The organism is Calothrix sp. CCY 0018, from assembly GCF_963920925.1.
Lineage (GTDB): Bacteria > Cyanobacteriota > Cyanobacteriia > Cyanobacteriales > Nostocaceae > Rivularia.
Genome location: NZ_CAWUDI010000050.1, coordinates 1 through 57,249, shown reverse-complemented (window position 1 = coordinate 57,249; position 57,249 = coordinate 1). Strand labels below are relative to the sequence as shown.

47 protein-coding genes, 1 tRNA gene and 1 pseudogene are annotated in these 57,249 nt (G+C 38.8%); 23 read left to right on the top strand and 26 right to left on the bottom strand.

Going from position 1 to position 57,249, the window contains the following annotated elements; all coding sequences use genetic code 11:
- Window positions 1-286: 286 nt before the first annotated feature.
- Window positions 287-709, top strand: coding sequence for a hypothetical protein (locus ACM03V_RS28290; RefSeq protein ID WP_414624135.1), 423 nt, complete (start codon window positions 287-289; stop codon window positions 707-709).
- Between the two features lie 46 nt (window positions 710-755).
- On the opposite strand, the gene gatC is transcribed toward ACM03V_RS28290, so the two are convergent.
- From gatC to ACM03V_RS28275, 3 genes are all read right to left on the bottom strand, one after another.
- Window positions 756-1,046, bottom strand: coding sequence for an Asp-tRNA(Asn)/Glu-tRNA(Gln) amidotransferase subunit GatC (gene gatC / locus ACM03V_RS28285; RefSeq protein ID WP_414624134.1), 291 nt, complete (start codon window positions 1,044-1,046; stop codon window positions 756-758).
- 203 nt (window positions 1,047-1,249) lie between these two features.
- The gene (locus ACM03V_RS28280; RefSeq protein ID WP_414624133.1) at window positions 1,250-1,771 is read right to left on the bottom strand and encodes a photosystem I assembly protein Ycf3; all 522 of its coding nucleotides are present in this window, start codon (window positions 1,769-1,771) and stop codon (window positions 1,250-1,252) included.
- Between the two features lie 101 nt (window positions 1,772-1,872).
- The gene (locus ACM03V_RS28275; RefSeq protein WP_414624132.1) at window positions 1,873-2,559 is read right to left on the bottom strand and encodes an SOS response-associated peptidase; all 687 of its coding nucleotides are present in this window, start codon (window positions 2,557-2,559) and stop codon (window positions 1,873-1,875) included.
- 503 nt (window positions 2,560-3,062) lie between these two features.
- Between ACM03V_RS28275 and ACM03V_RS28270 the strand changes: the two genes are divergently transcribed.
- Complete coding sequence (locus ACM03V_RS28270; RefSeq protein ID WP_414624131.1) at window positions 3,063-3,698, top strand: glutathione S-transferase family protein; 636 nt, start codon at window positions 3,063-3,065, stop codon at window positions 3,696-3,698.
- A gap of 156 nt (window positions 3,699-3,854) precedes the next feature.
- Here the strand turns inward: ACM03V_RS28270 and ACM03V_RS28265 are convergent, their stop codons facing one another.
- From ACM03V_RS28265 to ACM03V_RS28240, 6 genes are all read right to left on the bottom strand, one after another.
- Window positions 3,855-5,693: a lipoxygenase family protein gene (locus tag ACM03V_RS28265; RefSeq protein WP_414624130.1), complete on the bottom strand. Its 1,839-nt coding sequence runs from the start codon at window positions 5,691-5,693 to the stop codon at window positions 3,855-3,857.
- 204 nt (window positions 5,694-5,897) lie between these two features.
- Entirely contained in the window at window positions 5,898-6,635 is a 738-nt protein-coding gene (locus ACM03V_RS28260) for an MlaE family lipid ABC transporter permease subunit (RefSeq protein ID WP_414624129.1), read from the bottom strand.
- Between the two features lie 191 nt (window positions 6,636-6,826).
- The gene (locus ACM03V_RS28255) at window positions 6,827-7,051 is read right to left on the bottom strand and encodes a DUF167 domain-containing protein (RefSeq protein ID WP_414624139.1); all 225 of its coding nucleotides are present in this window, start codon (window positions 7,049-7,051) and stop codon (window positions 6,827-6,829) included.
- A gap of 357 nt (window positions 7,052-7,408) precedes the next feature.
- Window positions 7,409-7,954: a DUF2231 domain-containing protein gene (locus tag ACM03V_RS28250; protein ID WP_414624128.1), complete on the bottom strand. Its 546-nt coding sequence runs from the start codon at window positions 7,952-7,954 to the stop codon at window positions 7,409-7,411.
- Window positions 7,955-8,052: 98 nt separating this feature from the next.
- Window positions 8,053-8,793 carry a DUF2993 domain-containing protein gene (locus ACM03V_RS28245; protein ID WP_414624127.1) on the bottom strand — a complete coding sequence of 247 codons (741 nt, stop codon included), beginning with the start codon at window positions 8,791-8,793 and terminating at the stop codon, window positions 8,053-8,055.
- A gap of 349 nt (window positions 8,794-9,142) precedes the next feature.
- The gene (locus ACM03V_RS28240; protein WP_414624126.1) at window positions 9,143-11,803 is read right to left on the bottom strand and encodes a DUF3536 domain-containing protein; all 2,661 of its coding nucleotides are present in this window, start codon (window positions 11,801-11,803) and stop codon (window positions 9,143-9,145) included.
- A gap of 661 nt (window positions 11,804-12,464) precedes the next feature.
- Between ACM03V_RS28240 and cax the strand changes: the two genes are divergently transcribed.
- The gene (cax, locus tag ACM03V_RS28235; protein WP_414624125.1) at window positions 12,465-13,556 is read left to right on the top strand and encodes a calcium/proton exchanger; all 1,092 of its coding nucleotides are present in this window, start codon (window positions 12,465-12,467) and stop codon (window positions 13,554-13,556) included.
- A 336-nt stretch (window positions 13,557-13,892) separates the two neighbouring features.
- Window positions 13,893-14,156 carry a peptidoglycan-binding domain-containing protein gene (locus tag ACM03V_RS28230; RefSeq protein ID WP_414624124.1) on the top strand — a complete coding sequence of 88 codons (264 nt, stop codon included), beginning with the start codon at window positions 13,893-13,895 and terminating at the stop codon, window positions 14,154-14,156.
- Between the two features lie 244 nt (window positions 14,157-14,400).
- On the opposite strand, the gene ACM03V_RS28225 is transcribed toward ACM03V_RS28230, so the two are convergent.
- The gene (locus tag ACM03V_RS28225; protein WP_414624123.1) at window positions 14,401-16,848 is read right to left on the bottom strand and encodes an ATP-binding protein; all 2,448 of its coding nucleotides are present in this window, start codon (window positions 16,846-16,848) and stop codon (window positions 14,401-14,403) included.
- A gap of 1,011 nt (window positions 16,849-17,859) precedes the next feature.
- Here ACM03V_RS28225 and ACM03V_RS28220 point away from each other — a divergent pair.
- From ACM03V_RS28220 to ACM03V_RS28205, 4 genes are all read left to right on the top strand, one after another.
- Window positions 17,860-18,108: a hypothetical protein gene (locus tag ACM03V_RS28220; protein WP_414624122.1), complete on the top strand. Its 249-nt coding sequence runs from the start codon at window positions 17,860-17,862 to the stop codon at window positions 18,106-18,108.
- A 13-nt stretch (window positions 18,109-18,121) separates the two neighbouring features.
- Window positions 18,122-19,444 (top strand): murein transglycosylase A, encoded by a 1,323-nt coding sequence (locus ACM03V_RS28215; RefSeq protein WP_414624121.1) that lies wholly within the window; start codon window positions 18,122-18,124, stop codon window positions 19,442-19,444.
- A 553-nt stretch (window positions 19,445-19,997) separates the two neighbouring features.
- A complete protein-coding gene (gene lpxD / locus ACM03V_RS28210; RefSeq protein WP_414624120.1) occupies window positions 19,998-21,038 on the top strand; it encodes a UDP-3-O-(3-hydroxymyristoyl)glucosamine N-acyltransferase in 1,041 nt (346 codons plus the stop codon).
- A 439-nt stretch (window positions 21,039-21,477) separates the two neighbouring features.
- Window positions 21,478-22,365, top strand: a complete 888-nt coding sequence (locus tag ACM03V_RS28205; RefSeq protein WP_414624119.1) for a DUF4394 domain-containing protein — start codon at window positions 21,478-21,480, stop codon at window positions 22,363-22,365.
- A gap of 525 nt (window positions 22,366-22,890) precedes the next feature.
- On the opposite strand, the gene ACM03V_RS28200 is transcribed toward ACM03V_RS28205, so the two are convergent.
- A complete protein-coding gene (locus ACM03V_RS28200; RefSeq protein WP_414624118.1) occupies window positions 22,891-23,790 on the bottom strand; it encodes a hypothetical protein in 900 nt (299 codons plus the stop codon).
- Window positions 23,791-24,343: 553 nt separating this feature from the next.
- Entirely contained in the window at window positions 24,344-25,246 is a 903-nt protein-coding gene (locus tag ACM03V_RS28195) for a CoB--CoM heterodisulfide reductase iron-sulfur subunit B family protein (protein WP_414624138.1), read from the bottom strand.
- Between the two features lie 267 nt (window positions 25,247-25,513).
- Between ACM03V_RS28195 and acpP the strand changes: the two genes are divergently transcribed.
- The 6 genes from acpP to ACM03V_RS28165 all read left to right on the top strand — a co-directional run bounded on the left by acpP (window position 25,514) and on the right by ACM03V_RS28165 (window position 30,808).
- Entirely contained in the window at window positions 25,514-25,765 is a 252-nt protein-coding gene (gene acpP, locus ACM03V_RS28190; protein WP_096656201.1) for an acyl carrier protein, read from the top strand.
- A 171-nt stretch (window positions 25,766-25,936) separates the two neighbouring features.
- Window positions 25,937-27,187, top strand: a complete 1,251-nt coding sequence (fabF, locus tag ACM03V_RS28185; RefSeq protein WP_414624117.1) for a beta-ketoacyl-ACP synthase II — start codon at window positions 25,937-25,939, stop codon at window positions 27,185-27,187.
- 261 nt (window positions 27,188-27,448) lie between these two features.
- Window positions 27,449-29,464: a transketolase gene (tkt, locus tag ACM03V_RS28180; protein ID WP_414624116.1), complete on the top strand. Its 2,016-nt coding sequence runs from the start codon at window positions 27,449-27,451 to the stop codon at window positions 29,462-29,464.
- Window positions 29,465-29,801: 337 nt separating this feature from the next.
- Entirely contained in the window at window positions 29,802-30,095 is a 294-nt protein-coding gene (locus ACM03V_RS28175; protein ID WP_414624115.1) for a hypothetical protein, read from the top strand.
- 5 nt (window positions 30,096-30,100) lie between these two features.
- Window positions 30,101-30,511: a type II toxin-antitoxin system VapC family toxin gene (locus tag ACM03V_RS28170; RefSeq protein WP_414624114.1), complete on the top strand. Its 411-nt coding sequence runs from the start codon at window positions 30,101-30,103 to the stop codon at window positions 30,509-30,511.
- 9 nt (window positions 30,512-30,520) lie between these two features.
- Entirely contained in the window at window positions 30,521-30,808 is a 288-nt protein-coding gene (locus tag ACM03V_RS28165; RefSeq protein ID WP_414624137.1) for a nuclease A inhibitor family protein, read from the top strand.
- A 130-nt stretch (window positions 30,809-30,938) separates the two neighbouring features.
- Here ACM03V_RS28165 and ACM03V_RS28160 read toward each other — a convergent pair whose 3' ends face one another.
- A complete protein-coding gene (locus tag ACM03V_RS28160) occupies window positions 30,939-31,775 on the bottom strand; it encodes an acyl-CoA desaturase (protein ID WP_414624113.1) in 837 nt (278 codons plus the stop codon).
- A gap of 302 nt (window positions 31,776-32,077) precedes the next feature.
- Between ACM03V_RS28160 and ACM03V_RS28155 the strand changes: the two genes are divergently transcribed.
- Entirely contained in the window at window positions 32,078-33,295 is a 1,218-nt protein-coding gene (locus ACM03V_RS28155) for a TetR family transcriptional regulator (RefSeq protein ID WP_414624112.1), read from the top strand.
- An 80-nt stretch (window positions 33,296-33,375) separates the two neighbouring features.
- Here the strand turns inward: ACM03V_RS28155 and ACM03V_RS28150 are convergent, their stop codons facing one another.
- Both ACM03V_RS28150 and ACM03V_RS28145 read right to left on the bottom strand, forming a co-directional pair.
- A complete protein-coding gene (locus tag ACM03V_RS28150; RefSeq protein WP_414624111.1) occupies window positions 33,376-34,341 on the bottom strand; it encodes an orange carotenoid protein N-terminal domain-containing protein in 966 nt (321 codons plus the stop codon).
- A 498-nt stretch (window positions 34,342-34,839) separates the two neighbouring features.
- Window positions 34,840-34,986, bottom strand: coding sequence for a hypothetical protein (locus ACM03V_RS28145; protein ID WP_414624110.1), 147 nt, complete (start codon window positions 34,984-34,986; stop codon window positions 34,840-34,842).
- Window positions 34,987-35,166: 180 nt separating this feature from the next.
- On the opposite strand from ACM03V_RS28145, the gene ACM03V_RS28140 reads away from it, so the two are divergent.
- Complete coding sequence (locus tag ACM03V_RS28140; protein ID WP_414624109.1) at window positions 35,167-35,379, top strand: hypothetical protein; 213 nt, start codon at window positions 35,167-35,169, stop codon at window positions 35,377-35,379.
- A 5-nt stretch (window positions 35,380-35,384) separates the two neighbouring features.
- Here the strand turns inward: ACM03V_RS28140 and ACM03V_RS28135 are convergent, their stop codons facing one another.
- Entirely contained in the window at window positions 35,385-35,573 is a 189-nt protein-coding gene (locus ACM03V_RS28135) for a hypothetical protein (protein ID WP_414624108.1), read from the bottom strand.
- Between the two features lie 69 nt (window positions 35,574-35,642).
- Between ACM03V_RS28135 and ACM03V_RS28130 the strand changes: the two genes are divergently transcribed.
- Window positions 35,643-36,377: a class I SAM-dependent methyltransferase gene (locus tag ACM03V_RS28130; protein ID WP_414624107.1), complete on the top strand. Its 735-nt coding sequence runs from the start codon at window positions 35,643-35,645 to the stop codon at window positions 36,375-36,377.
- 129 nt (window positions 36,378-36,506) lie between these two features.
- Here ACM03V_RS28130 and ACM03V_RS28125 read toward each other — a convergent pair whose 3' ends face one another.
- Both ACM03V_RS28125 and ACM03V_RS28120 read right to left on the bottom strand, forming a co-directional pair.
- Window positions 36,507-37,106, bottom strand: coding sequence for a superoxide dismutase (locus ACM03V_RS28125; RefSeq protein ID WP_414624106.1), 600 nt, complete (start codon window positions 37,104-37,106; stop codon window positions 36,507-36,509).
- Between the two features lie 285 nt (window positions 37,107-37,391).
- Entirely contained in the window at window positions 37,392-40,085 is a 2,694-nt protein-coding gene (locus ACM03V_RS28120) for a CBS domain-containing protein (RefSeq protein WP_414624105.1), read from the bottom strand.
- 225 nt (window positions 40,086-40,310) lie between these two features.
- Here ACM03V_RS28120 and ACM03V_RS28115 point away from each other — a divergent pair, with 225 nt between their 5' ends.
- Both ACM03V_RS28115 and ACM03V_RS28110 read left to right on the top strand, forming a co-directional pair.
- Entirely contained in the window at window positions 40,311-40,778 is a 468-nt protein-coding gene (locus ACM03V_RS28115) for a pentapeptide repeat-containing protein (protein ID WP_414624104.1), read from the top strand.
- A gap of 250 nt (window positions 40,779-41,028) precedes the next feature.
- Window positions 41,029-41,508 carry an AAA family ATPase gene (locus tag ACM03V_RS28110; protein WP_414624103.1) on the top strand — a complete coding sequence of 160 codons (480 nt, stop codon included), beginning with the start codon at window positions 41,029-41,031 and terminating at the stop codon, window positions 41,506-41,508.
- Window positions 41,509-41,719: 211 nt separating this feature from the next.
- On the opposite strand, the gene ACM03V_RS28105 is transcribed toward ACM03V_RS28110, so the two are convergent.
- Window positions 41,720-42,211, bottom strand: a complete 492-nt coding sequence (locus ACM03V_RS28105) for an N-acetyltransferase family protein (protein ID WP_414624102.1) — start codon at window positions 42,209-42,211, stop codon at window positions 41,720-41,722.
- A gap of 58 nt (window positions 42,212-42,269) precedes the next feature.
- Here ACM03V_RS28105 and ACM03V_RS28100 point away from each other — a divergent pair, with 58 nt between their 5' ends.
- Together ACM03V_RS28100 and ACM03V_RS28095 are read left to right on the top strand one after the other, a co-directional pair.
- Window positions 42,270-43,079 (top strand): SDR family NAD(P)-dependent oxidoreductase, encoded by an 810-nt coding sequence (locus ACM03V_RS28100; RefSeq protein WP_414624101.1) that lies wholly within the window; start codon window positions 42,270-42,272, stop codon window positions 43,077-43,079.
- Window positions 43,080-43,672: 593 nt separating this feature from the next.
- A complete protein-coding gene (locus ACM03V_RS28095) occupies window positions 43,673-44,584 on the top strand; it encodes a hypothetical protein (RefSeq protein ID WP_414624100.1) in 912 nt (303 codons plus the stop codon).
- 104 nt (window positions 44,585-44,688) lie between these two features.
- Here ACM03V_RS28095 and ACM03V_RS28090 read toward each other — a convergent pair whose 3' ends face one another.
- Together ACM03V_RS28090 and patD are read right to left on the bottom strand one after the other, a co-directional pair.
- On the bottom strand, window positions 44,689-46,362 hold the full coding sequence (locus tag ACM03V_RS28090) for a dipeptide ABC transporter ATP-binding protein (RefSeq protein ID WP_414624099.1): 1,674 nt from the start codon (window positions 46,360-46,362) through the stop codon (window positions 44,689-44,691).
- A 578-nt stretch (window positions 46,363-46,940) separates the two neighbouring features.
- Window positions 46,941-47,309 carry a heterocyst frequency control protein PatD gene (gene patD, locus ACM03V_RS28085; RefSeq protein WP_414624098.1) on the bottom strand — a complete coding sequence of 123 codons (369 nt, stop codon included), beginning with the start codon at window positions 47,307-47,309 and terminating at the stop codon, window positions 46,941-46,943.
- Between the two features lie 296 nt (window positions 47,310-47,605).
- On the opposite strand from patD, the gene ACM03V_RS28080 reads away from it, so the two are divergent.
- The gene (locus ACM03V_RS28080; RefSeq protein WP_414624136.1) at window positions 47,606-49,882 is read left to right on the top strand and encodes a RelA/SpoT family protein; all 2,277 of its coding nucleotides are present in this window, start codon (window positions 47,606-47,608) and stop codon (window positions 49,880-49,882) included.
- A gap of 724 nt (window positions 49,883-50,606) precedes the next feature.
- Here ACM03V_RS28080 and ACM03V_RS28075 read toward each other — a convergent pair.
- From ACM03V_RS28075 to moaC, 3 genes are all read right to left on the bottom strand, one after another.
- Window positions 50,607-51,476, bottom strand: coding sequence for a DMT family transporter (locus ACM03V_RS28075; protein ID WP_414624097.1), 870 nt, complete (start codon window positions 51,474-51,476; stop codon window positions 50,607-50,609).
- A gap of 144 nt (window positions 51,477-51,620) precedes the next feature.
- Window positions 51,621-52,550, bottom strand: a complete 930-nt coding sequence (locus tag ACM03V_RS28070) for an alpha/beta fold hydrolase (RefSeq protein ID WP_414624096.1) — start codon at window positions 52,548-52,550, stop codon at window positions 51,621-51,623.
- A 305-nt stretch (window positions 52,551-52,855) separates the two neighbouring features.
- Complete coding sequence (gene moaC, locus ACM03V_RS28065) at window positions 52,856-53,371, bottom strand: cyclic pyranopterin monophosphate synthase MoaC (protein ID WP_414624095.1); 516 nt, start codon at window positions 53,369-53,371, stop codon at window positions 52,856-52,858.
- A gap of 34 nt (window positions 53,372-53,405) precedes the next feature.
- Here moaC and ACM03V_RS28060 point away from each other — a divergent pair.
- Window positions 53,406-53,479 (top strand) — tRNA-Arg (locus ACM03V_RS28060).
- A gap of 145 nt (window positions 53,480-53,624) precedes the next feature.
- On the opposite strand, the gene ACM03V_RS28055 is transcribed toward ACM03V_RS28060, so the two are convergent.
- Together ACM03V_RS28055 and ACM03V_RS28050 are read right to left on the bottom strand one after the other, a co-directional pair.
- Window positions 53,625-56,216 carry an exo-alpha-sialidase gene (locus tag ACM03V_RS28055; RefSeq protein ID WP_414624094.1) on the bottom strand — a complete coding sequence of 864 codons (2,592 nt, stop codon included), beginning with the start codon at window positions 56,214-56,216 and terminating at the stop codon, window positions 53,625-53,627.
- Window positions 56,217-56,403: 187 nt separating this feature from the next.
- Window positions 56,404-56,998, bottom strand: a pseudogene (locus tag ACM03V_RS28050) (Uma2 family endonuclease).
- Between the last annotated feature and the right edge of the window lie 251 nt (window positions 56,999-57,249).

Below are 57,249 nucleotides of genomic sequence, written 5' to 3'. Positions count from 1 at the left end.
TATTAAACTATGTATGATTATGTTTGACTATATTTTCATTAAACTTAATATATACGTAAGCTTTTAAATTTTATTTATGGGGGATTAATTACGAATTAAGAATTAAGAATTATAAATATAAGATTTTTTCAGTTCAAGTGTTTTACTGATGTCAGTATTCCTTAGCGGTCACTTCACAAGGCAAAAATAAAAAGTAAAAAGTAAAAAGTGCATAGGAATCAAATTGGTTTGAAGCCCCTAAATTTATTTATGGAAAAGGAAATAAAGATTTGTTGCGAGACACGTAGTGCAAGAAACAAGGTGTCCTTTTTTAATCACCATTATTTATTCATGGGGATTCTCTTTTTACTTTTTAACCTACATTTTTCTTGATAAAGACGATCGTACTGGGGCTGCGGCTAATGGCGATAATATTTATATTTTTAGACCCGACCTGATTAAACGAGTCATGTTTTTTGCCTTAATTTACCAAGGAACAAGCGATTTTAAATCCGTACAGGGGCGCATATTGTTCAAAATCAGTAATGGTGAGGAAGTATTTCTTGAACTTGATAACCCGGACAGTAATCGACGTTTCTGTGCTGCTGCAATGATTAAAACCGTCCGCTCTCAAATTGTTATTAGTAAAGAAGAAAAATACTTTGCAGACCATGAAGAGGCAAGTAAAAACTACAGATTTGGAATTAAATGGACTGCTGGTTCTAAATAAATTTATTTGAAATTTATTTAGAACCCCTCTTCTCCCTCTCCATACCTTATTCCCCGCTCATAATTTTCGGTACTTTGAAATATTCCCCTTCTTGTTCTGGGGCACTTTGGAGAATTTCTTCTCTATTGGGATAGGGCTGTAGATTGTCTTCACGGGTTACATTGCTGACATCGATTGCTCGGGTTGTGGGTTCCACGTTGGTAACGTCCAATTCGCTCAATTGCTCGAAATAATCTAAAATATCGCCTAATTGAGTGGTAAATTGATCTTCTTCTGATGCTGTTAATTCTAAACGGGCAAGATGAGCTACTTTACGTACTTGTTCGCGGTCAATCATGTTTTTAGTAATAAATTAAGAATTAAAGTAATGGTAATTGATCGTAGATAAATAAAAAGCACACGGGCAAGATATCCATACTGCAAAAATCTTATAGACTCTTGTGGTACGGGCATCCTGCCCGTTTTTATATATCTCGTATTTATTAGTTTTCACAGTTAAAAGTTATTAGCGATCGACCACTAACAACTAACCACTAACAACTAAAAATATACGTCAATTTGCGATCGCCCTGTTGTCTTGAGCCAGTTTTGGGCTTCGATGTAGTTGTTGGGAGCCATGCGAATAGCTCGAATCCAGTAATCGGCGGCTGTATCGAATAGCGCTTCTCCCCCATCGCGATCGCCACCTTCGATGGCTTTTTCACCTTTGTAGTGAAAAATAACGGCGATGTTATTCAAAGCTTGAGGTAAACGGGGATTATATTCTACTGCTTGATGATAAAGTTCGAGTGCTTTTTCATGGTCGCCGTTACTGGCGTAGATTAAGCCCATATTATAGAGGATATAGCTCTTATCGTTAGTATCTTCTTCTAGTTCTAAAGCTTCCTCATAGTTTTCCAAAGCTTCAGCATATTCACCGTCTGCTTGGGCTGACATTCCATCTCGATAATAAACAAAAGCTTCTTTGGCTCTTTTGTTCGCTGGCAGAAGCTTTAATATAAGGTCTGCCATTACTGTAAAGGACTTATCGATAAAGTTATCGTTCTTCTGAGTTCTTGGCATATCTGACAATAATTATGATCGTAAATATTAACTGGTAACTAGTAACTAGTAAACCGATCGCTGATAACTGTTAATTTAACCAAATTTTCACGTATTTTCTGTTAACTTTTCTCTCTTTTGGGCGTTATGCATTCGGCACTGGTATGATGCGGACTATTAACTTTTGTGCTGACTGCGGTCATCGTCATTTTTTCGGCTTCAAATGGGCGCAGTAGTTTCTGTAATAATTCGGTATTCTGTTGCTGCGGATCTAGCCATGTTTCGTAATCTGACTGCTGGAGAATCACCGGCATTCGATGATGAATTTGTTGTAATAATTCGTTAGCTTCTGTAGTAACAATTGTACAAGAAGTTATCTTTTCGTCCTCGGTAGATTGCCATTCTTCCCACAAGCCCGCAAAGGCAAAAGGCTGTTTATCTTTTAACTGAAAGTAATATGGCTGTTTTTTAGTTTCGACTTTCTTCCATTCGTAAAAGCCATCCGCAATTATTAAACAGCGTCTGCGTTTAAAAGCAGAACGAAAAGAAGGTTTTTCTGCCAAAGTTTCCGCTCTAGCATTGATCGTTCTTGCTCCCATTTTAGAATCTTTCGACCATGAAGGAATCAATCCCCAACTTCGCTCTCGACATTCGCGTTTTTTGCTTTCGGAATCATATAAAACAGTCGCGATGTTCTGCGTTGGTGCGATATTATATCGTGCTTCCCACTGACAGTTACTTATATCCGAAATCTTAAAAACTTGCTTTACCTTGTCAGGTTCTGCTATCAAAGTAAATCTTCCGCACATATGATTGTTAACTCTGGAAAATATATGTCTATTTTAATACCTATGATAAATTATCTTTTTTAGCATAAACCGGAGAATAACTACATAGATAAAATAATTACATCTAAAGGAGTAATTAAAGATATAACTTATGTATAAGCAGAGGGAAAAGTGAATAGGGAACAGGCAACAGAAAATGTACCTTCGTTTTTTATACTTAAGAAGAGAAGCTTTGCTAAAAAATATCCTTTAAGAGTCCTATATAGCTTGTAAAACGATACGTATAATCAAAAAGATCAAGTTAAAAATATGTCATTAACGTTGGTATTTTTAGTTTCAAGAATGTACGTATATCCATCAAACAATCATCAGGGCATGATTTTTAGAGATCAAAAAAAAATTATATGGTTTTATCAGTTATTGTGTATATTATAAAAATTTTATAATTTATGTTTTGTTTATTGAGCAATTTATTATAATTTAACTCTTGATTGAATAATCATTCCACTTTTATATTTTTTAGCATGGAAACGCCGCGTTTGTATGATTTCTTACCATCGGGTAATGGCTATAAAATACGTTTGTTGCTGACGCAAATTGGTATGCCATTTGAAAGAATAGAGATAAATATATTAAAAGGAGAAAGTAGAACCTCGGAATTTTTAAGCAGAAATTTCAACGGTAAAATACCAGTTTTAGAAGTTGAAGAGGGTAAATACTTAGCCGAATCAAATGCAATATTAATGTATGTAAGCGAAGGCACAGAATTTCTTCCTTACGACCGTTTTTTTAAAGCACAAGTATTGCAATGGTTATTTTTTGAACAATATAGCCACGAGCCATTTATCGCTACATCTAGATATTGGATTTCTATTCTAGGTAAAGAGGATGAATATAAAGAAGCATTAAAAGAAAAACACGAACGCGGTTATGCAGCACTCGAAGTAATGGAAAATCATTTGACCGGGAAAAGTTTCTTCGTTGCAGAGCGTTATACAATTGCTGACATTGCTTTGTTTGCTTATACCCACGTTGCGGATGAAGGAGGATTTGATTTGAGTAAATTTAAGGCAATTCAAGCTTGGATCGAAAGAATCAAAGCGCAACCAAGGTTTATTAGTATTGGTGATGTTAAAGAGGAATGGGAAAAGAAGAGTTAGTAGCTAAAAGTTAGGAGTTAGGAGTTAGGAATATATAGTTGATATTTTTATTTACAAAATTGGAAATATTGGCAACTTTTGGTACTGATAAATTGAATGCATAAATAAGCCTCGAAATCAATTTCGAGGCAGTTAAATTTCAATTTTTAACTATTTCTATCCACTAACACTATTAGCCATCCGAGAAGGAAGGAAACCTGGATAACATTCTTTACGACGTTTATTTCGTTGTTCAATCCGTTTTTCTATTACTTCCAAGCGATGCTGTAAACCTCTAAGAACCCTAATAGCTCTGGGATCTTGAAAACTGTTTGTACCAAAATCTGTAAATGCCTTCGGGTCGCGTTTGGTACCAACTAACGACATAAATTGGACTTGAGTAAGAGCTGGTTTTACTCCAGGAAGGAAACTAGTAAGGCTGTTTTCTTCGGCGAATTTTCCTTTAGCTGTGGGAATAGGCTGATAAAGCGCTCCGGGCATATTAGGAATAAAAGCCATATACTGATATTGAATCCAAGCAATAGTTGAGTGTTGCGGACCAGCAGTGAAAATAATTATTGTCAAAATGTCAATCAATTGGTCGCGGTTTGTTAGGCTTTCTGGTAGAGAAACTATACCAAAACCACCTTCACTAACTGGTTTACGTAAAGTTTGAAACCAATTTTGTAGCTCGGAATCCTGGCGGACATCTTGATCGGATTTGTAATATATTCCGATATATCTACTTACATAGTCTTCCAAGGTATTCCAAACAAGCAACCCGTCGTCTCTGTAGGGAAAATCTTGCAACATAGAAGAATTATCAACACCGCGCTGACGTAAATAAGTCGGAAGTGCAAAGTCGCTAAAGTTGTTGAAAAAATCAGATACACCTTGTTCGGTAAGCTGTAGCGAGCTTTCTAAAGTTCCCCCTAAAATAATATCTATTGCTCCCCCTGGATTAATTAATACCTCATCGCCAAGGCTATTAATTGCCATCGTGAACTCAAAATGAGGCTTTAAAAGTACGTTCACGGGATGGCGAGCAGCTAGCTGGCGTACTGTCGCTAATGCGATTGGTTCCATTACCAGATGAGTTTGCCCTAAGTGCCGGTAAATTTGATTGACGTAAAAATCAGCCATCTGGGCAATTAGCTTGGCTAAAGTCCACTCAACACCATCCAAAGGCGTGCAAAGCAAACTTTCCCTAGGTACCTGTCCCAACTGGATAGCAATGGGAATTAACTGCCAATTTCCGCGAATTCTTTCAGCGAAATAAAGCGCTATTGGAGCAGTGATAAATTTATTTTCTCCCGGTTGAATGCTATCAAGCATCGCATAATCGGTAACAAATAAACCGCCTTCTTGAATAGCTCTGTCAAGACTTTGATTAATGCGCTTTCTGCCTCTTTTCGCGCTTAGTACGGCTTGAAAAATCTCATCAGTTATCCCAAATTTGTCACGAAGATTGTAATCAAGTGTGAGAACATTCCTCAGTTCCATTGGATTTGGGCCAGAAAGCCGCTGTTGGGCAAATACATCGTCGTTACGAAAATTTTTAGCGATATCAGGTAACGGTAAAACGGGAAACAGTGCGGCATAATCATCAAAGCTTTGAAATGGTTTAGGATTATCCAGAAATGCTTGTTGATTGGCTCCTATTTTTTCCGATAAAGTTGCTCGATTATTGTTATATCCTTCAGAAAATGCTTCTTGAGCGGGTAGAGTCTCCACTTTGGGTGAATTGGGCAGTCGCAACCCTAACTGATATTCTTCACGAGTCTTTGCCAACTGCATTTGGCGTTGTTGTTGAGTGGCAGGTGAATCCTTTTGAGGTAAGCTCGGGATGGTGGGATTATCTGGTGGCTCCGGTATGTCGGGTTTAGTTTCGTTGTTAATTAAAGTTTCTAAACCAGGAGTACAGACTAAAGCCATTAGCCCCATCATGGTACGGCGCGAGAAAACGTACTGCTCGACTAACTCTTGTCGTCGTTGTTTTGGAGTGGGCGATCGCATAAAATTATTCCCCTAAAAAATTAGCAGTTCCTGACTTAATGAATAGGTATGATTAATTTAGACATATGCACTTATAAATATAATTCGAGTAATGCAAGTAATAAAATATTCGTGGTAAAAATTAATATCAGTAACAGATTACTTCAAAGCTTCGTATTTTATTCCTAAAAATCGATACATTAATTAACAATAGAGATAAACTTGTCAAAATATAGGCTTTTCAAAGAATAGTAAAGAAAGAAAGAAATCCATAATAAAAATCATCACCCAACTGCTGACAACAGCTTTCGTTGCTGATTCTCCGACTTCCTTCGCACCTCCACAAGTAGATAAACCGTAGCAACAACCGATAAAAGCAACTAAAACCCCAAAAATAAAGCCTTTGAACAAAATAATATATAAATCCGATGGTTCTAAAAACTCTCTCACCGATTCTAAAAAGATTTCTGGAACTACCTGATAAAATTCTACTGCGGCAAAAATTCCACCAATAATTCCCGTAACCAAGGAAAAAATCGTTAATATTGGTAATAGCAAACAACAAGCAACCATTCTAGGAAGAACCAAGTAATCTATAGGATTAGTTCTCAACATATAAAGTGCGTCAACTTGTTCGGTGACAATCATTGCACCGATTTCCGCAGCAAAAGCCGAACCTACTTGCCCTGCAATTATACTAGCCGTTAAGATTGGGGCTAACTCTCGACAGAAAGCCAAAGCAAAAGCACCACCAACAGCATTGACAGCACCAAATTTAACTAATTCTCTTGCAGTTTGAATCGTAAAAATCATACCTGCAAAAAAGCTTACAAGCAGCACCGGAGAAATCGAACCGGGGCCAACTTTCACCATATGTTCTATAATCCTTCGGTAACAGGTTCTTCCTTGTAACAAACGCAACCAAACTTGACCAAATAGCAGTAGAGCGGAAATAAAACGCACAACCTACATTTCCTACTTATTTTTGGTTGCAATTTTAACGTTATTCACTGTTTAGATGCGAATAATATTATCGGAAGAGGGAATAGGGAACTCTTAACAGGGAATAGCGAGTAGGGAGTAGTAATAGGTAATTGGTAATTGCTTTGTTGGGTTCCACTCTGTTACACCCAACAAAGCAACTTTATAAGGAACTAATCCGTCTCAATTTCAATTAACTTTTGACGCGAGGAAGCCCCAGATTTAATCCGGATATAAGATTTTGGGACGTGATATTTTTTTGATAATACTTTGATTAACTCTTGATTCGCCTTACCGTCTACGGGTGGCGATTTTAAACGTATAGTAAGACTACCATCTTTTTCTTCAATAATTTGTTGCTCTTTGGAATTAGGTTTAACTTTAATTATTTTTTGCATAATTTGCATAAATTTATATCTCCTCAACCCCCACTAAATTATATTCCTTTGCATAAGTCCTAATATTGAAATTATGGTTCTTCAGCACTTGGTATGCTAATTAAATAGTCGTAAAAAGGCAGAAGGCAGAAGGCAGAGGGCAGAAGGGAAAAATAGTTGTAGAAGGTATTTTATATGAATAAATACTTTAAAGTTCTTACATAACAAGTGTTTCGGGCTTTTTAACTGAAGATTTAGCATACTATGTAATGAAGAGCCGAAATTATTTAGATAACATCATTAATACACAAAAAGTGCGCTATTCACCATAACGCACCTGACAAATTGATATTTGTTAATTGATAATTGATAACTGAATTAAACTTCTCTTGGATTACCGTTACCAATTACAGAAATTTTATGTCGGTAAACTAATTCGCCACCATACCAACCGGAAACACCAAGGAGTGTAGCAACAACAGTGGAAATTCCTAATCCCCAAGGTAATACGGCTCCTACGGTAGAACCCAACCGCAATCCTAAATTAACTAAAGTTAATAATAAAGCAGCAATATTAAGAGCCATATGCGCCCAACCAGCGGTGCGTAAACGGGTTCTTCCTATTCTGAAAAAGTCTAACATTCCAGTTATAGCAGCAGCAATACCGGCTAAAAAACCACCTGCAATTAAATAGAAAGATGCTCTTGCCCAAAATACATCGCTGGTGAACCAGAAAACACCATCGGATAAAAACGCACCAACTAAAAAGGCAATCGGGAATTGTACTAAAATCGGGTGAATTGGATGACCTAAAACAGCTACGGTACTAGGTACGCCAGCATCCCGAAATTCTCTATCGTCGGTTTCTAAAACATTAGGAATATTAGGAAACGGCGATGTTCTTCTGTCTTGAGTTTCTGTCATGATTAAAAGTTAAAGGGTAAATAAATTTTGGATTTTGGATTTTAACAACGGATGCGTTTCTTTTGGATTTTGGATTATTAGTAAAAGATAACTGATTACTATGTAGGGATTTTTTCAACGTAAGCTTCGGCTTGCATGATTAATTTGCCTTTTTCGACTTCTAAACTTTTGACTGTTAAATCCATTCCATCTAAATCAAAGTTGCTTAAATTCAATAATTCGCTGGTTTGATTTATTAATGCTTGTGTTAATTCAGATGAAGTTTCTTCTTTATCGCCATAATCAACATTTTCCAAAGTTACAGTTTTGCCATTACGACTTACACGCGGTACTGCGGAAAATGCAATTTTATTTGTTTCCCCTGATTCTTTTAATATAATGGTGGCCTCTAACTCTACTTTGCCTTTCCCCGGTAAACGAAAATCTACTTTTCGAGGAACAATGCTTGTTGTTTTTCCATTAATATTAATTTTCTGGCTCATTAACTGTTGCTGCACGTATTCCGAATAAAAAGCGCGGTTGATATCTTCTTCAAGTAAAACAACTCGCGTACTACCTTTAGTGGGTTTGGTAAGTTCAATTTTCCCAAAAGCCGCAGTCATGGGATTTATAGCGACGTTATCAATATGCATATCCAATTCCTCCATACGGAGGTCTTTTTGCATTACCATACCGTCACCATCAATATCAACTGATTCTACTTCACCCTGAACCGCATGAAGAGGATCTGTTTTGATATGAACATCTAAATCTTCTACTTCATCTAACTGACTAGACATTCCTACTTCTGCGGCTTTATTCAGCGCTTCTTCCCCTAATCCTTCTTTAGTTTCTGGCATTATGATACTTTTTCCAATAATTGCTTTCCTTAAGTTAACTTATGAGATTTATCAACAAAAGTTATCTCTCTAATGGGGTAGGGAAGGTGATGTATTTATCTGTCTTGAAGGATAAATTTGATTTTAGAAGGTATCTAACAATTCGGTGCGTTACGCTCCGCGATAACACAACGGCAATATTGCCCGAAGAAAATCTACACCCGGACACTTGCTTCAACCGTGCGTGTTCCTCGGCAACGCAGTGTCCTCGCAATTTGCCTCCCCTACAATACAAAAAAAAAGACTTGCCACAGCAAGTCTCTAAATCATTAATGGGTTTATTCAAAAAATACCGTTGTCTACAGATTTTCTAACCCAATTTACTCACCCAATAGCTAACATCAACTTTTAACTTTCTACCCAATTTCAAAAGTTGACGCAACTGACTTTTATCGCTATCGTTCAATATTTCAGCGATGGTTTTCGGCAGTATTTCAGCGTGCAGACAGTTGAAGTACAATTCTTGAGAACGTTCTAAGGAAATACCTAAACTCAGATGTTCTTCTACTTCAATCAATCTTTCCAAGCGCTGTATCTGAAATTCAAAACTACCCTTGGCATCGTACAATAATTGCCATAACAAACGCAAGCTCAATCTTTCTAATATTTGCTTTCCTTCAGGAAGATTTAAGTTACAGTGCAAGTGTTTGGCTTCGTTGGCGATCGCCTCTAATTCTACCAGATGATTCCAGCTTAACTGCGATTCTTCAATATCTTGCTCTAAGCTACGCAGTGTCATCATACAGCGATATTCTAAGGCGATTTCTGCTGCTGCCTGTAATTCTTTGGGTGCTTCTAATCCGTCTCGGTGGAATGCCATCAAAACACCGTAGTTATCCCGATAGGTTTGGGTATAAAGTTGGTCAACTCTTGAAAGTGTTTCCTGACTCAATAACCGCATTAATCTATGGCGTTCTTCGGCAAAGAGGTTTTGTAAGTTGAAGGATTCTTCGCCAAATAATTGGGTCATCACCAAGATGGTATGAGCGGCGCTGCCTTGCTGTAAAGCAGTTAGCAGTTTATCTTTGAGTTGGGTGTAGCTTCGTTTACCTTCAAATGGTTGGATGCAGCAGTGGAAATCCCAACCACCCAAGTGAAGCACGGCGAATGCTACTTGCTGACTTTCCCAAGTAACTTCGGACACTAACTTTAAATGACCTATTGCTAGCGTTATCGAACCCAAACGCTGTAATTGATGGTCTAATTCGCTGGCTGTATAGCAATAAATCTGTTTGTGATGCAGTTGCGAATCTTGATTATTTTTGTCCGTAAGCCCCGACCATTTTTCTACTGGTTGATGTCCGTTAAATAAGGAAGTAATCGCGTAGTGTGCTGCTACCTCTTTGAAGCTAATCTGGGATGGTAACACTAATTGACGATAAACTTCTGCACCAGTTTTAAAACTCTCGATGTTGGTGGGAGCAAGTTCAAGTAGTTGTAGAAAACCTTTCTCTAATTGCACCCCTGCTACTTCTGCTGCTAATTCCATTGCACGGGCTGCATAGCGGAGAATTTGGGTTCCTTCGGGACGGGAAAGTTCTTCAAAAAACCATCCGCAACTAGTAAACATTAATAATGAATGACGCTGCATCTCTAATAAACGTAAAGCGTCTACCTGCTCGGATGCTTGTAGCTTGTGCTTTTGATGTCGATTCAGGAAGCTGTAAATATTGCTAGGACTGCGATCTAATAAAACTTCGACATATTCATCCCGTGCTTTCCAAGGGTCAGAAAAATATTTACTACCCTGTTCTTGATATACTTCTACTAATCGATCCCGGAGCCAGTTGAGGGAATCACGCAATGGTCTGCGCCATTTTAAATGCCAGTCGGGGGCACCACCGCAGCCACAATCATCTTGCCATCTATCGACACCGTGGGCGCAACTCCAAGCAGTTACGGGCTTTAATTCAACTTCCCAGGTAGGAGTATTTAAGCTGAGATAGTGAGCATAATTAGTTACCGTCCAGCCCCAGCGAGGGAATTCTTGGGTGAAGGCATAAGCTAAAGTTTTCTCGGTGCCCTTTTTATGGTGCCCGAAAGTTTCTCCGTCTGTCGCTACCGAAATTACTTGAGACTGACGGCGATCGCCACGAACTGCCGCACCTACACGCCCTGCAAAATGGTTGGAGTTGTAAACTACATCGCTAAAACCCATATCTCGCGAAATTGGGCCGTCATAGAAAAATATATCGATATATCGACGTTGGGAATTAGTATTTTCTGAATCTGGTAAATAGCAACGATAAGGACGAGTGGGATCGATTTGATTTCCCCCTACTTCGTGCCATTCTTCCAAGGTTTCGTCATGTGTGGGGATCGGACGACAGCGCTCGGCTTGGGAAGGTGCAAGAATTATGAAGCGAATACCTTCGTTAACTAAAGCTTCTAAGGTTGCATAATCGACAGCAGCTTCAGCTAACCACATTCCCTCGGTATCGCGTCCGAAACGAGAACGAAAGTCTGCTTTACCCCAGCGAATCTGCGAATATTTATCGCGTTCGCTTGCCAACGGCATAATAATGTGATTGTATACTTGCGCGATCGCATTACCGTGACCGTTCAAACGCTCGCTGCTTTTCCTATCTGCCTCGATAATTCGCTGATATACATCAACATCGTAGTTTTGCAACCATGACATCAATGTAGGGCCGATATTAAAGCTCATATACTCGAAATTATTTTCGATCCCCACCACTTCACCATGCTCGTTTAAGATTCTGGCGAATGCATTGGGACGATAGCATTCATGGTGAATTCGTTCGTTCCAATCGTGAAATGGTGCGGCACCGGGCTGACGCTCAATCGCGTTTAAATAGGGGTTTTCCCGTGGCGGCTGATAGAAATGACCGTGTACCGTTACATAGACTCCCACAGCCGTTTTTAATGGGTCGAGACTGCGGGGATCGGTACTTGCATTATCAATCAAATTTGCACCAACAGAAGTTGGTAACTCAGCTCTCAAAGTCATGTAGAGTTATTCCTTTTAGAGGTAAAAAAGGCAATTGCGCCGAACAAAACTTAAATCGTTTTCTTACACAAAGGTATTTTCAGAAATTGTAGATGAATTACAAAAATAATCAAATTTTTAGCTTGTTTGGGCGCTGTTGGATTGGCAGACACATCGAAATTTATACTAAATGCCTACCTGGTTTTTGATCGAGAAGTTCTTTTACAAAATACAACAAAGAATTGACTGTTTTATTTATTTAATCTCACGAATCTTACGAGGAAAATCTTCCCCGGCGATCGAGTAGGAAAATTTTAATTCTCTTTTAATATATTAGAGCTAGTTATCAGTATATGATACAAATCGGAATTTTGGATTTTTGCTCTTTTGATTGCTCGCACTACTTAAAACGTAATCTTATTTTATATATCCGGAAAAAAAACCAAAACAGTAAAATCCCGGAACCGCCTAAGCATATTATGGTGGAGTATCTTGGAGTGTGGTCGTCCTAGTATCGAATATATTCAAGTAATATCAAGCATTGATGTTTGAATAAGAAGTAAGGAATTAGTTTCCATCGCTCCCGTTCAAACCTGCGGGGGAAGACTACTGATTGTTTAGATGATAGTTCTTGTTACGTTCATACTTGCGGCGACTAACCCACGTCAACTTCAGGTGACAAATGTCTGGAAAAAAGATTGTATTTTTGGTTCTGCTGGCTTTTATCCCGGTTTCTCTGGCAGCTAAGTTTCTCGAATGGGGAGACTTAACCATATTCATTGCGGCTGGATTGGCAATAATCCCATTAGCGGCTTGGATGGGTACAGCTACAGAAGAAATTGCAGTAGTAGTAGGACCTTCCCTCGGAGGGTTGTTAAATGCCACCTTTGGTAATGCTACAGAATTAATTATTGCCATAATTGCGCTTAGGGCTGGTTATGTAAACGTAGTAAAAGCGAGTATTACAGGTTCGATCATTGGTAACTTGCTTTTAGTGATGGGATTTTCGATGTTGTTAGGCGGAATCCGCTATAAAGAACAAACATTTCAATCATTAATAGCGCGGATGAATGCAGCAGCCATGAATTTGGCAGTAATTGCAATTTTGGTACCAACAGCGGTTAATTATACTTCAGAAGGAATTAGCGAAACAACTTTGCAAAACCTTTCTCTTGCTGTGGCAGTAATTTTGATAGTTGTTTATCTGTTGACTTTGCTATTCTCAATGAAAACTCATTCTTACTTATTTGATGTAGGAGTAGCAGAAACAGAAGCGATGGAAACTCCCGAAAAAAAGCCAAATCTAACGTTATGGGCTGGAGTATTACTTGTATGTACTTTGTTCGTAGCCTTTGAGTCAGAATTGTTAGTTGATTCTTTAGAAGTAGCTACATCAAAACTCGGTTTAACAGCATTATTTACCGGAGTAGTAATAGTACCTATAATTGGTAACGCCGCCGAACACGCTACAGCCGTTACCGTAGCCATGAAAAATAAAATGGATCTTTCGCTTTCTGTAGCCGTTGGTTCCACAATGCAAATTGCCCTATTCGTTGCTCCTCTTTTAGTAATAATTGGCAAAATAATAGGACAACCAATGGACTTAGATTTCCATCCATTTGAACTAGTAGCCGTTGCTGCATCGGTATTAATTGCCAACAGCATTAGTTCTGATGGAAAATCAAACTGGTTAGAAGGAACTTTACTGCTAGCAACCTACGCTGTCTTAGCATTCGCTTTCTACTTTCATCCGGTAATTGAAGGGATTGGGTAATCAGTGAACAGTTATCAGTTATCAGTTAGGAGTTAGGAGTTAGGAGTTAGGAGTTAATAATTATTTTCTCCTTGTCCCCCCATCCCCCCATCCCCCCATCCCCCAATCTCCCCCCAACGGGTACTTTAAAGAGTTATGGCTCTGAATTACGCTGTAAATATGAAATCGTAGTTCATGGAGGTGTGAACTATAACCACAGATAAATATTTATCTGTGGTTTTTTCTGAAAAGGATTACATTAACTAATTATTGGTGTAAATTTAATTAACTTTAAAAGCTATTCGCACACAGAGGCAATTGCTTGGCTGTCTAGATAAGGTGTAATTAAGGATTTTTATGAAAGAAAATTTCAATCGAGAACTATCTATGATGTTACAACCAACTGCCGTGAATAGATTACCTACTTTGCGTTTTGGGGATAGAGGTAATTCTGTGAGAATTTTGCAACGGCTTTTAATCGCCAAACGCTACCCAATTGGTATTGATGGTGATTTTGGCGTTTTAACTGAGACGGCTGTTAAAGCTTTTCAAAGCCGTCAAGGTTTGGCAGCAGATGGTATTGTTGGCCCTAGAACTTGGCGAGCTTTATCGACGACTTGAAAATTAAGGGAATGGGGAATAGGGAACAGGCAGCAGTAAACTTATTAATAATACTTTTAAATAATATTAATAACTATATAACTATTTATTTATGGTGCATTGCGCTTTGCGACAACGTACCCTAAAATTTGCTACGATTTGCAGTCAATCAAAAAAGCTCTGAAATACTTGTTATAACTAATTTTCTAAACTAATACCTTCTTTATTCCCCATTCCCTGTTCCCTGTTCCCTACTCCCTCCCAATTAATTAATTCCTACATATTTTTCAAAACATTTTTTTTTAATCAATTGCGATTCATTTGATGTAGTAAGCGGCAATTTAACTGTAAATGTAGAACCGAGTCCAATTCCGGGGCTTTCTACAAAAACGCTACCGCCGTGCAATTCTACTATATGCCGTACAATTGATAATCCCAATCCTAGTCCGTTATGCGCTCTGGTGCTGGAACTATCACCTTGACGAAAACGGTCAAAAACGTAAGGAATAAATTCAGAATTGATACCCATTCCCGTATCGCTGACTTGAATTACCGCATAGGATAATGAATTATTTGTTGTTTTCTCTTCTAACAAACGTACCTCTATACAACCGCCACAAGAGGTAAACTTAATCGCATTAGAAAATAAATTCCATATTACTTGCCTTAAACGTTCGCGATCGCCTGCCACTAAGAAATTACTATTATTGTGTATCGGATCATCAGAAGCAGCAATTGCCGACAGAGATGAAAGCTGTTTTAACGACTCAATAGTATCTGCAAATTTTGCATTCTCTATATGTTTATCCATTTCCAAACTTTTGAAAGATGATAATTTAATTTCTATTTGCTTGGCATGACTTGCCGAACGTAAGTTTTCAATAACTGTGGCAATAATTGAAGCTAAATTACAATTTTCGATATTAAGCTGCATTTTACCTTGAATTGTCTGCGACATATCAAGCAATTCTTCGATTACATTATTAAGTTCTCTACTATTACGCTCAATAGATTCTAGAGCTTTTGATGTGGTGGTTTCGTCAAGCTTGCGAATCTGTAAATACTGTGCCCATCCTAAGATGCTATTTAATGGCGATCGCAATTCGTGAGATAAAATAGCCAGAAATTCATCTTTGATGCGATTGGCAAGTTGTAGCGAATTGATTAAATTAGCCCGTTGAATCGAAGAAGCTATTTGATTGCAAACTGCCTGCATTATACCTATTTCGTAATCATTAAAGCCAGAATGAGTTCGGCTTCCAAAGCTAATCGTCCCTAAAAGTTGTTCTTGAGCTATCAGGGGAAAAGAATAATAAGCAACCATACCATTACTACGAATCGATTCTGTTTCCACGTTGGAGTGCGGTACATTTTCTATATTTGTAACGCAAAGGGATTGTGCTACAGTACCGCTAATTCCTTGACCAAATTTTTGCCATTCCAAATCTTTTGCTTGAGAACAAGTAATCCCACTGTAGGAATTTAACTGTATTTCTTGAGAATTCTTATCTACCAAATAATATAAGTAGCAATCCAAATCTAATTGAAGAGCAATTTCACGATACAAGACTTCAATTAATTCTTCTGGCTGTTGAAAGGATATTAAATCGTTAGTTGTTTCAAATACTAATTTAAGTCTATCATTTCCTAATTTTAAAGATGCTTCTAACTGCTTTAACTGAGTAATATCTTGGAATAAAGCGAAACAAGTAGCCGAATAACCATTTATTGGAGGTAATGCATCTGCAAATACCTTGACTTGGTAAATATTATCTCCTTGATGCCAGTTGATATCAACTCCTTCGAGTCTCTCACCTAATGCAACCCGTATCATCGGTGCAAGTTCGTTAGGAATTGCTTTTCCTTGGGCATCGCTAAAACGGTACAACTTGCTGTATTCTTCCTGAGATTGCGCTCTTTGAAATGTACCACCAGCCATTTTGTTCGCTGCTTGATTCGCAAAAGTTACTTTAGCCGTTCCCGGTTCAATTAATAACAGCGGTGCTGGAATCATATCGAGTAGATGCTCCAACCAATGCTGCTCGGAAATAATATTTTGTTCAGTTTGATTGCATTCGCTCACATGAACAATATATTTAGGTGGCTGCTGAGGATCTTCTACATAAGTACAGTCCACTTTAACTTTAACTTTAATTTGTGTACCATCAGCACAAATCAAATTTTTCTCATAGGGCTTGCTATTTCCAACAGCTTTGGCTTGAGAAAAGCATTGATTCTCTAAATCTTTATGTTCTGAGGAGGTAATATCAAACCAGTTTAATTTACCAGCTTGCAGACAGGAATTTGAATAGCCTGTTATTCCCAGAAATTCGTCGTTTGCGATACAAATACTACCATCGATATTCACTTCTAGAGTACCGATAAAATTTGCATCTAGAAAACTTTTAAACTTCGCTTCATTTTCTCTTAATGCATTCATCGCTTTATCGCGTTGAATAAAAGCACCTTCAATTATCTTGGTACCTTGCCAAATCAACACTATAAAAACTGCTATTACGATAATTGCTTCGACAACAATCGAAATAGACGAATCAGATAGTAGAAATTTTTCATCCCGAGTAAATAACCACCCTGTTTCACAGAGAATAGCAATAACGATAAACGATACTAATATACGTGCAATTTTAAAAAATTGTGAATGCACTATATTTTGATCCGAATTAGTTTGGCGTAAGTGGTTAATATAAAACATTGATTTTTCATCACCGCATCTACCTAGCGCGGTAAATTTTGGTAGTTCTGTTGAATGGTATATAGAGTTTCAATAGTATGATAAGTTACCCCTGGGTGGATGTTGCATCTACCTTTGTACATATTTTCTTTTTTTTGATAGAAAGTAAGAAGTTTATGTAAATTTGAATGAAAATTTTTTCGCTATTTGCTATATATTTAACTGCAAAATGCCTGTATTTATGATTAATTTACATAACTTTAAGTATTCTCGTTCACTAGCAGCTTTTCGGTTATTATTATCTAGGCACAGCAGGGAATGCTTCGCAACCGAGGAAAGGCAAGCCGAATAATACAGATAATCATTTCACTCGTATTACTTAAACTTATAGCTAAACAGGTTTAATTTGTAAGCATTTATTTTTAATTAATGCTGCCTATTATCCTTTAAAGTAATAAATTAAAAAGTCATTAATCGCCCTTGACATTTAAGGCAATAATAAGTAGCAAATTATATTTATCGAATTTATAACTATTAGAAAAGGGATAAATAGGAAAAATTATGCTGTTATTCTGGTGGAATTGTAGAGATGCCCACACAGGTTTTAGTCGGAACTATAAGTTATTAAAAATCGTCTTTAACGCAGCATCAATCGTAAATCAGAAAAAAATTACCGACAGACAACAATTGTTACTAAAAACCCAGAGAAATTTTGAGATAGTTGGAAAAAACGATGAAATCGTGCTTATTTTGGGAACAGTTTTTCGTCGATCTTGCGTCATCAGGGGAAAGAGAATCGTTTGTTCTACCAAAGTTAGATTGCTCCGAAATAATTCGTAGTTCTCAATTGTTAATTAGTAATTACAGCTAACAGTAGTAATAACTAAAAACAAATTGCTAATTACGAGATTTCAGCATACCTAATCCTGTAAATGTTAATATTTTTTTCAATATCCGGGTTTTTTCCCCTTTCCATTAGGGCAACAGGTGGGTTAACAATGTGGTGTATGTGTCTCAAATGATTCAAACGTTATGCCTAGAAGTGCAAGTGAATACGCAGTATACCTATTAATGGAAAGCGGACACCGGGAAGAAGTGCGTTTTCCCACAATTCAGGAGTTTCAGAAGTGGTACAGCGGCGAGCTTATGCCCAAAGCTGCTTCTGATGACTTTATAAACGTGCCAATTAAAAATATAAGCGGCGAGTACATGGTACTTCGTCCGTCTCGGGTTGTTGCGATTCGAGTTGAGCCGATATTTAGTTCTAGTATTGAAAGATAGATTTACATAAATCATGAGAAAAACCCTTGCTTTGTTTTCCTTGAGCCTGGGAATTGCTTTAGTTAGCCCGGTTCGTTCAGTTGTCGCTCAGGTGTCGATTATGACACGGCCTCCGCTACCAAGTTCTTCTATAAGAACAGTACAGCAACCGCCGCGACCTGTAATAATACGGACTATTCCTATAACAGTACCGCAACCGGAACCGCTAATGAGCATAGCTTCGGTACCTCCCCTAAAACCAATGGGCTTACCTAATGACTGTACGCCTAACTACGCTTGTTTGGGTTGGGATGAGCAGCTTTTTTGGGGTGGAAAAGGCGAAGGTGAAGCTGGCGATCGCTTGGCATTGATTCAATCAATCGATCATAGTTTGGGTTATTTAGAAAAACCCAGCGTCGCCAAAATTTATCAAAATTATCCCGTCAAGGAAATTACGTTGGATCGCGTGCGTCGTAGCTTATTACGGTTTCGCGAATTGGTGCGTACATCAAAATCCGCAGCAGAATTGCAAGATGCAGTTAGACGCGAGTTTACGTTTTACAAATCAACCGGCAACGACGGCAAGGGTACCGTTAAATTTACCGCATATTATGAGCCAGTTTATGCAGCAAGTCGGGTTCGTACCAACGAATATAAATATCCCATTTATCGATTACCACCTGACTTTGAACAATGGCAAAAACCCCACCCCACAAGATTACAACTTGAAGGGAAAGATGGATTATTAGGTAAAGATAGTCGTTTAAATGGCTTAGAACTATTTTGGTTCAAAGACCGCTTTGATGCATACTTAATTCATATCCAAGGTTCTGCCAAACTCAAATTAACCGATGGCAGCGTTACTAGTGTGGGTTATGCTAAGGCAACCGATTATCCTTGGACGAGCATCGGTAAAGCATTACTTAATGACGGAAGAATAACCCAGAAACAAACCACAATGCCGGGTATTGTTGAATTTTTCCAACGTAACCCCGGCGCTATGGACGAATATTTACCGCGTTGGGAACGTTTTATATTCTTTAGAGATAAAGGCAATACACCAGCTACTGGTAGTATCGGCGTGCCGGTAACACCAGAACGTTCCATAGCTACAGACAAATCTTTAATGCCTCCCGGTGCATTAGCGTTAGTTAACACTAGTTTTCCTTATGTGGGATACGGTGGAAGATTAGACTATCGCAAAGTCAGTAGATTTGTACTAGACCAAGATACAGGTAGCGCCATCAAGACACCCGGAAGAGTTGATTACTTCATGGGTACTGGTAAAGTGGCAGGCGATCGCGCTGGAGTTACAGGTGGTAACGGAACATTATATTATTTGCTGCTGAAAAGATAAAAATGGGCATGGGGCATAAGGCATAGGGCATAGATTCACCTTTTCTAAAGCCTTCCCATACGAAAACCTATCTTTCCTTCCGAGGAGTGAGGAGTTACTAAAAATTTGTGACTCTTCACTTCTTATTTTTGTAGGTAAATTGTGCAATACTTTTCGATGTTCGGTTTAATTTTTCACTTTATGAAATGTCTGGTTAATTACTCATACAACTGTATATAGAAAAACTGCTTACTGTTCTTGTTGCTTTAGCCCGTGCTTCTTTCTGTTGCCCATTTCCTACCCCTATTCCCTGTTCCCTGTTGCCTATTGCCTTAGAGGATGGGCGGAAAAGTATTATGTTTTACTTCGGGCACCTCGGAAACCTAACCCCCCTGCCCCCTTCCCTCATAGGGAAGGGGGGTAATAAGCCTCTCTCCTTCTAGGAGAGAGGTTTGGAGAGAGGTTCCGAGTATAGTTATTGACGCATTCTTACACCCTCTTACAGAACAAAATATCTACCAAAAACGACAAATTAAAAAGCCTAATCTATTAAATTCTCACTCAAATTGCAAAAATGAAATTCAGCGAAATAGTCAAAAAACTGGGTGAAGCAGCTACTAATTCTAGTCTCGCTAACTTACCAAACCTCGATCCAGAAATTAAAGAATTAGCGGCGATTGACGAAGCAGAAAAGGGCACTATCAGCTATATAGAAGGTGCTAAATTTGCTAGTGCGGTAGATACAACAACTGCCAATGCTTTGATTTTACCTGCCGACGAATCATTACAGTTAAAAGCACAAGAAAAAGGAATTGCTTGGATAGCAGCGAAAGAGCCGCGACTGTTATTTGCTAAAACAATCAATATATTTTATCAACCTTGGCAGCCCGCTCCAGAAATTCATCCCAGCGCCGTAATTCATGAAAGTGCAAAAATTGGTCAAGATGTTTATATCGGTGCCCATGTTGTAATTCAACCAAATGTAGAAATTGGTAATAACGTCTGCATCCACCCCAACGTTGTTATTTATCCAGACGTAAAGATTGGCGATCGCACTGTTTTACACGCTAACTGTACCATTCAAGAACGTTCTCGCATTGGTGCCGATTGCTTTATTAATAGCGGTACGGTTATCGGTGCTGAAGGCTTTGGTTTTGTTCCTACAAAAGAAGGCTGGTTCAAAATGGAGCAATCCGGCTATACAGTTTTAGAAGATAAAGTCGAAATTGGCTCTAACAGTGCTGTAGATCGTCCTGCGGTGGGAGAAACTCGTATCGGTAGCAATACGGTTATTGATAATTTAGTGCAAATAGGACACGGTACAAAAGTCGGTTTTGGTTGTGCGATCGCCGGACAAACTGCTACAGCCGGAGGAGTACAAATAGGTAATCGCGTTATTATTGCTGGACAATCGGGAATTGCTAATCAAGTCAAAATTGGTGATGGTGCGATTGTTTCCGCAAAAGCCGGCGTTCATAGTAACGTTGCACCAGGAGAAATTGTCTCAGGAAACCCAGCCATACCTTACAAAATATATTTAAAATCCAATGCGATTATTCAAAAATTACCGGAAATTTATCAGTACATCAAAAAATTGCAGCGAAAACTGAAATAGCGATTCAATATCCGATAATAAAATACACAAATATTGTAGGGTGTGTGACCAGCCTACTGACTTTGATAGAATTTTGATGATTTTTGTTCATGCAAAGTAATCTTTATCTAAAAAGGCTTTCAGGAGTTGGGATAATCTCTTAACGTACAAATTTCCCGTTTTGGCACAGTCTCGACAATAATTGGGTGGTATTTATACTTAAAAGTCGCTTCAAAGTAATAACTTTATTACATAGCCCTCTACGATCACTTGGAGGTCGATTACTATGAAAACTTTATTTTTACATACGAATACTTAAAGATTTGATAAAAACGTAAATATTTTATTGAAATTACAATTTTTAATAAGTATAGTTTTTTACAGAGTAGAATTACTTAATTTCGTAGCTAACTGAATTTTACTCGTTGCATTAATAAAACTTAACAATTAGGGCTTGATAATGAAACTCAATAAGTTTAGTACAATCATCCTAGCACTGGCTGCTATAACGACCTTCGATCTAGTCAAGAACATCAAACCAGCGGCTGCTTTTGGTCTGGTTGGTCTAAGTGATACTAACGATTTAGTTCTCTTCGACTCCGACAATCCCGCTAATATTACCAATGTCTTAGTTACTGGGGTCGATGGTAGTTTGTTGGGTATTGACCGTCGTCCAGCTAACAATAAAATCTATGGTTTTACTGCCGACAAAATATACACCGTTAACCCGTTTACTGGCGCTGCTTCTTTTATAAGTAACCTCTCTATTCCCTTCACTGGAAACTTTATTTCCGGAGTGGACTTTAATCCAGTAGTCGATCGCCTACGGGTTGTCGGTGGGAATGACCAAAACTTCCGCATCAATGTAGATACTGGTGCAGTCATTGTTGATGGGGCATTAAACCCAGGAGATCCTAACGTCACTGCTGTAGCCTACCTCAATGCAGATAATAACCCGAACACTGGAACCATACTGTACGACATTGACTACATTACTGACACATTATCTATACAGATGCCTCCTAATGATGGGACTTTAGTACCAATAGGTTCTCTCGGTATCGACATCGACTCAATAGGAGGGTTCGACATCTTGACGCAGAATGGGGTAAATAAGGCGATCGCGGCTTTCACTCCAACCTCAGCATCTGGCTCCAATTTATACAACATCAACTTGAGTACGGGTGCTGCTACGTTTGTAGGTAACATTGGCGGTGGTAAAAAGCTCGTAGGTTTAACAACTCGTGTTCCCGAACCTAGTACTGCCCTTGGTTTGTTCGGTGCTGTTGCTGTTGGTTTATTGCATCGCTTCCGTCGTCACCGTGCTAATCTAAAGTCGATCAATTAGTCAAAAAAAGCCGTAAGCACAAATAATATTCGCCTCGAATAAAATACTGAGTATCTACCAGATATACACCATACTGACTAATGCCCCTCCTTACCGAGGGGTTTCTCATTTTAAATCAACCAGGTTTTAGCACAGTCTCGCCAATAACAACAGCCGCACGACTGCGGCGATGAGCGATTGCTCCCGCGATAGAGAGGGCGAGTTAGCTCCGCAGTAGGCGATCGCATAAACCTGAGTCACATACGTCTGAGCAAAGGTATGTCCTTTAACCTGGCTTTGGATTAATCATTTTTATGTCACATCACAGCCAGATTATGTTGCTTCAAATCTAGGAGCGAGTTTCGGATATTTGTTGATGTGGGGTGTTACATTCTTTTTCGCATTTGGAATTGCTCTAAGTATTTTGTTCGTGGACATATATAAAAAAATTAGATTCCGTAGATAAGAACTTAATTACGAAATGAGACGCGATATATCGCGTCTCTCAGTTAAAATATAATGCACGGAACTGATAATTTATCTAGTCTATGAATACCTTATTTGTAGAATCAAACGATTACCATTTGTTGGTAATTTTAATCTATGAATACAAGAAGGATCTTGGAAAAATCCAAATCCAGCATTCCCTATAATTGTAAGTTGCTCGGAACGATTATAGTAACGCCATACATCGGCTTCTTTCTGGATATTTGAGCGAAACAACATTTGTAATGGTTTACGATTGTGCGATTTTTCGATCATGATGTGAGGGCCAGTATTTTCGTCCACATCGGTAATAAAGAAACTAACGGTTACGAAATTAAATCCAGCCACATCGTAATGAAAATTGGTAGATGGATAAACTTTTTGAGTTTCAGCTTCATCTAAATCGCAAGCAAAACTCCAGGTTAGATGACGGGTAATTAAAGTTGGGTAATAACCAAGATATTTTCGAGCAATTTTAATTAACGTGGCATCGCGGACAATTTTATCTACACTGGGACATTTATCGATATTGCTAACTAACCCGCGCATTACCTGTCTATCTGTACCATTTAAGCGTCCGCTTTTGATATCTGAAGCAAAGAAAGAGTCATCATGTTTGGGTTCGGTGCAGATATTTAGATCGGCAAAAGAGCGAATTTGTTTTACATCTTCAGCATTCAATTGCAATCCTAGATGTACCCCTGTTTCCCGAACATTATCTACACATTTATTAACTTCAACGGGAGAAACAACTGAGACGGTGCTGATGTTTAATTGCTCTTGATAAAACTGGGGTTTAAAACGCTGTAAATGTTTTTGAAAAAGACTGTATCCACGGCGAACTATCTTAAATCTTCCTAAAGATTGCCAGCGCTTACTGCTACTAATTCTTTTAGCAAAATCATTACTTTCGTGAAGTTTATTTTTTTGCTGTGTTAACTGAATCAACGTACCAGTCATAAATGATTTTTTTCAAAAAAGTGAGTTTTTTCTGCATAAATTACGCAGCTATTCAGCTACCACTAAGAGAAAATCTTAGTTTAAATTTTTAATCGTTAATGGTGTCTGAGTAATTTCTACAGTGCCATATTTTTAATTGATTAGACAATTGTTGAATATGCCTATCTTTTTTGTGAAAATTCATTAAAACTGAATACAGTTCGTTATTCTTTTTATATAGTTATAGATTTAATAAAGTTATGTTCGCGATAGTTTAATTTAAAAAAGTCGATAAACAGCTTATTGGATTCCGGATTAAGAGTAAACTTAAATTCAGGAAGATAAACATGAATATTAATGATTAATATACAAATAATTTTACTAATAATTAGTAGGTATGATTCTGTAGCAATATTAAAATGTTTATAATAGTTAGAACTTACGCAATCGCAACAATAGGCTAGGCATTCCAGACGTTTAGATCCCCCCAACCCCCCGCTAATTTGGGGGGCTTTGCGTAAGTCCTAATAGTTGAAAAATTATGGAGACGCGATACTATGTGCTTTTCTACATTTTAAAATCCTAATTTTTCCAAAACTGGCTTTGTAGAAACAATATGTCTTTGTAAACCAAGTTCTTCGGGACTAACCCCCAAGGCTAAGGCGATTAATTGCGGTAAATGCAATACTGGTAAACCTAAATTACGTCCGATAACTTTTTCTACCTCTGGCTGACGAGAATCTAAATTGAGGTGACACAACGGACAAGGTGTAACCATACAATCCGCACCGGCTTCTATGGCTTCGGAGATATGTTTACCTGCCATTTGAAAAGATTGGGTAGTGGCATAGCTAGAAAGAGGCCATCCGCAACACTTAGTACGACCTTGATAATGAATAGGTGTTGCGCCTACCGTGCGAAACATATTTTCCATTGCTTCTGGTTTAAAAGGGTCATCGAAAGGCATATTTTGAGCGCGTAATAAATAGCAGCCATAAAAAGCCGCGCATTTAAGATTAGTTAATTTTTTTGTGACCCGTTTTTTGATTTCTTCTAAACCATAATCGCTAACTAAAGCATAAAGAAGATGTTTGACTTCGGTGCTGCCGCGATAGGGCGAACAGCTTTCTTTTTGCAACAAACTGTTAACTTTATTTAAGTAATCGGGATTATTTTGCCCGCAAGCTTTTAGACGTTCATCTACATGACCGATAACACCTTGACAAGTGCTGCAATGAGTTAGTAAAGGCAGATTCAATTCCTCTGCTAAAGAAATATTTCTAGCGTTGACTGTATCTTCTAATAGTTGTGAATCTTCCTTAAAAGTACCAGAACCACAACAAGCTGCTTTTTTGAGTTCAATCAGTTCAATGTTCAAAGCTTTGGAAAGGGCTACGGTAGAAGAATGTAGCTCTCGGCAAGCTCCTTGAGCAACACAACCTGGAAAATAAGCGTATTTAAGCATTTGGAATAGAATACAATTTGATAAGAATGGACAGTGAAAAAGTTGGGAGAGAAGATTTTCTTAACTCAAACTTTTGATCGACAGCACGGAACTATAAGTGACTTTGAGCGATATATACCAACCATTAGTAACATTCAAAAGAAAAAAAACCATAAAAATTCCTGTTATGGAAACATATATATCGTGTATGAGAACGCGCTTTCCGATAAGATGTATATGCTCAAAACGGTGACATCCATAAAGAGCGAAAATAAGCAACCTTCAGAGGTATTTTGATCGATGAGCCAAGCGGAAATTTTTGAGAAAGTCAAGAAAATCGTTGCCGAACAGTTAGGTGTTGAGGATGAAAAAATCACTCCTAACGCTAATTTCGCCAATGACTTAGGGGCTGATTCTTTGGATACGGTGGAACTTGTAATGGCTTTGGAAGAAGAATTTGATATTGAAATTCCCGACGAAGCAGCTGAAAAAATTACTACAGTTCAAGAGGCAGTTGACTACATCAATAGCAAGGTTGCCGCATCTGCCTAACATACGGAATAGATAAGAAATAATTGGGGATTGGGGAACGAGAACGGTTAAAAGTTAGTAGGAAATGTCTCGCTAACTATTACAATTTTCTTATCCCTAGTTCCCGTCTTTCCAATCCACTCTTTCCTATGTGTTGAACGGCAACTGCGTCGAGCCACCATAAATATCATCATGACAGAATATAAACGTAAGCGCGTTGTTGTAACTGGTGTTGGCGCGATTACACCGATTGGTAAAACACCAGAACAATATTGGGAAGGATTGGCGAGCGGTCGTAATGGTATTGGTCAAATTACTTTATTTGATGCTTCAAACCATGATTGCCGCATTGCTGGTGAAGTAAAAAATTTCGATCCTCATGATTACATGGATCGTAAAGAAGCTAAACGGATGGATCGATTCGCCCAGTTTGGCGTTTCGGCAGCAAAACAAGCTGTTGCGGACGCGCAATTAGTTATCAATGACCTGAATGCAGAACAAGTTGGTGTCATGCTAGGCTCCGGGGTGGGTGGCATTAAGGTGATGGAGGTTCAGCAAGAGATTTACCTCAACCGTGGTCCCGACCGCTGTAGCCCTTTTATGATCCCGATGATGATTGCTAATATGGCTGCTGGGTTAACAGCAATTCATGTTGGTGCTAAAGGTCCTAATTCCTGCCCGGTAACTGCCTGTGCTTCAGGTTCCAATGCTATCGGTGATGCTTTTCGGATCGTTCAAGACGGATATGCTCAAGCGATGATTTGTGGCGGATGTGAAGCTGCAATTACACCTTTATCTATTGCTGGTTTCGCTGCTGCAAGAACGCTTTCCACCCGTAATGATGACCCCGGAAAAGCCAGCCGTCCTTTTGACAAAGACCGCGATGGTTTTGTCATGGGTGAAGGTGCGGGTATTTTGATTCTGGAAGAGCTAGAACACGCCTTAAGTCGTGGGGCCAAGATTTACGCTGAAATGATTGGCTATGGTATGACTTGTGATGCTTATCATATGACTTCACCAGTACCCGGTGGAAAAGGAGCCGCAAGAGCCATGCAGTTAGCGCTCAAAGACGGCGGAATTACTCCGGAGATGGTTACTTATATAAACGCTCACGGTACCAGTACCCCGGTAAATGACCCCACCGAAACTGCTGCGATGAAAGAAGCCTTGGGGGAACACGCTTACAAAATAGCAATTAGTTCTACCAAATCCATGACTGGTCATCTTTTGGGCGGTTCTGGAGGAATCGAAGGTGTAGCGACAGTTTTGGCGATCGCCAATAATCGAGTTCCACCAACAATTAATTTGGATAATCCAGATTCCGAATGCGACTTGGATTATGTAGCGAATCAAAGCCGCGCTTTAGATATTCAGGTTGCGCTATCCAATTCCTTTGGTTTTGGCGGCCACAATGTCACGCTAGCCTTTAAGAAGTACGTTTAAGGAGATTTGGGCAGGGTGCATAAAGCACCTTGCCAGGGCAAATTAGTTTAATAAAAAAACTAACGGGACGGGATCGATCCTCTATACAATTAATCTCAAGTCCCTTCATCAAAATTCTTTTGCTGTGCGTCTTGTCCGTCAACAGCCAGCAATGGGATGATAAGAATATAGCTTCTGATAGGTAGGGAACAATTAAAATAACCCTTGCGAGCTACATAGAGCTATTAACAGAACCACTTCGTCATTAAAAACAATCGTATTATGACTGTTGCAACCCAAACTCAAACTCTCGAACAACTTTGTATCAACTCAATTCGCTTTTTAGCAGTTGATGCTGTAGAAAAAGCCAAGTCCGGACACCCCGGACTACCTATGGGCGCAGCGCCAATGGCGTTCGTGCTGTGGGATAAATTTATGCGGTTTAACCCCAAAAACCCCAAATGGTTCAATCGCGATCGCTTCGTTTTGTCTGCCGGACACGGTTCTATGTTGCAGTATGCTCTGCTTTATTTAGCAGGCTACGATAGCGTCAGCATAGAAGATATCAAGAATTTCCGTCAGTGGGAATCCAGCACTCCCGGACACCCCGAAAACTTCATGACATCAGGGGTAGAAATTACTACCGGACCTTTGGGTCAGGGAATCGGTAACGCAGTAGGTATCGCAATGGCAGAAGCACACCTGGCTGCGATGTACAACAAACCCGATGCTAAAGTTGTTGACCATTACACCTACTGTATTGTGGGTGACGGTTGCAACATGGAAGGCGTTGCTAGTGAAGCTTGTTCTTTTGCCGGACACCAAGGTTTAGGTAAATTAATCACTTTCTACGATGACAACCATATTTCCATTGATGGTTCTACTGACATCGCATTCACCGAAGATGTTTCCAAGCGCTTTGAAGCTTACGGCTGGCACGTTCTCCATGTCAAAGATGGTAACAATGATTTAGACGCGATCGCTAAAGCTATCGAAGAAGCTAAATCTGTCACCGACAAGCCCACCATGATTAAGGTGACAACTACCATCGGTTACGGTGCCCCCAACAAGCAAGATACAGCAGGTATTCACGGTGCTGCTCTTGGTGCTGACGAAGTTAAACTCACCCGCGAAAACTTGGATTGGAAGTACGAACCTTTTGAATTGCCAGAAGATGCTGTAAACCATATGCGTAAAGCAGTGGAACGCGGTGCTGGCTATGAAGAAGAGTGGAACAAAACTTTTGCTACCTACAAATCAAAATACGCCAAAGAAGCCGCAGAATTTGAGCGTTATTTAACAGGTGAACTTCCCAATGGTTGGGACAAAGTATTACCTACATTCACCCCCGAAGACAAAGGTTTAGCAACTCGTAAATACTCCGAAACTTGCCTAAATAAATTAGCATCAGTTTTACCTGAATTAATCGGTGGTTCGGCTGACTTAACCCACTCCAACCTCACCGAAATTAAAGAATCGGGCGATTTTGAGAAAGGTAATTACAAAAACCGTAACGTCCACTTCGGCGTGCGCGAACACGGTATGGGCGCAATTTGTAACGGTATGGCGCTGCACGATTCGGGCTTAGTTCCTTATGGTGCAACTTTCTTAATCTTTACCGACTATATGCGTGCTGCAATCCGCTTATCAGCACTGTCTCATACTGGAACGCTTTGGGTAATGACTCACGACTCCATCGGACAAGGTGAAGATGGTCCTACCCACCAACCGATTGAAACTTTGGCTTCATTGAGAGCTATTCCTAACTTAAACGTGATGCGTCCCGCAGATGGAAATGAAGTTTCTGGATGTTATAAGTTAGCGATCGAAAGAGCTAAGAAAAAAGACCCTACCTTATTAGCGTTTACTCGTCAAGGCGTACCTAACTTAAAGGGTACCTCTATAGAAAACGTAGCTAAAGGTGCTTATATTTTGGTAGATTGCGACGGAACACCAGATTTAATCTTGATGGGTACTGGTTCCGAAGTACAACTTTGTGTAGGTGCTGCCGAAAAACTTTCCGGCGAAGGTAAGAAAGTTCGCGTAGTTTCCATGCCTTGTTGGGAAATATTTGAAGAGCAGGATGACTCCTACAAAGAATCAGTTTTACCTAAAGCTGTTACCAAGCGTGTATCTGTAGAAGCTGCTGCAAGCTTTGGCTGGCACAAGTATGTTGGTAGTGAAGGCGCTTGTGTAAGCATCGATAGATTTGGTGCTTCTGCTCCTGGTGCAGTTGTTTTGGAGAAATTCGGTTTTACTGTAGACAACGTGGTAGCAACTGCCAAGAAATTGGGTTAATTTGTAGTTGAATAATTGAATAATTGAATAGTTTTGAGGTGGGTTTAATAGCCCGCCTTTTTTTTGTTTGTAGTAAGGGCTTTAGCTTTTTTAGAGTATGTGTTAAAAGTACCCGGCGGTTAAAACCGCTACTACACAGGGAAAGTCCACCTGCGTGGACTAGCTAATTTATAACCCGCCTGCGCGGGTTTTGCTTGTGTAGCCGCGATTTAAATCGCCAGGTACTTTTAAAACTGTAGAGGGCTAAAGCCCTTACTACGAACTAATTAATTTTAAATCAAACTGCGTTAACCTAGATAAATAAGTATTCTACAAAAATTTAAAATAGGAGTTGATTATGCAAGAAGTTAAAAAAGAAAATCCAGAGCTTGTTAATAGAATTGCGCCGATAGTAGAAAAACTAATAAAAGGAAATAGTCTCTATCAAGTAAAATTGAAGAAAGATGAAATGGTCAAAATGTTGGTAGATTTATTTTCAAGCTTTTCTGAGGAAGAATTTAAGGCTATCAAAGATAATGATTTAACAAAAAGAATTGATAGTATTCTGGTAGTAGAAGCAGTTTCGGGTACTTTAAATGATTTGACACCAGAGGAAATTGCAATTTTTGATGAAGCAGTAGAAGGAAGATAGATAGTTTGACTTATTTATTAGATACCAATATTGTTAGTTACATTTTGAAAAGAAGAAATTTAGCGGTAAATCGAAAATTAGAAGAAGTACGTCGTTTAGGGGAAGATGTATTTGTAAGCTGTATAACTTATTACGAGATTAAAAGAGGACTTTTAGCTTTAAATGCTACAAGACAGTTAGCCGATTTTAATTCTTTGTTCCAAATATATCCTATTTTATATTTAGACAATATAGAAATTATAGAAACAGCTTGTAGAATTCATGCCGATTTAAAGAAAAAAGGTACACCAATTCAAGATGCTGATGTTTTAATTGCTGCAACGGCGATTACACGCGGGTTGATTTTGATTTCTAATGATTCGGATATGGGTAGGGTTGAGGGGATTGAGTTGGAGAATTGGGTGGATGAAAGTTGAGATTTTCAAATTAAAATAATCCAAATAAGTTTTATAAAAATTATATATAAATTTGAATGCAAAATATATTATAGCAATAACTTATTCGACCATTTTTTTAGATTTATTTGTAGTGAAAGCGATCGGTGGGATGATGCAATCTTAAAAAGGTATAAAAATTTTGCTAAAGTCGTCACAGATAATTTAAGCGATATCACAATATTTAGACTAGGAGAAACACAGGTTCATGTGTATTTAGTCGGTCAAACAAGTAATGGTAATTGGATTGTTATTCATACTATTTCCATAGAAACTTAATATATTTTTGAATTTATTTTTAAGTAGAATCAAATTGAAAATGTTGGGTTAGGTTGCATATCAATACTTCATTAAGTATCAAAATTATTAGTGCGCCTAACCCAACCTACAAATTAATACAAATTACTAATTATTCATTAACTGGCATCACAACTTTCTTTGCTAATCCCAAACTTTGCAATACTTTAATTGCCCACCAAGTCATATCTATTTCATACCAGCGCAATCCGGCTTTTGCTACATTTGGATGAGCGTGGTGATTGTTGTGCCAGCCTTCACCGTAAGTTAAAATTGCTGCCCACCACAGATTGCGGGAATTATCTTCTGAGTCAAAAGTGCGATAGCCTCGGATATGGCTTGCAGAATTAATCAACCAGGTTGAATGCCAAAGCAATACTGCTCTGAGAAATACACCGTAGATTACAAAAGACCATCCACCCAAAACATACAGCAAAACGCCTACGGGAATTTGCAGTAATAAGAAGTAGCGATTTAACCAATTGTAAAATGGTTGGCGTACCAAATCGGGAGCAAATTTCTTGAACTTATCATATTCAAAAAACTCCGGACGTGGATAGAAAATCCACAGCATATGACTCCACCAAAAACCGCGTTTTGCAGAATAAGGATCTTTGACTTCATCCTCTGTATGAGCATGGTGTAACCTGTGTCCGGCTACCCAAAAGATTGGCCCTCCCTGCATTGCCATAGCTCCTAAAATCGCAATAATATATTCCAGCCATTTCGGTACTTGTAAACTGCGGTGGCTCAAAATTCGGTGATAGCCCAAGCAGATACCAATACTGCCAAATAGCCAATGTAAAAATATCATTACTCCCAAAGCAGACCAAGAAAAAAACCAGGGAGCCAATAAAGCCAAAGCGTGAAATGCACCGAAAAATGCCACATTTGTCCAACTCAGAGCAAGCTTTTCCTTACCCTCAGCAACAGCAGAGTGAGTAGTCATAATTATTTCCTTAGAGTGTGAGTATTTTTAATAAAACTAATTAGATGTATTTCCCACGACACCCAGATTTAAACCAAAGGCGGGCAAGAAATACTGCGGTTAAGTAGATTAGAATATGTAAGTGCCGCTTACATTTCTAAGTTAACAAAGATAAACTAAAAATGCAAGTAGTGCTTGCATGACTTTTGTCATATTTATGGGCTAATACTATTAAAAAAAATCTAGATACAAATCTAAATACGCGGAGACGTTGCACTGCAAGGTCTTTACACTGTTTGAATAAAATATAAAAACCTTTAATAATGTCCAATTCCGAAATAATTCCAACTCGACAGCGAATAATTAATGCAGCAGTAGAGCTATTTGCGGCTCAAGGAGTTACGGAAACTACTACCAAAGCAGTGGCGAAATCGGCGCAAGTTAATGAAGTGACATTGTTTCGACATTTCGGTAATAAACACGGGTTGCTTTTAGCGGTAATTTCTGAATCACCAGTGTTTCAAGATTTGAGCGAATATTTAAAAAATCAAGCTACTCAAACAACTAGCGTCTACCAAGCTTTAAAAAACTATTGTGAAGATCGGTTGCAGGCTTTAGAGCGATCGCCTGATTTAGTTCGCTCGGTAGTGGGAGAAGCGGGAAGTTATCCCTTAGAAAATCGTCAAGCACTGGGAAGAAGTTTGAAAGAAGCGAATCATTATGTTGCCGAATTTTTAGCAACAGTAATGGAAAGGGAGCAATTACACGCGCATTTACCACCTCAAAAGTTAGCAAGTTTGCTGAATATCATGCTGTTGGGGTATGCCGTAATTGAATTTACCAGTGAATTTCACGAATTTTGGCATGGTAAAGATGAATTTTTAGAGGATTTGGTAACTTTATTTTTGATGGGAGCTACTAATTCTACAAGTTTAGTTACTTCGTCGGAGTTAGTTGCTGTAGAAAAAGTAATTGATTTACCTTTCGTAACGGTTCAGTTAATTTTGCAGCGTGCTAAAAAATCTGGATTGCGAGATTATGCTTTAATTTATATTTTATTTGGAGCAGGTTTATCAACAGCAGAAATTACTAATTTAAAGCGAAATCATCAAATTTGTGACAGCAATCTACATTTATTACAGATAGTTAAAGGTAATACTCGTCAAGTTCCAGTTAATCAATGGATTATGGGAAAACGCTATGGTTCCTATACTAATAATCCTTTAACCAAATACTTGAAAAGTCGTAAAGACGAACATTCTGCATTAATACTTAATAATGATGGGGTGCCAGTTTCGGAAGTGGATATACAGGAATATTGGCAAAAACTAACCGAAGAATTATCAACACCAGAAGGAGAACAACCAGCAATCGAACAAGCTCAACATACCTGGTGCGTAGAAATGTTAATGAAAGGAATGAACTTAGAAGATATGAGTTTAATTACTGGTTGGGATTTGAGTAAATTGCAGCCTTATTCACGTAGAGCTAAAGAAAAATCGGCTTTAGAACAAGCGATTAAATTGGATAATAAATCATAAAAAAAATCCCCCTAATAAAAAGGAGAATTTTGATCGAAACTAATTTGAAAATTCAAACTTTTCTAAGTTTATTTGCGAGTTTATTTGCTACCTAAATTTAATAACTCTTTAGGAGATGCGAGCATATCAATTGCCACGAAGAAAATTTTGCCTTCGGGATTTACCAAGAATCTCCATGCAATATTCATTCCTACATTGGCTCCAAACCAAGGTGTTTCTACTACACCAGTGATTTTCAACTGTTTGGAACCATCATCGCGAGATTCAGAGATACCTTTTTTAGGCATCATGTTTAAACCTTGGGCTTCTTCGCGCATATACTTGGCGATCGCCTGTTTGCCAACGATTGGTTTGTGGAATGGTGGTTGTAATGCACCATCATCGGAAAATAAAGCTACAGCAGCATCAAAGTTATCCGAGTTCATAGCGTTGATATATTTAGTTACCGCAGGCTCGGTAACACCTTCAATCTGTACATCTTCTGGAGCACCATTGCTACGCTCGAACATTGGTTCTGCGGTAGGCTTGGAACTACTTGGCTTCATTTCAGAAGTATCAAATCCCATATCTACTACAGTATTACGCAACACTGTAATTTGCTGACCTGGATCGAGGTTTTGGGTAGTTTCTAATACTACTTTCACGCCTTCGGACATTTGATAGTTAGCTGGGATAGGAGCAACTACTCCCTGCTTCATCAATTCTCCTAATTCAAACCAGAAAGCTAGCTTGGTGTTAACGCTGAAGAAGCCATAGGAGCGGCTAATGGGTGTTTCAGCGCGGTTAGCCAAATCTCGCATTACCTTTGTCTGTTCTTCAGGAGACATCTGCTTGATTTGGGTAAGCAAACTTTCTGCTAACTGTAATCTTGCTGCTCCAGGTGCTGCGGGGGTAATTGTTTTACCCATTTCGGTATATGCATACCATAAATAGGCTAGTTTGTCATCTACACTCAGTTGATCGAATAGCGCGATGGTAGCCGGAATTTGGCTGGGAAGTTGAGTTCCCTTGAAAATATTTTGAGCAGAATCTAAAGTTAAAGCCATGATTTAAATTTCAATCTCCAATAAGTCTTTTTTCTTAGTTAGCTACCAAAGATTCTTAAAGCAGATACACCTTGACATACTAAATCTATCCCGAACAAATAGTATGCCCGAAGCTACAATCGCTACTTATTCGAGTTGCGACTGTTGAGTTTTTCTGCGTAGTTGATTCAGCCAGTTTCAGGTATATCTTGCAAATACATCTTCGGCTTAACGGCAAAGGCTTAAATTAACCTTTGATACTCAACAAAATAACTGCGTTAAGTCAAAAATCTTTCCTTTACCGATTTAGCTTTTCTGTAAATTAGCCTACCATTTTATTTAAACCTTTGTAAAGTTTATTTACGATATATATAGGATAAATATTTTTAATAATAGCTGTAATGCTTATATATCGGTATTTTTAATAGCTTAACAATTGGTTTTATTGTACTTGACGGTTTCCAATCTTTTATGCATATGGCGATATTTGCTCAGAATTTCGAGGATAATCTCTATGAACTACCCTGCCCATCTCTCTAAGATGGACGAGGTTTCTGACACTTCACTTTCGACAGTTGCCGCCAACCCACCGCAATGAGTAGAAGTAGAGCCGCCGAATCCGTGTTTATCGAGACTAGTTCCTAATCCCGTTGCCCAATTGAGCATAACCATAGCCGCAGCTACGTCTCGGTTACAACTGAATCCACATGAGCAATTGTGGACTCGCTCTGTTCAAAACAAGCAAAGAACAGCTTTACTTATATTCACATTTCGATATAAAAAACAATCTCCGGAAGTAATAAATTTACTTACAATAAAGAATAAATTTTGTTGTAGGTAAAGAGCATGGCGAAGAACATCCCAAACCCTTTTTCTGTTGTATGGTCAAAGTTATCAACCTTTAATCAACCTAAAATTAATACAGAGTCTGAATTAGAATATCAAGCAGAAGATTATCAAGCTTCGGCAAACTCGCAACAATATTTGCATCCTTATTTAATCGATAGAGTAGAGCCATCAGTTCAGCATATTATCTTTTCTTCGTATATTAGGTTTTAAAATAATTAACTTTTTAAATTAAATCTTTTGTCTATCCACTGCTTTGATTTTTTGATAGCTTCATTAGGAGTAGCAGCATAAGGTACGGCGATCGCGCAACCTGCATCGTGATTTACCCAAGCAGCATAAATATCTTGTTGATTAAATGTATCGCGTTCAATTTGAACTTTGCATTCGCGATAAGTAAAGGACATGATAATTTTTGGGTAATGAGGTTCTATCATTAATTTTGTTCTGCTATTACTTTTGTTTTTAAATTAAACATGGCTTGTACAGAAGATTCGCAAAAGATATCTCCTCGTTCTAACGAGTTGTTTAACAATCAGTGGACAACTTATCAAAAAATATTAAACAGTAATTACATGGGACACCGCGAAATTTACGATGTCCTCCACGAATTACTGGTGAGTTATCAAAAGCCTTTTAAAATGCTTGAATTGGGCTGTGGGGATGCAAGCTTTACAGCACAAGCTTTATTAAATACTTTTGTAGAGTCTTACAAAGGTATAGACCTTTCTGAAGCAGCCCTAAAGATTGCTAACTCTAATATGGCACCGATTAATTGTTCTAAAACCTTTACAGAAGGAGATTTTTCGGAATTAATTCCCCAATTAGTTGAAAATCAAAAGGATAGCTTTGATGTAATCCTAATATCTTTTGCTCTCCATCATCTGTTAGTTGAACAAAAGGACTATATTATTGGTCAGCTATTAAATCTCTTGACTACTAACGGTGTTTTTATTCTCATCGATGTTGTTCGCAAACCAGAAGAAAATCGAGAAACTTATATCAGACGTTATTTAGAAGAAGTACAAAAAAGCTGGTCTTTAGTTACTCCTCAAGAATATTCTATGGTTGAAAACCATATTTCGTCGAATGATTTTCCTGAAACCCAAGAGATTCTGTATTCTATCGCTAAAAAGCACGATTTTAGTCGAGTCGAGTGTCTTTATTGTGACCCGCTAGACATGACAAAATTATTATGCTTTTACCGATGAAGAACATTTCTAGTGGATTAGAATTGACTATTCCCCGTTATCAATTAATCGGGATTCTAAACTCATATAAAAAGACTTAAAATTGGGTGAGCTTTCACCCACCCAAGTTAATCAAAACTTAATCAAAAACTATGCTGCTGCCATATTTTGAGCAACAAAATCCCAATTAACTAACTTACCCAAAAAATCATCGATGTAAGCGGGACGTTTGTTTTGATAATCTAAATAATAAGCGTGTTCCCAGACATCCATTGTTAATAAAGGAGTTTGTCCGCTAGTTAAAGGATTATCAGCATTAAGTGTTTTTGTAACTTTTAAAGTACCGTTATCCAGCACCAACCAAGCCCAACCACTACCAAACTGAGTTGCTCCAGCAGACTTGAAAGCTTCCACAAATTTATCGAAACCGCCCAAATCAGCATCAATCTTTTTAGCTAAATCTCCTCCAGGAGTACCACCACCATTAGGCTTCATACATTGCCAATAAAAAGTATGATTCCAAGCTTGAGCAGCGTTGTTAAAAAGTCCCTGCTTTTCGGAATTTCCGGCAATTTCTTTGATTACTTCTTCAATTGATTTTTTATCTAATTCCGTTCCCTTGACTGCATCATTGTACTTACTTACATAAGCCGCATGATGCTTATCGTGATGAAATTCTAAAGTACTTTTAGAAATAGCAGGTTCTAAAGCCGTGTAGTCATAGGGAAGAGATGGTAATTCGTATCCCATTTTATTGTCCTCTCTTAATATCTCTCTTGGAACGCTTTAGAAGTTAAAGTTATTTATTCAAAACCTTAAAAGTAGTCAAAATTAAAACTACGATAACTTCCTTGCGTTCAGATAGTATCGCAATCTGGGTAAATACAAAATCCTCTCCCAGGGGATGGGAATTTTGTAGATATATAATTAGATTAATGAGTAAATATGTCTTAAGAATGAGGAATTATTTTTTACTATGTCATTAGTAATAGAAACTCCGCGTACCTTCGCGTTTACCTTTGCGCTCCTCTGCGTTTAAATCGGATAATTCTTCCTCAAAAACTCCTCCCCACTACCTTTATCCTCAACCTCCCCATCCAAAATAGCCGCCAATAAATCATCCAAAATTTGCTTAAATTGTGGCCCCGGTTTATATCCCAATTTCTTCAAATCATTACCATTCAAAGGTGCTTCTACATTTGATAACACCGCCAAATAATACCAAATTTGTTTTCTAATAATTCTCGGACTTTGCAATGCGATAAAAATCAACATTGGTAAGTCGTATTTTCGCAACAGCTTAACCACTTCCGAAGGCTTTTGACATCGATCTAAATTTTCTAAAACGTTCTTTTTCGCTGCGGCTAAATTCTCCAACCTTTTAATACTCTCATCTGGAAACTGTAGATTTTTCGCTACCTTCCCCCGATATTCCGGTTGTAAATGAGCAATTATCACTTCCAATCGCATCTGCCAATGGGTAAATCTTTGCTCGCCAGAATCAAATTTTTGCAAACAACGCTCCATTAAATGTAGCTGTCTGAGTAAATCTTCATCTATTTTCAAAGTTGAATGAATGCACACAGAAGCATTTAACTCACTCAACATTTGTAAAGCTGGTTTCCAATAGGAAGTTTGCAGAATATATTTTAATTCCGACTTCAAACGAGTTTGTAAAGCCGGTGTTTTGGAATTTTCTTTTGTTGTACGCTCGTAAACGCCGCTATCAATTGCGTAGCGAATATATTCTTCGGTTTGCTTTTCTAAATGGAAACCCAAACGCACCGCAAACCGCACGGCGCGGTAAATTCTTGTTGGATCTTCAATAAAGCTGTTAGCGTGTAAAACTCGAATTTGCTTAGCTTGTAAATCTAATAACCCGCCAAAAAAATCTAATAATTTCCCCGGATTTGGAGGAGTCAGCCGCAAAGCCAAAGCATTAATCGTAAAATCCCGGCGATATAAATCCTGACGAATCGAACTTGCTTCAACTACCGGATTCGCGGCTGGGTAAGGATAAAATTCCGTTCTTGCTGTAGCGATATCTATACATAAAGAATCTAACTTATCGTCATTGTGCCATAACAAAGCAGCAGTTTGAAAATCGCCGTGGACATCCAAACGCGCACCGGGGTAAATTTGCTGAATCGCCGAAGCCAACTCCACACCAGCACCAACATCAGCAGCATTATGAAAACCATCAACCACCATATCAATATCTGGAAGCAGCAACGGCTCCGAGGGATTGGCTAACAATAAATCTCGTACAGCGCCGCCAACTATATATAAATGCCAACCTCGCTGCTCTGCTTCCGAGGATACTTTTGTCAGAAATTCCCATAAAACTGGTTCTAATCGCGATCGCAATTCATCTAATGTCGGAGTTGCTAAATTCTCTCTTTCTCTGTGCTTTTCTTCATCTTCCTTTTCTTGATGCAATTCCCGTAAAACATCGGTACGAGTTACAATTCCTTGCAACTTGCCATTTTCCAAAACTGGTAAACGTCCGATATCATAAGTTACCATCAACGATTTAATTTCCGGTAATTCTGCATCCGGTGCAATCGTCTTGAGATTCTTTGACATATAGCCTTTCACCGGAGCATGAGCAAATCCGTGATGTAAAGCAATATCCAAATCGCGACGAGAAATTATTCCTACCAAATCCCCAGAAGCATCAACCACCGATAAACCAGAATGTCCGTAACGCAACAAAATCCGATGCGCTTCCTCGATGGTGGTATCTGGTGGAATAGTACGCACCGGAGAAGACATTAAATCTCGCGCTGTTGGTGGATAAGGAATCGATTTTTTCAATTCCTCAACAACTTGATTTAATATTTCTTGGGAATTCACATCTTTTAAACTTACAGATGCAGCTTTCGTATGACCACCACCTCCAAAAGGTGCCAAAATATCATTGAGATTAGTTTGGGGAATTTGGGAACGAGCTATTATCGACAAGCCATTACTATTTTTTTTCTGGTATTCGTGAGCCAATAACAAAGCGTCAATTTCCATCAATTGCAATAATTCTGACGCTAAAGCCGATAACCCATGAACAAATTCTTCAGTTTTAAGAATCACCCAAGCAACTTGATAACCGCGTACCTTCTCAGTTTCAATATCTTCCAAAGCAATTTTCAACAACTGTTGCAAATGAGGAGATAAACCCGGTTCAATATAGTCACTCACCACCGACAAACTAGCACCCTGCTGCATCAACCAAGCCAAAGCCAAAGCATCATCCGGTGTCGTATGCTCGAAGGTTAAAGAACCAGTGTCAACATGGATACCTAAAGCCATCACAGTAGCTTCCGTAGCAGTTAAAGAAATACCCTGCTTCTGTAATTCTTGTACAACCAAAGTCGTAGCCGCACCTACAGGATAAATATGAGCCTCAGTAGCTGGGATATCAAGGGTTTGTTCTAAATGATGGTCGTAAACAATAACCTTTTCTATATGAGGTAAATCGAACCATTCAGCAGCCTTGCCCAAACGGTTGCGCTGCTGAGTATCAACCACAGCCAAACAGCGAATATCTTCAGTAATTACCGCACGTCGTTCGATAATCGGATATTCATCTTTGTGTAGCGCTAAGAAATCCTTGACGGTGGGATGAGAGCCACCAGGTAAAACAATCAGGCTGCCTTCAAGCAACCGCGTCAACCCCACCGCAGCCCCCAGCGTATCAAAATCTGCTGTTGTGTGGCATAGAATTAAATTCATCTTATTAGTGTTTGGGAAGGGTTTTATTTATTTTAGAACTTATTCGGACGGGTGAAAGGAAGCCGAAGCCAACATTACGCGAATATTCATTCACCCTCAGACTAGAAGTCTGGGGCTACATAAGCAAAGCCCACCTTCGTGGGCTATTTAAGTTACTTCGTGGTAATTTAACATCATTAATAATCGATATCTTGAAATCTTTAATGTGTTTTATGAGTCAGCGTTATGGCTACTAGAAAAAGTGTAGAAGCTGAAGAGTTATTGCACCGTTATGCTTCGGGAGAAAGAGATTTTTCTAACATCAAGCTTGAGTATACTGATGAATTGTCTGGTGCTAATTTAAGTGGTGTTAATTTGAGTAATTCTTCTATTGATGAACTCTTTTTGGAAGGAATTAATTTGAATGGAGCTAATTTAAAAGAAACTGATTTTGGTCAGACTTGTTTGCGAAGTGCCAATTTGCGAGGTGCTGATTTGACTGGTGCCGATCTTAGCCATGCCAACCTTGATAGCGCCGATTTGACTGGTGCTAAGTTGACTAACGCTTATATCCGAACTACCAGTATGATTGGTGCAAACTTAACTGATGCCGATTTGACTGGAACCGAGTTCATTCCAGAAATGATTGAACGTTCTATTTTTTGTAGAACAATTATGCCGGATGGAAGTGTTTACGATGAAAATAGTTCGTAGGTTGGGTTAAGGAACGAAACCCAACGCCAACAATAGAAGAATTAAATATAGAATCAAATACAAAAATTCGTATAAAAATGTATTCGATATTGTTTCATAAAAATCAAAATTCGGATGTTGGGTTACGACGCATTTACATTTTTCGTTATCCATATAAATGATTTGTGCGTCTAACCCAACCTACAATGAACCCACGGAGGTGGGTTTCGCCTGTGTAGCCGTGAATTACATTCGCCAGGTATTATGATCAATGACAAATCTTCACTTAATCTATGGTTTCGCAGGAGCGGGTAAAACAACTTTTGCTCGAAAACTAGAAACAGAAATTTCAGCTATACGTTTTACTCACGATGAATCGATGGTAAAACTCTACGGTAATAATCCAGATGAAGAAAAATTCCCAGATTACTATGAGCGAATTTCCGATTTGATTTGGAATCTTACCATGCAACTTCTTCGCTTAGATCGAGATGTTATTTTAGATTTTGGTTTTTGGAGTCGAAAATCTCGCGATGAAGCACGTTGTAAAGCTAAAATTGCCAATGCACAAGTCAAATTATATTTTGTAACTTGCTCGGAAGTTGTTATGCGAAAGCGTGTAGCGATAAGGAACAATAATTTACCAAGTGATTCGCTATGGATTGATGAAAATGCTTTTGAGCTTTTTAAGCAAAGTTATGAAGCTTTAGGAGATGATGAAAATTATATTATTATTGAAACTGATGTTTAAATAATCTATTAAAAAACCAAAATGTAAATGTTGGGTTACGACGCATTTATATTTTTCGTTATCTATATAAATTACTCGTGCGTCTAACCCAACCTACAATTAACCCACGGAGGTGGGTTTTGCTTGTGTAGAAGCGGTTTCAACCGCCAGGTATTACCAATTCTTGTGGGGTAGGCATCCCTGCCTGCCCTAATTTCACCTTCAATAAAATCTACCCAACCCTCAACCCTAAAATCACCAACCCGCGCTCTACACCATCAAGCTCCGCAATCCCCGGCAAATGTCCCCAACGTTCAAAACCGAATTTTTCAAACAGTTTTAAACTCGCTTCATTATGTTCAAAAATAAATCCAATTAATGTATTTAAACCCAAATTAGGACTTTGACGAATCGCTTCTTTTAAAAGTCTATTTCCCAAACCGCGACGCTGATAGTTTGTAGCAATATAAATACTTACTTCGGCTGTTGCATGATAAGCTGGTCTTCCATAAAAAGGTTGAAAACTCAACCACCCTGCAATTACATCCCCAATTTCTATAACCCAAAGGGGATGTTTTACCGGAGAACGATTTTTAAACCAGTTGATCCGACTTTGTACAGATACTGGTTCTAAATCCGCTGTTGCCATACGGCTGGGAATTGAAGCGTTGTATATCGCCACGATCGCGGGTAAATCATTTTCAGTCGCATGACGGATAATCATTTCGAGTTTATGAACGACAATATGAAGAAATAATACAGAAATATTGATAGTATTTGTTATGCCTAGTGCAATTATTACAGGTGGTTCTCAAGGAATTGGTAAAGCAACGGCACTTTTATTTGCCCGCAAAGGATACGATTTGGTTTTGACTGCGCGATCGCCCGAAACTTTGGAAGCAACGGCGGCGGAAGTTCGGGCAATTGGAACAAAAGTACTGGCTGTACCTTGCGATGTTAGTCAGGAAGCAGAAGTAAATAACTTAATATCAAAGGCTTTAGAATATTTTGGCAGCATTGATGTTTTAATCAATAATGCTGGAGTTTGCATGAGTGGTCCAATTGAAAATACTTCTGTGGATGATTGGCATCGTATAATTGATGTAAATCTCTGGGGATATATTCACACAATTCACGCAATTTTACCGCATTTTATAGCTCGTGGTGCTGGAACAATTGTAAATGTAGGTTCTATCGGTGGTAAATTGCCTTTACCGGAAATGACTGTTTACTGTACCAGCAAGTACGCGATTACCGGGTTGACGGAAACTTTGCGTTTGGAATTAAAACCAAAAAATATTCATGTAGGTGCAGTACATCCCAGCGCTACAGACAGTAATTTTATGGAAAGAGCGCAGTTTCGCGGAAGTAGCGAGCAAGAAGCCGAAAAACGCCGTAATTCCATGAGTAGTTTATTAGAATCCCCAGCAGCCAGCAAACCAGAAGATGTCGCAGATGCAGTTTGGGATGCAGTCAAACATCAAAAAGATGAAGTCGTAGTTGGTGCGGGTTCCGTTATGTCAGCCGCTTATAAATTCTTCCCCGGCTTAGTTCAAATGGCGATGCAGACATCGAAATCAGTTAGTAGTTAGCAGTTAGCAGTTACCGAAATTTTATACAGTCCTCTTTAGAGGACTTTTGCTATGAGCCTGGGAATTTATTCCAAGGCGGATTCGATTATCAGTGATTATTTGCTCTAATACTCTTACTCCCTTCCTGCTCTAAGCTTACTTGTCAAATTATCTACCCCCTCTACCCCCTCTACCCCCTCTACCCCCTCTCCCTCCTGCCATTCCACTGCTAACTGAATTACTGTCTTTAGACTGATGTAATTTTTAAACTTTTCGACATATGTCAGACTATGGACATAAATGGTTAGAATGCGGTAAAAGTCAATATAATTTTACTAAAATAAACATATGTATCCTGATACCCTATATTTTTACTTGCTAATTAAGGAAAATAAATTTAATTTAATGCGGTTTATCTAGATGCTATTTACATATTTGTGTTTTTGCAGGGACACAAATAATCGCTTATTTAACTAATTTTATTTGTGCATCATACTAACATTTTTTTAGCAGTATAAGTTTATCCGATCAATTTGCATTCCTTAGATAAAACCCTTTTGCTCTGTTTAAGTAAATGGGTAGTTTTCGCTATGCCAACACGACAGTAATATCCTATGCAAGATAATATTACAACTACAAAATTGGTTGAGAATAAAAAGAGTAATAAAGTTAAAGAGATTGCTTTTCTTATCGGTAGAGTCAGAAGCGGAATCTGGCTGTTTGGTATTCCATCTTGGCTGTTTGGTATTGGCGACAGAAGTGTTGCTGCGTTTGCTGACGGTTATATATCTGTAATTGAAGTTATACAGTTATTTACAGCTTCTTTATTCTTTGCAAGCTGGCTGTTTTTAAGGCCTGAAAATTCACTAGAACAACGTGATGTCTTAGCTTTACAAAGAAATCTCTGTAATAATCTGGGCTTAAAGTCCGATTTGAAGCAAAGGTATATGATTAGTCAAGAGTATATATTACCTTTTCCTTATATTTGCCAAATTTATCATTTATTAAATTTAAAGCATTTAGAAAGCATTCACCATTTTAGTTTAAATAATCTGAAAGTTGTCAATATCAGTGATTTTCATCTGACAGAAAATGGTGGGGTTATTAAATTCCAAACTATGCTGGATTCTCCTTTTAATCCTCTAAGAATTTGGAGACAACCCACTGTAGAGGTAGATTTAATTTTGCACAATCCCTACACGGTAGAATTAAGTATTCCAGTTTACAACCAAAGAAGAATAACTGTAATCTTTCACGCCGTTCCTTTGAATGACAACGAGCATTATTTCTTTATTGATATTTACAGCGATTTACAATGGTTTAAGCCATTTTTACAGTTACTGCTGCATTTTGCTTCTTGTTTAACTTTATTTGAAGATTTACCTTACTTACGCAATCTCGCTGAAAAAAATCGAGATAGCTTGCTTAAGATAGGCAAAGTTTCTAACTGTAAAAGTATGTCGCTTTACAGAAGATTTGTTGAATTATATGGAGCGAGTTTGAATAATTATCCGATGCTTAATTAAGGGAATTGGGGCATGGGGCATGGGTAATTGATAATTGGTAATTGGTAATTGTTAGGAGTTATCTTCCCCTTGTCTCCCCATCTCCCCATCCCCCCATCCCTTCCCTAAGCTCTTGCTAACAAAGGCGCGGCGGCGAGCAGAGTTTTTGTATACGGATGCTGGGGATTACCGAAAATTTCTTGTGTGGCACCTAATTCGACGATTTTACCACCATGCATGACGGCGATTCTGTCGCATAGAAATCTTGCTAACCATAAGTCATGGGTGATGAATAAGTAAGTTAACTCGAATTCTTCTTTTAATTCCAGCATTAAATCTAAAACTTGCGACTGTACGCTGGCATCTAACATACTTACAGGCTCGTCGCAAATTACTAGTTTTGGACGGGTTATCAAAGCACGGGCGATCGCCACTCTTTGTTGTTGCCCGCCGGATAAGTCGGAGGGATACCGTTGATAGTACATTTCTGATGGATTTAAGCCGACTTTATCGAGCATCCACAATACTTCTTCTTTTGCTGCTCCTGCGTCGGCGAGATGATGAATGATTAACGGATCGGCTATGTTTTGCCCTACTGTCATTGTCGGATTTAAACAAGCGTGGGGATCTTGAAATATCATCTGCATTTGTCGTCTTTCGGAGCGTACTTGTTTGCGCGACAAACTGGTTAATTCTTTACCTAAAAATTCAACTTTACCGCCAGTAGGGCGAATTAATTGTAAAATTGTCCGCGATAAGGTGCTTTTTCCACAACCAGATTCGCCAACTAATCCGAGAATTTCTCCTTGATATAGTTCTAAGTCGATCCCGTCTACTGCTTTGATGGTTTGCCCTTGTCCTTTGAATATTCTTTCTATAAAGTTGGGTTCGATAGTATAATGCTGCTTTAATTCTTTGATTGCTAGCAACGGCGTGACATTAGATGAGTTTTTGTTGAGACTGGTTGATAATTCCCCTACTGTATCTGCGTTCTCCGAAGGGGAAAATGTTTGTATGTGCAATGCTGCCTGTAACAATGAACGGGTGTATTCGTGCTGCGGATTTTGAAATACTTCCTTAGATAAACCAGTTTCTACCATCTTTCCTTGGAACATTACCCCAATGCGATCGCAATATTCGGCAACCATTGCTAAGTCGTGGGATATTAACAGCAATCCCATGTTTTCTTCGGCGCACAATCTGGTTAATTCTTGCAAAATTTGGGCGGAAACGGTGACATCTAGGCTGGTTGTGGGTTCGTCAGCAATAATTAATTTAGGATTTAATAATAAAGCTAAAGCGATCGCAACTCTTTGACGCATTCCACCACTAAATTCGTGGGGATACTGACTCCATCTTTCGGGAGGAATGTTTACCTTTTGCAAAGTGGCGATCGCTTTTTCTTTTGCCTGTAAGTTGGAAAGTTGAGGTGAATGGGCTTTGAGAGTTTCTAAACAATGATTGCCGATTGTCATTAGCGGATCTAGGCGCGTCATCGGATCTTGAAAGATTAATGCTACCGCTTCCCCGCGAAATCTACGCAGTTGTTCGGCTGTCATCTCAAATACATTTCGTCCTTGAAAGATTACCTGCCCTTCTATGCGTGTAGAAGTAGGTAACAGTCGCATTCCAGCACGTCCCAAAGTGGATTTACCGCAACCAGATTCTCCTACCAATCCCATCCTCTCACCCGGTTGCAGAGTAAAAGATACATCATCAACTGCCCATTGTTCCTCTTCCGTGCTGCTCGTTGCATAACCTACACGGAGGTTTTCAATCGATAATAAAACATCACTCATAGTTATTAATTAGTCCTATTAGTTATTAGAAACAAAAAGAGCATATTGCACTTCCGTAACAAATCAATATTCGTGTTATTATTGTTCCTCTGTTCCCGTTTTCGGTTGCCTTTGTTTCTTAAAATTTTTTATACTTTAGCAGATTTGCTTTAGAAAGCTTGTTACTTCAATTGATCGACTTATGTAAATGTAATAGTGGTATTATCGATTACAGTTGACCGAACAAAATGAAAAATACCTTGCTCATGTAAATTCATTAGGGGTTGCGATCGTCAGATCGTAAAAAAACAAAAAATAGCGCCTCGATCTAATCCTATTAACCATTATCGGCAGAAATAACCGACTGACAACTAATTCTCAAGCCTATAATATAAAATACTTCTATATGAGTATGACTTATTTACCAAAAAGAAGAATAAAAATGTTAATATCTACTTGAAAGCTAAACACCACTCTCCAAGTAGAAGTGCTGAAAAAATATAGAAGCCAATACTAAACTTTTACAACGGTTTTCTTTTTTAAAATGGAAAATAAGCTGTAAGAGAATGCTATTGGTTGTTTTTCATTTTTTGATGCTTTCATTTTAATTTTTCATTGTCATCTGCTACTTTATCCATCTTAAGAATGGCATCGCAGTATCCAATCAGGGTTGTTAAACGTTCGCTTAGAGCATCTATTCTGCCTTTAATAGTGGAAGCTTGTCGCGCTCCTTGAAAAAACATTATATCTATTTGTAATAACCGTAACTGCTTGCTGATTTCGGTCTGATAGGACTGCTCTGTGGGATATTGAGTAGTTAAAGGTACGATATCGGCACGGAAAAAGCTTTGCAAAGATGCCATACCCTGGCGCAGTTCGGAGGCGTTGGTTAAATTAGAAGAGATATCGGCACGCAATTGCTCTAATAAAGTTTTAAATGCACGATATTTCTGCTTGTTGAGAGACATAGTAATAATTATTGAGATAGTATTAATGTCACGAATTTTATCTCATCCAATAATTTAATCTTTAAAAATTAATTTTTCCACAGCCGCCTCAAGTTAAGCATTGAGGCTTTATTTGCCGTTACCCTTTTTGAACAATTATCATGCGGAACACTTATTCGATGAAAAAAACATTGCTACTTGAAAACAAACCTTTTAAATTAGCTAATTTATCTTTAACAATGAAAGGGGCATCGCAAAAACAGCAATGTCGTTTGCGTCGTCCAACCCTCTTAGATAGTAAACCCCTCGGCTCATACATGAACACTACAGTTGTAGATTCTAAAATTAATATTCCTGTTCCGGAATGGTTAAAAGATTGTTTGGATTCAACATCCGCCCAAAACAAAGAAAATCAACAAAATGACCCAGATTATGCGGATAAAGATTTAATAAGTCGGGCATTTCAATTTGCTTATAACCTCCATGAAGGACAGATGCGAAAATCTGGGGAACCATACATTTGTCATCCCGTTGCTGTTGCGGGAATACTCAGGGATTTAGGAGGCAGCTCTGTTATGATAGCAGCTGGATTTTTGCATGATGTAGTTGAGGATACAGAAGTTACCATCGAACAAATAGAAGAACTGTTTGGGGAAGAGGTAAGACGCTTAGTTGAAGGGGTAACTAAGCTTTCCAAAATTAATTTTAAAAGTAAAACAGAAAGCCAAGCAGAGAACTTTCGCCGAATGTTTTTAGCTATGGCTCAGGATATTCGCGTCATCGTTGTAAAATTGGCAGATCGCTTGCATAATATGCGGACTTTGGAAGCGATGCCAGAACATAAGCGTCGCAGCAAAGCTTTAGAAACTAGAGAAATCTTTGCTCCTTTAGCCAATCGTCTGGGAATCTGGCACGTCAAATGGGAATTGGAAGATTTAGCCTTTAAGTATCTTGAAACCGATTCTTTCCGTCAAATGCAGCAGTTAGTTGCCGACAAACGAGAAGCGAGGGAACAGAGATTAAGTAAAGTAACCGAAACTGTACGTTCTCGTTTGAAAGAAGTCGGAATTCCCTGCAAGGAATTATCAGGTCGTCCCAAGCATCTATATAGTATTTATCAAAAGATGCACCGTCAAAATAAAGAATTTCACGAAATTTTTGATTTAGCAGCGCTGCGGATTATTGTAAATACCAACGAAGAATGCTATCGCGCTTTAGCATTGGTTCACGATTCTTTTCGTCCGATTCCTGGTAGATTCAAGGATTATATCGGACTTCCTAAGCCCAACCGCTATCAATCATTGCATACTGGCGTAATTGGTCCCTGGGGCCGTCCAATGGAAGTGCAAATCCGCACCTTAGAAATGCATCGGATTGCCGAGTATGGCATAGCAGCCCATTGGAAGTATAAGGAAACAGGTGGTTCTAATAACAATCAAATGACCGCAGCAGATGAGAAATTTACCTGGTTGCGACAGTTATTAGAATGGCAAAGCGACCTCAAAGACGCTCAAGAATATTTAGAAAGCATCAAAGATAATCTTTTTGAAGACGATATTTATGTATTTACGCCAAAAGGCGATTTAGTTGCCTTGAGTCCGAATTCTACCACGGTGGATTTTGCCTATCGCATTCATACCGAAGTAGGCAACCATTGCGCTGGAGCCAAAGTTAATGGAAGAATGGTACCGCTTTCTACCAATTTAGACAATGGCGATATTGTTGAAATTGTTACTCAAAAAAATTGTCATCCTAGTTTAGACTGGTTGAATTTTGCAGCTACTTCAGCGGCCAAAAATCGCATCAAGCAATGGTATAAGCGTTCGCGCCGAGAAGAAAATATTGCTAGGGGTAAAGAACTATTAGAAAAAGATTTGGGTAAAGCTGGTTTTGAAAGCTTACTTAAATCCCAACCAATGCAAGCAGTAGCAGACAAATGTAACTATCACAGCGTTGAAGACTTGCTTGCTGCTTTAGGTTACGGTGAAATCACCTTGAACTTAGTGTTAAATCGATGGAGAGAAATAGTTAAAGAGCAACAACCTATAGATACAGATTTGGATGAAGTTGTTTCTAATTTACCAACCTCCACACCAAAAGCATTACGAGAAGGAAACACTACTTCTCGCAAAAGCGATTCGCCAATCATTGGCGTAGAAGGATTAATGCATCATGTTGCAGGTTGCTGTACTCCCATTCCAGGAGAATCAATTATTGGTATAGTTACCCGAGGTAGGGGAATTTCGATTCATCGTCAAGGATGTTATAACTTGAAAAACACGGGTTGCGAGCGTTTAGTACCTGTTAGCTGGAATCACAGCGAAGAAATCAAGCATCGTCCTCAAAGTTACAGCGTCAACGTACAGATTGAAGCTTTAGATCGCGTTGGAGTTTTCAAAGATATTTTATCTCGGTTAAGCGACCAAGGAATCAACGTTTCTCATGCTAATGTAAAAACCGCCATCAATCAACCGGCATTAATAGATTTGGGAATAGAAGTTTCTGATAAAAAACAATTAGAGCAAGTCTTTAATCAAATCAAAAAAATGAGCGATATTCTAAATATCCATCGTCAAGGGCAAGTTGAGGAGTAAAAGATTTTGAATTTTGGATTTTGCGGAAAGTTGAGCCACTCTCGTGCGCGGTGAGAGCAGTCGCGTGCGGGGGTTCCCCCCGTTGAGCGAACTGCCGTTAGCGCAGCGTCTCCCCTTGGGAGATACCCGAAGGAAAACAAGCGCGTTGAGACAAGTGGCGTTGGGGTGTCGGTTTCTGTCCCCAAAAATAAGCATCGACGGATTTTGGATTTTGGATTTTGGTTGAAAATACATACAGCATTTTGCAGATAAATGAGGTAAGCCCTGCCTTCTCCTAAACTTGGGAGAGGGTGCATAGGGAGAGGGATATTCAAAACAAAACAAATGTTAAAATCCAAAATTGATTGATAATTTGCAAGGAGTGCAATATTCCTCGAAATAACTGAAGATACAGATACAGCACTTCCCGGTGTAATGAGGTACACCTTACTTTAAGGCAGAAGCCGTAAGTCAAAAACCAAGAAGATTGAACTGTACTTCATAACAGAGGGAACCGCTGTAACGATAAAAAGTTTGATGCCAAAAGTTACATTCGAGTTAATTTAGATAACCCCGGTATCGGTAAAGAAATTATTAGCAATGACTTAGAAGATCAAATCAAATCTTATATTGTGAAATAGTAAACAATTATCAATTAACAATTAACAATAAATATTATTTATAAATTTAAGTTAATTTAGTATTGTTTTTCTTCGATTTTCAATGCCCAATGCCCAATCCCCAATTACTCATTTACAGATACCGTCTTATCGCGACTGCGAAGAGTTAAGAAACCCGCACCAATAATAAACACAGCGCCTATAAGTGAGTTTACATCCCATAATTCTTTCCAAAACAACCAGCCAATTAAAGCACCAAATATAACTGAAGAATAAGAAAAAATTCCCACTTGAGAAGCAGGTGCGGATGCATAACCGCGAGTTGTCAACAATTGAACCACAGTACTGCAAATACCTAAAGCCATCAACAGTAGCCACTCGAAAGAAGTAGGAGTTTTCCAAGCCCAAGTTAAAGGTATAACCGATACCAAACTTGCAATAATTGCAAAATAGAAAACTGTACGGACAGCCGGTTCTGTAGCCGATAGCTTACGTATAGTTACCATCGAAACCGAAGCGAAAGCACTGCTAAATAAACCAATTAACATTATCCAATTGAAATCCGTACCAGGCTCCAAAATTAAGAATACACCGCAAAAACCAATGGCGATCGCCAAACGAGCCACAACTGAAATTCTTTCTTTTAACCAGCTAAAAGCAACCAAAGGAATAAATATAGGAATAGTCGCTTTGAGCAACATTGCATTCGCTAATTGAATATTTCCCAGCACGAAAAATAAAGAATACATAGCCGTTACACCGCATAATCCCCGCACCAAATGCAAATGTAGCTTTTGAGTATGTATAATTGCTATACCTTCGCGAGCAAAAATCGGCATCAAGCTTAATAAACCAAACGCATTTCTAAAGAAAACAATCATTTCATTTGGTAAACCATCCGAAGCTAACTTAATAATTACTCCATTCATAGTTAACACCAACTCCGCAGCAATAATAAATATCGCTCCACGGACAATACTTTGTTTATAACCCATGAAATAATTTTGGATTTTCGCTAACAGGATTTTGGATTTTGGAGTTAAGAGTGTAGAGACGTAGCAGTGCTACGTCTAGGAGTTAGTAATTTCAAATAATTTATTCTTCCCCTTATCTCCCCCTCTACCCCCTCTCCCCCATCTTCAAATAGACAAAACCCAATCTCGCAACAATGGATTCAACTGCAAAGGTACTTCATCATGGGGACAATGACCGGCTCTTAAATAGTATTCTGTTAATTGCGGATAATATTGACGATACTTTTGGGAACGTTCTTTCGCGTTCATCCAAGGATCGGCTTCTCCCCACAATAATAACAGCGGACAAGTTAACTGCTGCAAAAGTACGTCTACTTTCTCTCCTTGGGGAGTACTAAACACAGAGCAAAACACATCAAAAGCACCCTCATCACCAGATGGACGACGGATTTCTTCTATTAATTGCTCTGTGATTGCGCTTTTATCTAAATAGACTTTTTCTAAAGTTTGACGAATTACCCAACGTTGGCGAATGTATTGAAATAAAATAAATTGAGCCAAGGGTTGTTTAAAAATTAACTTTGCGAAATCGCCGAATAATTTTTGCAGTTTTTCATTTAACGGAGGCTCAATTTCCGATTGCAATGCTTCCGGCTCAACTGTCGGCTCATCCTTACTAAAGGGACCAGCACTATTAAGCAATACCAAACCCGCAGCAGAATCAGGACATTGCGCCGCTACAGATAAACTTGCATAACCACCGAGGGAATTACCAGCTAATACAGCTTTTTCACCAATTACTTCAGTAATAAAATCGCGTAGTTGATCGCGCCATAAGTCCCCACCGTACTGTAATTTAGGTTTTTCCGAACGTCCAAATCCTAACAGATCGATCGCATATACTTCAAAATCGTGCTGAAGCTCGGCGATATTTTTGCGCCAGTGGTCGGTAGAAGCACCGAAACCATGTACTAATAATAAAGGCGGACGTTGAGAATGCTTTTCTCCCGCTTTAACGAAATAAAGATCGTGTCCGCGCCATTGCCAATATTTACCGGGAATCGGAGTTGTAGAAGGAATTGTAGCTGCCTGCATTTTTTAAGATTTATTAAGCATATTCTAATTATTGTAAAACAGGTAGCAAAAATTATTCTCCTTCCGATGGAGTAAGCGTTAAGGATGAGAATTGAAAACGAAGAGGATATTTTGAACTCAATTCCTTATTCCTAATAGACATCTCCGAAAAAGAAAAAAGACCCCTCTCCAAACCTCTCCCCCACCCCTGAGAGGCTTTAAAACCCCACTTCCCTCATAGGGAAGGGGGGTTAGGTTTGCAAACTATATAAATGTTTTCCGGAGATGTCTAATGCCCAATGCCCTTCGGCCCAATGCCCCATTCCCTAAACCAAATAATCCCCCGATTTACCACCACTCTTGCTCACCAAATGTATTGCTTCAATTTGAATCGATTTTTCCAAGGCTTTCGCCATGTCGTACAAAGTCAATGCAGCAACAGAAACCGCCGTTAAAGCTTCCATTTCCACCCCGGTTTCAGCTTTGGTTTTGACTGTTGCTTGAATTTCATAACCTGGTAGCTCTGGTAAAGGAGTTATTTGCACGTTGATTTTTTGTAAGGGTAAAGGATGACATAAAGGAATTAAATTCGCTGTTTGTTTGGCAGCCATAATTCCAGCCAGTCTCGCTGTTGCCAACACATCACCTTTTGGAGCATTTCCCGATTGAATTGCAGCAAAGGTTTCTTGTTTCATCCGCACTTTTCCAGCAGCTACAGCTTGTCTAACAGTGGATGCTTTGGCAGATACATCCACCATTTGGGCTTCCCCACGATTATCTAAATGAGTTAAACCATTTTCAGATAAAGGATTCAGGGAATTTTGAAAATTATCTTGTGTCATATGACTGACATATGTTAATATTATTAAGTTGCAAGGGCGTGTAGCTCAGTGGACTAGAGCACGTGGCTACGGACCACGGTGTCGGGGGTTCAAATCCCTCCTCGCCCGTTTTTAAAAAGTTAGGTGTTTGGAGTGAGGAGTTAAGAGTTTTAACTTTTCGCTCTTATTTTTTTTTAGTATACGTTATAGGTTCGTAGTAAGGACTTTAGTCCTCGGATTTAGGGCTAAAGCCCTTACTACGAACCTATGAAAATTATTTACTTTCGGGATTACCAGTTTCCCCAACCATAATTCCCCGCCCAGTTAAAGCTGCATAAACTAAATTGGATTGTCGCATATCCCCTTCTAACCAAGTGATTCCAGGAAATTGCTGCACTTGTGGGTTGCTAATTTGCTTCCAAGTTTGACCCATGTTTTTGGAAATATACATGGCATCTTTGTTTGCACCAGCTACGCGCCCAAATATATAGACGAAGGGGTTTTTATCCGAATCACCTTTACCAAAAGTCATAAATTCGCAGGTGTCTACAGATGAAATTGCATTGAAGGTTTTTCCCCCATCCGTAGAGCGATACAGTTTATTTCCTTCAACATCTTCGGGGTTGCGAGCAAAACTCATCCACACATCATTTTGTTTTGTGGGGTTAGAAACTATCGCTGGACGTACTTTCCATGTAGGTAATTTACCGGCTGCTCCCTTCCTCCAGTTAGCGCCGCCATCGTTACTATAGTAAAACTTCCAACCGTCGTAATAGTAAAAAGTTTTACCTTGTGGATCTTGGCGATCGCTTGCCAAAATATACGTACTTAAATATGGATGTATGCTGTTAGCCCAGGATTTGGGTAATGCATCGTAGTGGGTGTGTTTGTCGTTATTAGGATCGAAAGGTTCGGGTTTCGGCTCGTGGTCTAGGTTACGCGCTATTTTCCAAGTTTTCCCACCGTCCATAGTATAGTGAGTATAAGGTCCCCAAGTCGGCGACCAAACCATATTAAGCGGATTGGTTGGGGACATCGCTATTTGCCCACCCATTGCCACAGTTTTCTCTCGCTTCGATTTCTCCTTTTTCCACATATTCTCGGTGGGTACGGACTCAAAAGCCTGCCAAGTTTTACCGTTATCTTTTGTTATCCCATGTATTGGATAAAACGCCTGCCATTGGTGAAAACCCACAAAAGCAGCATAGTTGGGTTTTTTGTAAGCATAATCCATTCCCGTTGCTCCCGCTACATGAGGAAAGGGTTTAGGATATTTTTTCCAATCGGGGTTAGCCCATTTAAAATCTGGATTAACATCAATGTTTGTGGGATTAATTTTCTTGTCGGGTACTTTGTAACGGTTGACATGACGAAAACCAATCATGTCCTGTACTGCGCTGATTAAATCTGCTCCTCCCTGAGATTTGGGAACGGGTGGAACTCTTACTAAATTCGCGTCAAGTTCCTCTAAGTTGTTCATCACCCATTTAAAATTCGGCTCTTTAGCTGTTATATCGTCGGTACGAGCTACACCCCAACCGTTTGTCCACCATACTTGTTTGGGATTTGCTGGATCAAAAACTACTACCGATGCACCAGTTCCAGCATAAGATTGATAATATTTGGGAGCAGTTGGATTTATTTTATCTTTGGGATAATTCGCATCGTAAGCGCCCATGTACATCGTGTGCTTTTTCCAAGTATTACCACCATCTTTGGAACGGTAAAGGTATTTGTCAGAAATTGCTATTACTTGATTAGGATTATTATTCTGTACTGCTACGGCTGAATAAACTCTTTTTGTACCGTCGGGAGTGATATCAGCCCATTTTTCGTTTTTATATTTACGAACTCCACCAGTTTTACTTTTAGCATAGGTTCCAAAACTGACATAAAGCGTACCGTCACAAGCAACCGTTCCGCGTAAGGGATCTTTCCCTCCGGCAATATTCCGCCACGATTTACCTGCATCGTTACTCTGCCATACACCTTTTCCGTGAACTCCTACATATATAGTTTGAGTTGATTGATTGGTTTTTCCAGTTCTTGCATCAAAAGCTACAAAGGTATAACCAGGTAAATCTTTGTTCTCTTTGCCATTAGATTTATTGTATTCCGGTAAATTTTTAGCAGATGGTAATCCTCCACCAACCAGCGTCCATTCTTGCTCTGGGTTCTTTTTCCACAATCCATCCCGACGAGAACCAAAGTAGATTATTTCGCTATTATTTGGATCTACCGCTAACCTTTCTCCTGTATCGGAACGGTATTCCTGGTTAGGTCCCATAAAGACATCTTTTTTACCCAATCCTGTTGGTTTCCAGGTATTTCCCCTGTCTTGGGAAACTATTACTTCACCAGAATATTTGTACTTTTTAGTGTCACCTTCAGTAATAATTGAACTTTTATGATTTACCGCAGCATATATATTTTGAGGCTTCTGCGGATCTACAGCAATGCTTTCAACACCTATACTCCCACCCGAAAAGTTGCTATTAAACATATCCATTAAAGGTAGCCACTTGTTGTTCTTGCGATCGAAGCGATAAGCACCACCAACATCCGTGCGGACGTACACATCGGTGGGTTTTACAGGTGCGATCGCCATTCCCGTAACGTAACCCATCCCCTGAATATTTACGTTATTCCATTTAAAGGATTGTGAGGTATTAGTTGGAGCCGATATTACGTTAAAGTTGTTCGACACTAAAAGCGCTACTGCTGTAGATATTAGCAGTATAAAAAAACTTAATTTTCGGAGTAAATGCGTGAAATGTAGTTTGCGGAGGATATTCATTGTGAAACCGCATATAAACAGCAAAATTTTTTCTACGTCTAACAATTCTTGTTTATGTTCTTTTTCCAATTTTCCGAAACAAATAGAAAGATTGCAAAATAAAAAGTACGAGAAGTTGATTCCTTTGTTTATCTAACTACAGACACGCCGAAAGATTCATTTAATTGATTTATATAAAGATAAACAATATTGATTCTTCATCGGAACTTTATAATTTAGCTTTGATTAAAATGTAAACTTATTTTCACCTTCAAAACTAACGAAACAGACGCGAAACCGAACAAGTAAAATTTGGAAGCAATGGCGAAGTTAACTCATCAGAACTGAATAAAGTTGCAACCAGTTTAAGCTGAGCTTTGTCACGCCTGTAAATTTCAACTTGCTGCGATACACCTCCGGTGTCACGCTTTGCGTATCGCCAATCTAAAATCCAATATTCTTGTACTCCTCTTAAACCGTATAATTTTAACTTCGCTTCTCGATCGCGACGTTGGTTTTCAACTCATAAAGGAAAGTACTTCAACAGCTAAATCTGGCGCTCCGGTTAGGTGTCCAGCGTCGTCAATCAAAGCGGAAAAACGATATGCACTTACCCAAACCACATCGGGAATTACGTTATCAGCATCAGTAAAAATAACTCCGGGAGTGGGAATCGCTTGTCCTGACTGGTTTTGTTCTGAGTAGTCATTTAAAACTGAGAAGACAGAGCCAATAACTTTTTGGTGTCTCCAATGTGGTACCTTAGTTACGAATAATTCCCCATCAATTATTTCGTAGCGATCGCCGTTATCGGGCAGTAATTCAATATCGGCTGTTGTCCAACGTACTCTATCTTCAATGCTTTGGCTCATGGGTTTTCACCTCCGGCAATATCAGTATTTTAACAAAACTGTTATTTATTCTTGATAACTTAAGGGTACATCCATTTTACTTATTCCAATTAACACTCAATTCCATCACACTCGTAACCTCACCCCCTCCCCTCTCCTTAGTAAGGAGAGGGGTGCCGGAAGCCTTCAACCTTCTTACCTCTTCCCTTCTCCTTTATAAGGAGAGGGGTGCCGGAAGCCTTCAACCTTCTTACCTCTTCCCTTCTCCTTTA

Bases quoted from the DNA above. Each gene is read 5' to 3' on its own strand.
- gatC (WP_414624134.1), bottom strand. From the start codon at position 1,046: ATGATTGACCGCGAACAAGTACGTAAAGTAGCTCATCTTGCCCGTTTA.
- ACM03V_RS28280 (WP_414624133.1), bottom strand. From the start codon at position 1,771: ATGCCAAGAACTCAGAAGAACGATAACTTTATCGATAAGTCCTTTACA.
- ACM03V_RS28275 (WP_414624132.1), bottom strand. From the start codon at position 2,559: ATGTGCGGAAGATTTACTTTGATAGCAGAACCTGACAAGGTAAAGCAA.
- ACM03V_RS28270 (WP_414624131.1), top strand. From the start codon at position 3,063: ATGGAAACGCCGCGTTTGTATGATTTCTTACCATCGGGTAATGGCTAT.
- ACM03V_RS28265 (WP_414624130.1), bottom strand. From the start codon at position 5,693: ATGCGATCGCCCACTCCAAAACAACGACGACAAGAGTTAGTCGAGCAG.
- ACM03V_RS28255 (WP_414624139.1), bottom strand. From the start codon at position 7,051: ATGCAAAAAATAATTAAAGTTAAACCTAATTCCAAAGAGCAACAAATT.
- ACM03V_RS28250 (WP_414624128.1), bottom strand. From the start codon at position 7,954: ATGACAGAAACTCAAGACAGAAGAACATCGCCGTTTCCTAATATTCCT.
- ACM03V_RS28245 (WP_414624127.1), bottom strand. From the start codon at position 8,793: ATGCCAGAAACTAAAGAAGGATTAGGGGAAGAAGCGCTGAATAAAGCC.
- ACM03V_RS28240 (WP_414624126.1), bottom strand. From the start codon at position 11,803: ATGACTTTGAGAGCTGAGTTACCAACTTCTGTTGGTGCAAATTTGATT.
- cax (WP_414624125.1), top strand. From the start codon at position 12,465: ATGTCTGGAAAAAAGATTGTATTTTTGGTTCTGCTGGCTTTTATCCCG.
- ACM03V_RS28230 (WP_414624124.1), top strand. From the start codon at position 13,893: ATGAAAGAAAATTTCAATCGAGAACTATCTATGATGTTACAACCAACT.
- ACM03V_RS28225 (WP_414624123.1), bottom strand. From the start codon at position 16,848: ATGTTTTATATTAACCACTTACGCCAAACTAATTCGGATCAAAATATA.
- ACM03V_RS28220 (WP_414624122.1), top strand. From the start codon at position 17,860: ATGCCTAGAAGTGCAAGTGAATACGCAGTATACCTATTAATGGAAAGC.
- ACM03V_RS28215 (WP_414624121.1), top strand. From the start codon at position 18,122: ATGAGAAAAACCCTTGCTTTGTTTTCCTTGAGCCTGGGAATTGCTTTA.
- lpxD (WP_414624120.1), top strand. From the start codon at position 19,998: ATGAAATTCAGCGAAATAGTCAAAAAACTGGGTGAAGCAGCTACTAAT.
- ACM03V_RS28205 (WP_414624119.1), top strand. From the start codon at position 21,478: ATGAAACTCAATAAGTTTAGTACAATCATCCTAGCACTGGCTGCTATA.
- ACM03V_RS28200 (WP_414624118.1), bottom strand. From the start codon at position 23,790: ATGACTGGTACGTTGATTCAGTTAACACAGCAAAAAAATAAACTTCAC.
- acpP (WP_096656201.1), top strand. From the start codon at position 25,514: ATGAGCCAAGCGGAAATTTTTGAGAAAGTCAAGAAAATCGTTGCCGAA.
- fabF (WP_414624117.1), top strand. From the start codon at position 25,937: ATGACAGAATATAAACGTAAGCGCGTTGTTGTAACTGGTGTTGGCGCG.
- tkt (WP_414624116.1), top strand. From the start codon at position 27,449: ATGACTGTTGCAACCCAAACTCAAACTCTCGAACAACTTTGTATCAAC.
- ACM03V_RS28175 (WP_414624115.1), top strand. From the start codon at position 29,802: ATGCAAGAAGTTAAAAAAGAAAATCCAGAGCTTGTTAATAGAATTGCG.
- ACM03V_RS28160 (WP_414624113.1), bottom strand. From the start codon at position 31,775: ATGACTACTCACTCTGCTGTTGCTGAGGGTAAGGAAAAGCTTGCTCTG.
- ACM03V_RS28155 (WP_414624112.1), top strand. From the start codon at position 32,078: ATGTCCAATTCCGAAATAATTCCAACTCGACAGCGAATAATTAATGCA.
- ACM03V_RS28150 (WP_414624111.1), bottom strand. From the start codon at position 34,341: ATGGCTTTAACTTTAGATTCTGCTCAAAATATTTTCAAGGGAACTCAA.
- ACM03V_RS28145 (WP_414624110.1), bottom strand. From the start codon at position 34,986: ATGCTCAATTGGGCAACGGGATTAGGAACTAGTCTCGATAAACACGGA.
- ACM03V_RS28140 (WP_414624109.1), top strand. From the start codon at position 35,167: ATGGCGAAGAACATCCCAAACCCTTTTTCTGTTGTATGGTCAAAGTTA.
- ACM03V_RS28135 (WP_414624108.1), bottom strand. From the start codon at position 35,573: ATGTCCTTTACTTATCGCGAATGCAAAGTTCAAATTGAACGCGATACA.
- ACM03V_RS28130 (WP_414624107.1), top strand. From the start codon at position 35,643: ATGGCTTGTACAGAAGATTCGCAAAAGATATCTCCTCGTTCTAACGAG.
- ACM03V_RS28125 (WP_414624106.1), bottom strand. From the start codon at position 37,106: ATGGGATACGAATTACCATCTCTTCCCTATGACTACACGGCTTTAGAA.
- ACM03V_RS28120 (WP_414624105.1), bottom strand. From the start codon at position 40,085: ATGAATTTAATTCTATGCCACACAACAGCAGATTTTGATACGCTGGGG.
- ACM03V_RS28115 (WP_414624104.1), top strand. From the start codon at position 40,311: ATGGCTACTAGAAAAAGTGTAGAAGCTGAAGAGTTATTGCACCGTTAT.
- ACM03V_RS28110 (WP_414624103.1), top strand. From the start codon at position 41,029: ATGACAAATCTTCACTTAATCTATGGTTTCGCAGGAGCGGGTAAAACA.
- ACM03V_RS28105 (WP_414624102.1), bottom strand. From the start codon at position 42,211: ATGATTATCCGTCATGCGACTGAAAATGATTTACCCGCGATCGTGGCG.
- ACM03V_RS28100 (WP_414624101.1), top strand. From the start codon at position 42,270: ATGCCTAGTGCAATTATTACAGGTGGTTCTCAAGGAATTGGTAAAGCA.
- ACM03V_RS28095 (WP_414624100.1), top strand. From the start codon at position 43,673: ATGCAAGATAATATTACAACTACAAAATTGGTTGAGAATAAAAAGAGT.
- ACM03V_RS28090 (WP_414624099.1), bottom strand. From the start codon at position 46,362: ATGAGTGATGTTTTATTATCGATTGAAAACCTCCGTGTAGGTTATGCA.
- patD (WP_414624098.1), bottom strand. From the start codon at position 47,309: ATGTCTCTCAACAAGCAGAAATATCGTGCATTTAAAACTTTATTAGAG.
- ACM03V_RS28080 (WP_414624136.1), top strand. From the start codon at position 47,606: ATGAACACTACAGTTGTAGATTCTAAAATTAATATTCCTGTTCCGGAA.
- ACM03V_RS28075 (WP_414624097.1), bottom strand. From the start codon at position 51,476: ATGGGTTATAAACAAAGTATTGTCCGTGGAGCGATATTTATTATTGCT.
- ACM03V_RS28070 (WP_414624096.1), bottom strand. From the start codon at position 52,550: ATGCAGGCAGCTACAATTCCTTCTACAACTCCGATTCCCGGTAAATAT.
- moaC (WP_414624095.1), bottom strand. From the start codon at position 53,371: ATGACACAAGATAATTTTCAAAATTCCCTGAATCCTTTATCTGAAAAT.